The sequence below is a fragment of the Streptomyces sp. NPDC003042 genome (assembly GCF_053591315.1).
In genome coordinates, this window is the sequence record NZ_JBSFTP010000007.1 from 114,225 (window position 1) to 170,644 (window position 56,420).

Below are 56,420 nucleotides of genomic sequence, written 5' to 3' on the forward strand. Positions count from 1 at the left end.
ACCGCCGCCCACCGTTCCAGGAACGCCTGAAGGTCGCAGAACTGAGCGAGCGAGCCCTGGCCCGCCACCGACCCGGCCAGGCCGGGCGTACGCAGGAAGACGACGAGGTTCACGGCCACCAGCGCGTACACCACCAACGGCGTGCGCTGCGCCGGGTTCGCGTCGTGGACCGGAATGACCATGAGGCCGACCCCTCTCCCGACCAGCGATGATGATGATCCCTTCGCCAGCGCCTACCCGGCTCAGTGGGCTCCTACTGGCCCACGCCGCGTCGAGACCTGTGCGTCCTCATGGGGCGGGCCATCGCGGCCGACGCGCTGCCGGCAGCAGAGCGGCACCTGGCGCGGTCAACGAAGACGAGGTTTCCGATGGGTGCGGTGGGATCAGGGTTGCCCGGATCGTAGGGAATCTGCCCGGCCGACGGCTGCGGCTGGCGGCGTGCCCGCGGTGACTCACGGCCTGGCCCTCGCGGACAGTTCCGACGCCGAGGGCGCGGTCTGTTTCAGCTCGTTCGCCGAGAGCGCGCCGCAGGACGCTACAGACGGCGGAACAGCTGTAGGCGGGAAGGCCCGATTCCTTCCGGTCGAGGTCGTCGACCAGTTCAAGCAGCCGCAGCGGTTGCCGTCGCCAGTTGTAGACGAACAGGATGGTGCCCCGGGTCTCGGCATGGTGACCGAGCGCGAGCAGGCAGTTCAGGCCGGTGACGTCCATGAATGTCACGTGCCGCATGTCGCAGGCCACCACCGTGGTGTAGTCGGCGAGGGCTTCCCGTATCGGGTCGAAGGCCGGTTCGGCCTCGAAGTCGAGTTCGCCGGCCGGTGTCAGGTGCAGTGTGGGACCGTAACGTCGGATGCTGATGTGGAAGTCGCAACCCATGGCGCTTCACCTCGCCGAAGAGAGCCCTACCAGCCCTCTACCCAGATCTGAACGCCGCATCGACTAGGCGTCCGCATGGGGCGGCGGGCCACCGGTGGGACGCCGCGCCATTGTTTCGTGAGCGGTGGAATCAGCGTCCGACGACTCGGTGTTGCTCCCGTTCAGCCCGCTCACGAATCGTGCGGCGAAAGCCGGTCCGGCAGCCGCATCCAGCTCACTCGCGGCGCTGACGGGACTGAGCCGCAGCCCTTGAGCCGATAGCCGCTCCGAGCCTTTCGGGTCTCCCAAACGCGCCGCGTCCCCTTTCCCTCTGTTGGCCTACCTCCGTTGGCCTCTTCGGCGTAGTGCCACTCTCATGGACTACGGCGGTCGCCCCCCCGACCGCCGTCACGCAGAAGGGCACGCCCATGCACGAGATGCGCGCCGAATACACTCCCGGCCGGTCCGAGATGCTCTGGCACGTCATCGCCGAGGACCGCTCCACCGGAACCCTGTGCGGATACCTTCTGCCTGCGAACCGGACGGTTGTCGCACTTATGTCCGAAGGGGTACCGGAACGCTACTGCACCCCGTGCATGACGGCCTTCCGCGCCGCCGTCCTGAAGAGCCACACATCAGACGCGGCGCGGAGGGGGTGAGGGTCGGCAACCGCGTAACCGACGTCGCCCGGGCGCACCCGGAATGTCGGTCAGGTGTGCAGTCGGCTGTTGGTTCCGTCGTGGCCGTCGGCGTGGTCCTCGTCGAACCAGTAGTCGCCTGCGGCCAGATACCGGAACGAGTGGACGCTCTTGTCGGGCAGGGCGACTGTGGCGGCGCGCATGCCGTCGCCGCGGGGCTCAAGGGTGTGGGTGCCCGGCTGCCAGTTGTTGAAGTCGCCGACGACGCTGACCGGGCCGGGCGGCGTGTCGGCGGGCAGGACGAAGGTGATCTGGGCGCGGTCCTTGAGCTGCCGGCGTTCGAGCATGGCGGAGAACTCCTGAGGTCAGGGGGCTGTTTCGGCTCATCCTCCGGCCCGGGCCGGGCGTCGGCACCCGCAGGCGGCCGGGTGGGTGCCGACTTCACCCGCCTGCCTGCCCGACCTCGCTGCGGCCACCGTCCCGACCGGCGTCGGCGCGAGACCGTCACAGCGCTAGCTGTTGCCCGACCTGAACAGGAAGTCCTCGACCGCGCGGAGATCGGTGTTCCAGTACGTGACCCGGGGGTTGGGTCCGACAGTGAGGGAGCCGACCTCGTCCGACAACCTGATGTCGAGCGGCGCCACATCCCTGTTGCTGTTGGGGGCGCGGTCTTGGTAGCCGAGGGAAATCGACGTGACGGTCCTGGTCTCCTGGCCCGCTCGGAAGACGAACAGGCCCGCGTACGCCTTCTCTTTCGGCCCGATCGTGGCGATGGCCCGCGGCTTGGACTCCATCGGACCGACCGGAGCCCCGATGTCGGTGCCGAAGCGGACGTACGGGTAGTGGTAGAGGGTGCAGGCCTTGTCGGTGAAGTTGGTGGCCGTGATGAGGAGGTGCTGGCCCGAGTCCTGTCGCCACCCCGACGTGGCGATCGAGAGGTCGTTGTCGTCGCAGGCCGCGATGGTGGTGTCACCGCCACCGCCAGGGTTGGCCGAGCCGCCACCAGAGCTCTGCGAGGGGCCGGTCGTGCCCCCGCCGCCGGGCTGGGCGGTGCCGGCCGTGCTCGGGGTACCGGAGGGGGTGGGGGTGCCGGTCGCGCTCGGGGTGCCGGAGGCAGTGGGGCTCTTGCCGTTGTCCGTGCCGCCGGACTCGCAGGCCGTGGACGAGAGGAGCGCGGCGATGGCCGCGACGCCAAGGGCGTAGGTCTTCCAGCTCTTGCGGGCAGTGCGCATGGTAGCCCCCGTGGTGCTTCACCTGGCTCGAAATGGTGCGGTCGACCATTCGGTTCTGCCCTGTGGAATCGCCGAACTCCCCTTCCCCGAGGGGCCGTTACGGACTCAGGACGTGAAGGTCACCATTCCGTCCCCGTGGCCATGGCCCGTCGCCGCGTACGCCGGGTTCGGCGGAAGCGCGTGTGGCGTCGCCGGTCGGACCAGCCGAGTCGGTGGGGCAAGGATCCCGTGCCAGGGCGGTCGGTCCCTTGCGGCTCGGTGACGGCGACGTCCGCCGTCGGGCGGTGCTTTCGTTGAGGAGCCGCTTGCGCAGCGCGGTTGCCACAGCAGACGGTGACGCCGCTCCTGCGGGGGAGGCGGGCCCGGACTACATCGGGGCCGGGGTGAGGACCACGAAGTCCGCGCCGGACCCGTCGGTGCAGAGCGCCAGCCTCCCGACTCCCTCCGCGTCCTCGGGACCCATCAGCACCGAGCCGCCGTTGGCCCTGACCCGGTCGACCGTGGCGTCGCAATCCGAGGAGGCGAATACCGGGTGCCAGGAGGCCCGCCCGCCGGTGAGGGTGAGCTGGTCGGCGGGCATCTGCATCATGCCGCCGTGCATGCGCTCCTGCGGCTGGCCGGCAGGAGTGATCATCGAGTACGTTCCGCCGCCGCCCGGCAGGGGCATGTCGTCGGTCGTCCAGCCGAACAGCCCACCGTAGAACTGCTTGGCTGCGGCGGCGTCCGTCGTGTACAGCTCCGTCCAGCACAGGGCTCCCGGCTGGTCCGCGGCCTCCATGCCGCTCATCTTCCCCGGCTGCCAGACGGCGAACTGTCCACCGTGCGGGTCGGTGTACTGCGCCATTCGGCCCTCGCCGTCCGCGTCCATCGGCTCGACCCGCACGGTGCCGCCGAGGCGCCGTACGGCCTCGGTCGTCGCGGTGGCGTCCGGCGTATGGAAGTAGATCATCCACGCCGAACGGGCTCCCTCCTCCGTGAGCGGGCCGAGGCCTGCGACGGCCTTGCCGTCCAGCTTGAAGAAGCCGTACTCCTCGGCCTCGGGGCCCATGCTCTGGAACTCCCAGCCGAGCACGGTGCTGTAGAAGGCGGTCGCCGCCGCGACATCGGGTGCGCCGAGGTCGAGCCAGCACGGAGAGCCGGGAACGAAGTCAGTCGTGATCACGGTGGTTCCTTGGGTCGCGGGACGTCACGGACGGGTCTCGTACACAGGCAGCGTGCCACCGGGCACGGGCGCCCGCTCCCCGGACACGGTCGGACACCGCCGACCGGCCGATGGCCGAGAGCCCAGTGGCTGACGCCTGTCCTGAGCCGGTTGGCGGAGCCCGATCAGGAGAGCCCGGGTGACCCGGCCGCGCGATGCGTTCCCGCGCCCTGGCCGGTGGTGTCGAGCCATCACGGGTTCAGGTAGGTGACATGGCAGGGGGCTGCCAGAAAGCCGACCGGTGAGGCACTCCGGAAAACACGTTCGGCGCCCCCTGGGCAGGGGGCGCCGAACGTGAGGGGAAATAGGCTGAAGAGGATCAGAGCGCGGGGGGCATGTCGTAGGTGACCCACATCGTGCGCGTGGCCACCTGGTCGTACTTGGACCTCGCCCGGTGGTTGTCGTCTGCCGTGATCCAGCGGACCACGCTCCAGCCCCGCTCGGCGGCGATCTCCCGCAGGCCGCCGAGAAGCACATCGGCGGCGCCGGAACCACGCTGTTCCGGGGCGACGAACAGGTCGTCCAGGAAGCAGCCGACCGTGGCCGACAGTGGTCGTGCGAACGGGCGGTAGTGCGCGAGACCGACGAGTACACCGTCCGCGTCCTGCGCCACCAGGGCGTTCACCTCGTGGGCCGGGTCCATCACCCAGCTCCACACCGACGCGGCGGCCTCCTCGGTCTGCTCCACCATGTAGAAATCGGCGTAACCGCGATAAAGGGCGCGCCACTGCGGAAAATCCTCCGGGCGCGCCGCGCGGACCGTGATCTGCCGCGCCGAGGCGGTGTCCGTTACGGGCTTCGTGTGCGCTTCGGTCGACATGTGATCAAACCTTCTTGGTCGAATGGGCGGGGAGGGAACGTCGAAGAAGAGCGAATCGAAACTGCCGTCCTCGACCAGCGCGCGCAGCAGGAACAGCGCGGCGAGTCGGTCCATGGCTTCGCGCACCTCGGCGGGCGCGGCGCCGGTGCGGCACGCGATCCCTCCACGCTGATGTCGGGTTCGCCGAGCATCAGTTGGTAGGTGTGTTCGGTCAGTGGGTCCAGGCCGAGTGTTTCGAGCATGCGGTTCCCCTTTGGTGCTGAGAACCGATCATGCGGTGGGCGGATGCGGGAAGAGTGTGACGCGATGTCGAAACGTCCGCCCCGGGTACTCCAGGGTGGACAGGTGGGAGGGTCCTCGCAGGACGGCCGGGCTCCGATGCCCCGACGCGCACAGCGGCGGACGGCGGGGCATCGCGGAGGCGGCCCGCAGCAGCACGTGGATCAGATTCACGTCCTCACTCCTGATCGGCGCGTCGAAAACGGGGCGGGCAGCCGTGCGGCGTCCCTGCGGCACGACGGACGATCCCGGCGTCCTCCAGCACGCTGCCGTCACGGAGCCCGTCCTGTCGATCACCTGCCGGGGCAGCTCGGCGACACTGACAGCACTGTGCCGACGGAGCGCCGCGTGGCGGGATCAGGCCCCGTCACCAGGCTGCCACCCCGTTCCGTGGGCCCTGCGGCGAGGCGTGGGTGTGCGCAGCCGTCGTGGGCGCCGCCACGTCCACCGCGACGAACTCCGCCGGCCGGCAGTGACGACAGCGGCCGGGCCGCCGGGCGGGTCAGTGCGAGAGGCAGGCCGCCAGGCCGGACGGCGTGGGGTGGGCGTAGAGCTCCCGCAATGCCACCGAGCCCAGTCCCGCCTTGCGTACCGCGCCCAGTAGCCGCACCGCGAGCAGGGAGTTGCCGCCGTTCTCGAAGAAGTGGTCGTCGGCCCGGGCGTCCGGTTGTACGACGGCCCGCCAGATGGACAGGACCCGCTCCAGAGCCTCGGATGCCGCGGCGGGGCGGTCGGAGGCAGGAGCCTCCTTCGTGTGCGCCGCTGCCGGCACCCGTTCCGGCAGCGCCGCCCGGTCCAGCTTGCCGTTGATGGTCAACGGCAGGGCGGGCAGCGCGATCAGCTCGGCCGGCACCATGTAGTCGGGCAGGAGGCCCGAGACGCGCCGTCGGACGTCCGCGGTGCCCGAGCCGTCGGCCGGCACGACGTAGGCGACGATCCGTGTGTGGGCCGGGCCGGCCTCCTGGCCGCGGACGATCACCGCGGCGTCCGTGACGCCGGGGTCGTCGAGGAGTACGGAACGGATCTCCCCCAGCTCGATGCGGAAGCCGCGGATCTTGACCTGATCGTCCAGCCGTCCGGCGTGGTCGAGCGAGCCGTCGAGCCGGAGCCGCCCGAGATCGCCGCTGCGGTACAGGCGTCGGCCGGTGACGTCGTCCACCACGAAGCGTTCGGCGGTCAGTTCGGGCCGGTTGAGGTAGTGCTCCGCGTGGGGCGGCCGCTCGCCGGCTGGTCCGTCTCCGTCCCCGCCTACCTGAAGATGCTGGCCACCGAGGTGGCCGCCGACGGCGTCACGGTCAACATGCTGCTTCCCGGACGCATCGCCACCCGGCGCGTCGACCAACTGGACGCTGCCCGCGCGGCCCCCCGCGACCGCACTCTCGAAGCCGAGCGCGCCGAATCCGCCGCCCGCGTTCCGATGCACCGCTACGGCTCGCCGGAGGAGTTCGCCCACTGCGCCGCGTTCCTCTGCAGCGACGCCGCCGCCTACGTGACCGGCACTGCGCTGCGCTGCGACGGCGGACAGGCACCGGTCCTCTAGCGTCCTCTTCAAGAGTCGAAGGCATAACGGCTCGGCGACGACCCCAACTCCGGGTTGTGCGCTGTCTATTGACACCCGCGTTTCAGGAGTTTTACGTTCTCGGCATCTGAGAGCGCTCTCGGCCACCCCTTCCAGTGAGGACTTGAGGTGCCGTTCATGCCAGCCCCCCGCACCGGACCAGCCACTGTGCTGCTCCTGGCCACAGCCCTGGCAGCTGTCGGCCTAGGTCCGGCCGCCGCCCCGGCGGCGGCCGCCACCGTTCCCGTCGGCTCCGGCAGCTACTCCGACACCCGACCCGCCGGCACGTCCGGCCCGACCACCAACACCGGGGCACCGGTCACCCCCAAGGTCACCGCCGCGGCCAAGGCCCGGCCGGTGCCCACCAACGACTGGTGGTCCTCCCTCGCCTTCCAGCGCTACGGCGACAACCCGTACTCGACCCCGATGTACGGCCACCCGCTCACCTACCGGGCGACCTCCGGCGGACTCGAGGTGGGCTACCCGACCACCCCCGCGATCGTCGGCGACGGCCGCCAGTACGAGTTCGCCCACAAGCGCGACCTCACCCTCGGCATCAGCGGTCTCAACTCGCCCGACACCAAGGCCGACGACTGGTCCGACTGGACCGTCACGCCCTACTGGTCCGACGGCGCCCGGACCCTGCGGACCACCATCGGCCACGGCATGCCCTTCGTGTACGCCAAGGGCTCCGGCGGCAACGCCCAGATCACCACCGCCGCCGCCCCCGCCGTCTTCGCCGACCAGGGCAACGTCCTCGGCATCACCGTCGCCGGACACCACTACGCCCTGTTCGCGCCGACCGGCAGCGACTGGAACGTCAGCGGCTCCACCATCAGCGCCGGACTCGGCTCCAAGGACTACTTCTCGCTCGCCCTGCTGCCGTCCACGGACGCGCTCGCGACGTACAAGAAGTACGCCTACAGCTTCGTCACCGGCTCGAAGGCGGACTGGAACTACACGGGTGGCACCGTGAAGGCCACCTACACCCTGACCACCGAGGCCAAGGAAGGCGCCGAGCGCGGGACGCTCCAGGCGCTGTACCGCCACCAGTGGCTGCACACCACGGACCCGCTCACCCCGTACACCTACGTCTCGCCGCGCGGAACGATGAAGGTCCGCGAGTCGGCGTCCTTCAGCACCGCCCAGAAGGCCTCCGCGGTACTGCCCGGACTGCCGAAGTCCAACGGGGTGGACACCGCCCGGCTGCGCGGCTACCTGAACGAGGCGGCGAACTCGTCCGACCCGTTCGCCGGGGCCACCGACACCTACTGGACCGGTAAGGCGCTCGGCAAACTCGCCCAGCTGGTGCCCGTCGCCGACCAGATCGGTGAGAGCGCCACCCGCGACAAGCTGCTCGGCCTGCTGAAGGGCCGCCTCCAGGACTGGTTCACGGCCGGCGGCGCCAACGAGTTCAGCTACGACAAGGACTGGAAGACCCTCACCGGCTACCCGGCCTCCTACGGCAGCGACACCGAGCTCAACGACCACCACTTCCACTACAGCTACTACGTCTACGCGGCGGCGATCGTCGCCCAGTACGACCAGGCGTGGGCCGCCGACTCCGCGTGGGGCGGCATGGTCAAGACGCTGGTGCGCGACACGGCCAACGCCAGCCGCACCGACAGCGCCTATCCGTTCCTGCGCGGCTTCGACGTGTACGCCGGACACAGCTGGGCGTCGGGGCACCAGGGATTCGCCGCCGGCAACAACCAGGAGTCCTCCTCGGAGTCCACCAACCTCAGTGCGGCCCTCGTGCTGTGGGGCTCGGCGACCGGCGACGCCTCGCTGCGCGACCTCGGCACGTTCCTGCTGACCACCGAGGCGGAGTCGATCGCCCAGTACTGGTTCGACGCCGACGAGCAGGTCTTCCCGTCCTCCTTCGGCCACGACACGGCCGGCATGGTGTGGGGCAGCGGCGCGGCGTACGCCACCTGGTGGACCGCCAACCCCGAGGAGATCCACGGCATCAACGTCCTTCCCGTGACCGGCGGTTCGCTCCACCTGGGCGGCGAGAAGGCCGCCATCCGCCGCAACCTGGCCGAGCTCGAACGCGAGAACGGCGGCCCGGCCGTCGAGTGGCGCGACATCCTCTGGGAGTTCCAGTCGCTCGCCGACCCGGCCGCGGCCAAGGCGAAGTGGGACGCCGGCCACGCCGGCTACACCCCCGAACAGGGCGAGTCCAAGGCGCACACGTACCACTGGATCAGCACCCTCGACGCACTCGGCGCCCCGGACGCGACGGTGACGGGAGACATCCCGAGCTCCGCCGTCTTCACCAAGGGCACCACCCGGACGTACGCGGCACACAACTATGGCCCGACGACCCGCACGGTGACCTTCTCCGACGGCAAGACCCTGTCCGTACCGGCGCGCTCCACGGCGACCGGCACCGGAACCGGATCGGACCCCGGCCCCGGTCCGGACCCCGACCCCGATCCGCCGACCGGGAACACCTTCCAGCTCCGCAGCGGCGGTCTGCTCACCACCTCGACCGGCGCCCCGGCGGGTAGCGACACCGTCGCCTCCGCCGGCGGCGCAAACCACGACGGCGCCCCGTACCAGCCGCTCGTCTACGAGGCACGCGACGTGAACGGCACCCTCACACCCGGCGCCTCGACCGTCTTCCGCCTCCAGCTGGACGCGGGCACGTCGGTCGGGCTCGGCCAGCAGGCCCGCGTCAGCTACGACCTCACGGGTGACGGAACCTACGAGCGGACGGAGACCTACCACTACTTCGCCACCGACCCGGTGGCGGGATGGGAGGAGTACGGCCAGTCACGCGGGCTCAAGGCGGCGAGCGGAACGCTCGGCAACCTCAACGGCGGCACCGTCCGCCTGGAGGTGTGGAGCGCCATCGGCAACGGAACGTCCAAGCTCCAGACCGGTACCGACCGGTCCGTGCTGGTCATCCCCTTCGGCTGACAGACACCCCCACGGGTGCGGTCGGGCGTCGGAACTCAGGCCGACGCCCGCCGCACCAATGTGGTGGGGGTGATGATCGAGGCGGGTGGCGCGCCGCCGCTGCCCGGCCGGTCCTCGTTCAGGATCCGCATCAGCAGCCGGACCATGAGCCGGCCCATGCCCTCGACGTCCTGCCGCACGGTGGTCAGGGCCGGGTCCGTGGTCTCGACGACGGAGGCCATGTCGTCGAAGCCGACCAGCGCCACGTCCCGCGGCACCCGCAGCCCCCGCTCGCGCAGGACGCGCAACGCGCCCGAGGCCATCAGGTCGTTGGACGCGAAGACCCCGTCGACGTCCGGGCGCCGGTCCAGCAGCTCGGCCATCGCCCGCGCACCGCTCTCGGCGGTGAAGTCGCCCTGGCACAACAGGCCCGGGTCGGCGTCGACCAGTACGTCGTGATACCCGTCCAGCCGGTCCATCGCGGAGGTCTGGTCGCGGGGACCGGAGATGTGGGCGATGTTCCCGCGCCCCAGCGAGACCAGGTGACGGACGGCCTCCCGCGCACCACCGCGGTTGTCGCAGTCGACGTAGGGCACCGCGAGGCCGGACCCCGGGGCGGGACGGCCGCCGAACACGGCGGGGATCCTGGCGCGGCCGATGAGGGAGGGGAGCCGGTCGTCGCTGTGCAGGGAGAACGCCAGCGCGCCGTCCACGTGCCCGCCGCCGAGGTAGCGCGCGATCCGGTCGTGGTCGGCCGGTCCCTCCGCCCACAGCAGCACGAGCTGCGTGTCGTGGGCCGTCAGCTCGCGGCTGATGCCGCGGACCTGCTGGTCGAAGAAGGGGTCGGAGAAGATCCGGAACTCGGGCTCGGCGATGATCACGGCCACCGCGCCGTTGCGCCGGGTGACCAGGGTGCGTGCCGCGTGGTTCGGTACGTAACCGAGCTCCTCCACCGCCCGGCGCACCTTCTCGACCAGTGGCGCGCGGACGCCCGCACCACCGTTGACGACCCGGGAGGCGGTGGCCCGCGAGACACCGGCGCGGGCCGCCACCGCCTCCAGGGTGGGGCGGGAACCAGCGGTCTGCTCGGGCAAGGCGGGTGCTCCTCGTCGACTCCGGTGAAGACACGATGCTGCGGGACAGCAGGATATCCACCGGCCGGAGAAGTGTGAGAGCGCTCCCGAGGGGCGCTGGCGCCTATCAGTAGTGGGTTACCAGTAGTGCTTTCGCCCGCCTACCGCGTGTCCGACGGATCCCAGGATCCACAGGACGGCCCCGATCACGATCAGGATGATCCCGATCGTCCACAGGATGGAGATGCCGGCCAGGTAGCCGACCAACAGCAGGATGAGTCCGAGGACGATCATGACGCTCTCTCCGATCTGGCGGAGTACCTACTGCCTCGAATTCCCAGGGTAGATCCATGCTGACGGGTTGGCTCGTGGAAGCTCACAGATGTGCCGCGGCCGTGGCCGACCGGAACCCGCGGGTCCGGCAGGCCACGGCCGCGGGCGGTCAGCCGTAGGTGATGTCGGCCGTGGTGTAGCGGCAGTGGGTCGCATCGGGGCCGCTGCCGAGTTCCTTCGGCTCGGCGCCGGTGTTGTTGCCCTGATAGCGGACACAGGGCCTGATCAGCCGGCTGCTGTCACCGTGGATGCGTACGTTCCGCAGCGCGGCCGTGTCGCCGTAGTTGCTGTTGATGCCGACGATCAGCTTGCCGGGCGCGGTGATGTCCACGTCGTTGACGATGATCGTGCGCTGGTACTGGGTGGAGCAGTTGCCGCACGAGCGGACCAGCTTGCCGGAGTCGGCGACCTGGAACTTGGTGACGACGAGCTTGCCCGCGCCGTTGAACTGGAAGACCTTGTCGGCCGCCTTCCTCGCACCGCCGCCGTACACGGTGTAGACGGCGGACGAGGAGGTGCCCTTGAAGGTGGCGGCGTCCTCGCCGACGTCCTCCCACCACACGTTCTGCAGCGTGCAGCTGCCCATGCAGTGGATGCCGTCCGCAGCCTGGGTGCCCAGGACGACGTTCTTGAGGACCGCGCCGTCCTGGAGCTTGAAGAGCGGCTTCTGGTTCTCCTCCTGGCCGCCGTCGCCGAGGGCGCCGCTGCCGTAGAAGCGCTTCATGCCCCCGTCGCGCGTGCCCGAGACCTCGATCGTCGCGGAGACGGGCTGACTGTCGGTGGGGGTCGGCCAGGCGGCCGCGGCGGCGCTCGCGGCGCTCGCGGGGGACACGGCGGTGCCGGTGGTGCCGGTTGCGCTGGTGGCGAGGCGTGCACCGGCCTGCGAGGTCACCGAGGCGATGACCGAGGAGGCGGGCTCAGCGGTGTAGCCGTACGGGAGTGCGGTGAACGAACCCGTCCGGGAGATCTCGGTCGCGGCGCCGCCGAGGTCGTTCCCGCGCAGGTTGGCGTAGCCGTCGATGTCGCTGCTGCGGCTGGTGGTCACGGCCAGCTTCGTCGTACGGAAGACGTTGTTCTCGACGAGGACCTGGGCGCCCATGCGCGAGTGCACGGCGGTGTCCGCGCCCTCGACGTAGTTGTTGTAGAAGTGGCCGGTCCCGAAGCGGAGACTGGGGATGCGCGAGAACACGTTGCTGAAGTGGTTGTGGTGGTACGTCACCTTCAAGTGCCCGGTGTCCTCCGAGGCGTTGTTGTCGCTGTGTCCGACCAGCGACCCCTTGAAGTGGTCGCGGAAGGTGTTCCAGGACACCGTGACGCCTTCGGAGGCGTGCGTGATGTCGAGCAGGCCGTCGTAGTAGTCCTTGTCGGACTGGTTGCGGTCGGCGGAGAAGGAATTGTGGTCGATCCACACCTTCGTGGACTTCTGGACGGTGATGCCGTCGGCGGGCGCGACGGGCTTGCTGATGTTCAGGTTGCGGACGACGACATTGCTCTCCTCCTTGATCCGCAGGCCGCCACCGGTGAATCCGGACGACGAACCGACCCCGAGGACCGTGGTGTTGGAGCCGATGTCGACCTGTCCGGAGAGCGTGATCAGGCCGCTGACCCGGACGACCTTGGCGCTGTCGCCGCTGACCGCGGTCTTGAAGGCGGCGAGGGTGGTGACGGTGACCGGCGTGGCGCTGCCGCCGCCCGTGGTGCCGGCGCCGAAGCCGACGGGGGCGGTCTCGGCCGCTTCGGCCGTCTCAGCGGTCTCACCGGTTCCGGCAGCGCCGGCGGACTGCGGGACGACGCCCAGTGTGAGGGCCGCGGCGGTCGCCGCGACCAGCGCCGATAAGCGGCGCGGGGAGATATGGAGGCGTACGGACATGCGGATGCCCTTTCCTCGTTCATGGATGCGGATGTGGGTCACATACGTGAACAGCCTAGGAACGCACCACTCCGGCGTCAACGCCCCGAGCACGCCTCGTCAGTGCGGCCAGACCGGCGGGTGGGTGACGAAGTGGCCGCCCAGATAGGCATGGTCGGGGTTCAGCGGGTCGAGTTCGCCCTGTTCCGTGACGAGTTGCCCGGCGTAGCGCTCCGAGTCGTCCTGGGGGTCGTAGCCGAGCGCACGGGCCGTGGAGAGGTCCCACCACAGGCGGGTGTTCGCGGAAGAGCCGTAGACCACGGTGTGCCGGACGTCGTCGGCGGTGAGCGACGCGTGGAAGAGGCGGGCCGCGTCGGCGGGGCTCAGCCACATCGACAGCATCCGCACGCTGGTGGGCTCGGCGAAGCAGGAGCCGATGCGCACGGAGACCGTCTCCAGGCCGTACTTGTCCCAGTACAGCTGCGCCAGATCCTCGCCGAACGATTTGGACAGGCCGTACAGCGTGTCCGGGCGGTGCGGGGTGTGGACCTGGACCAGCTCGTCGCCGGCCCGGGGCCGGGGGGTGAAGCCGACCGCGTGGTTGGACGAGGCGAACACGACGCGCCGCACGCCCTCTTCGCGGGCGGCCTCGTAGACGTTGTAGGTCCCCTCGATGTTCGCCGCGAGGATCTTCCCGAAGGGGGCTTCCAGGGAGATGCCCGCAAGGTGGATGATCGCGTCGACACCCCGCACGGCCTCGCGCAGCGCCTCCTGGTCCGCGAGGTCCGCGATGACGGCGTCGGGCGCACCCGCGATCGGCGCCAGGTCGAGCAGGCGCAGTTCGTAGCCGTACGCGGGCAACAGCTCCCGCATCAGGGTGCCGAGGCCTCCCGCGGCTCCGGTGAGCAGGACGGTGCGGGGTACGGGCATGCGGCGTCTCCTCGATGCGCGTGCGCAGGCGCCGCCGACGGGATTCCGGCAGCATGCGTACGTTCGGGTATGTGAACGATATTCACATCCGTGGGCACGCTAAGGAGCGCTGCCGGATCTCGTCAAGTAGGAGAGGGAGAACGTGAAGACCTCCGTGTTCGTATACCCCTGGGACATCAACGGCGACCCCGGCGCCGCCGCGGACATCGCCGCACTCGGCGTGACGCAGGCCACCCTTGCCTCCGCGTACCACTCCACGCGCGCCCTGACCCCGCGCCACCCGCACCACCGCGTCGTCACGGCCACGCACGCCGCCGCGCTCTACCCCCCGTCGGACACCCTCTGGAAGGGCCGCACCCTGCGGCCCCACGCGGCCGGGGACTGGGCGCCGGGCGACGCGTTCGCAGAGGCTGCCGGGGCGCTGCGCGGCGCCGGGGTCGCGGTCCACACCTGGGTCGTGCTCGCCCACAACTCCCGGATGGGCGCCGAACATCCCGAAACCTCCGTGGTCAACGCCTACGGGGACCGCTACCCCTGGGCGCCGTGCATCGCGCAGCCCGCCACCCGGGCCTACCTGGTCGACCTGGCCGCGGAGGCCGGCGTACGCCCGGGGGCGGGGGGCACGGAGCTGGAGTCGCTCGGATGGTACGGGTTGGCCCACCCGCACGCCCACGACAAGACGGCCGGCGTGCGGCTCGGGGAGGCGGCGCACTACCTGATGTCGCTGTGCTTCTGCGCCTCCTGCCGCGACGGGTACCGGCGTCAGGGGCTGGACGCCGACGCGTTGCGCGCCGCCGTGCGCCACGCGTTGGAGCCCGTCTGGCGGGGCGAAGAGCCCAACGGAGGCTGGCAGGCCGTGTGCGAACTGCTCGGCGGCGAGCTCGCTTCGGCCACGCGGGCGTGGCGCGAGCACACCGCGCGCACCCTCCAGGAAGAGGCCGTTGCCGCGGTGCGCGCGGCTGCCCCGGACGGCTTCCAGGTGCTGCTGCACGCGGACCCCGCGTCGTACCACTGCGGCGCCAATGCCGGCGTCGACCCGGGGCACGTCATGTCCGTCGCGGACGGTGTGGTCGTGCCCTGCGCGGGGGACTTCGGCCTGCTCGCCCCGTTCGCCGAGCAGCGCCGCGACCAGGGCGTCGTCGCCGCCAACCTCACGATCGTCGGCGGCATGGGCGGCTCCGCGCGGACCCTCGCCGCGGATGCGGTGCGAGCGGCCGGGCTCGGCGCGACCGAGCTGCGGCTGTACCACGCGGGGCTGGCGTCGGACGCGGACCTGGAGGCGGTGGGCCACGCCTTGGCCCAACTCGCCGCCCACTGAGGAAAGTTCTCCTGCTTGAAGCATTGACGAAACACGTGCGCGCTCCTAGCTTCATCACATCGCGCTTCGTACGTCATATATGAGACGCGATACACGAGATCCCGTACATGAGATCCCCCTGTGAGATCCGAGAGGCGCGCATGACCTCTGTGCCCACACCGATCCCCTCCCGCACGCAGTACGTCCTGGATGCGATCAAACGCCGTATCCTCACCGGGCAGCTGATCCCGGGCCAGGCCCTGGTCGAGACCGAACTCGCCGCCCAGTTCGGGGTGTCGAAGACTCCGGTGCGCGAGGCGCTCAAGACCCTGGCCGGCACCGGGCTCGTCGTGATGAACCAGTACAAAGGCGTCAGCGTGCGGATGGTGGACGCCGACATGGCGCGCGAGGTGTACGACGTACGCCTCCTCCTGGAGCCCGAGGCGCTCCGGCGCAGCGTGCGGCGGGGGGCCTCCCTCGACGCCGCACGCCAGGCGCTGGAGCGCGCCGACCTGGCCACCGACACGGCGGAACGCTCCCTCGCCAACCGGGAGTTCCACCGCGCCCTGTACGTGCCGTGCGGCAGTCCGCTGCTCGGCCGGATGCTCGACGAGGTCCGGGACCAGGCCGCGCTGGTGTCCACCGTTGCCTGGGCCGCCGATCCCTCCTGGCAGCGCGAGGCCGAGGAACACCGGGAGATCCTGCGGCTCGCCCTCGACGCCGACGCCGACGGCGCGGCCCTCGCCCTCCACTCACACATCGCCTCGTTCGTGCAACGGGCCTTCCCGGACGCCTCCGGAGAGGAAGAGCGGGCATGACCCCGACGAGCTTCGAGACCCAACGGGCAGCCCTCGCCCAGGTGGTGGCGATCTCGGTGACCCCCTTCACCGAGGACGGCGCCATCGACCAGGGCGCCCACCGGGTCCTGCTGCGGCGGCTGCTCGACGGGGGCATCCGCACCCTCACACCCAACGGCAACACCGGCGAGTTCTACGCCCTGAGCCCCGATGAGCGCCGTCTGGTCACGGAGCTGACCATGGAGGAGGCCGGCGGCCGGGCCGTCGTCCTGGTCGGCGTCGGCCACGACGTACCCACCGCCGTCGCCACCGCGCGCCACGCCCGCGCGGCCGGGGCACAGATGGTGATGGTCCATCAGCCCGTCCACCCGTACGTGTCCGAGGCCGGCTGGGTCGACTACCACCGGGCGATCGCCGAGTCCGTCCCCGAGCTGGGCGTCGTCCCCTACATACGCAACCCGCTGCTGCGCGGCGCCCGCCTGGCCGAACTCGGCGAGGCCTGCCCCAATGTCATCGGGGTGAAGTACGCGGTGCCGGACGCGGCGCGCTTCGCCGCCTTCGCACGCGACGCCGGCCAGGGCCGCTTCGTATGGGTCGCGGGGCTCGCCGAGCCGTACGCGCCCTCGTACTTCTCCGCCGGTGCCACGGGCTTCACCTCGGGCCTGGTCAACGTCGCCCCCTCCGTGTCGCTGAACATGATCGAGTCGCTCCGCTCCGGCGACTATCCGGCGGCCATGAAGGTGTGGGAGCAGATCCGCCGCTTCGAGGAGCTGCGCGCGGCCAACGGATCGGCGAACAACGTCACCGTCGTCAAGGAGGCCCTCGCCGCGCTCGGACTGTGCCGCCGCGACGTGCGCCCCCCGAGCCGGCCGCTGCCCGAGTCCGAGCGCGCCGAGGTCGCCGCCATCGCCGCCGGATGGTCCATGTGAAGCGCCCGGAGGAGCTGCGCAGCCACCAGTGGTTCGGCGGCGACGGGCTCCGCTCCTTCAGCCACCGCGCCCGCACCCGCCAGCTCGGCTATCTGCCGGGGGAACACCTCGGCAAGCCCGTCATCGCGATCCTCAACACCTGGTCCGACATCAACCCCTGCCACGCCCACCTGCGCGAGCGCGCGCAGGCCGTGAAGCGGGGAGTGTGGCAGGCCGGGGGCTTCCCGCTCGAATTCCCGGTGTCCACGCTCTCCGAGACCTTCCAGAAGCCGACCCCGATGCTCTACCGCAACCTCCTCGCCATGGAGACCGAGGAACTGCTGCGGTCCTACCCCGTGGACGGCGCCGTGCTGATGGGCGGCTGCGACAAGTCGACGCCCGCCCTGCTGATGGGCGCCGCCTCCGCGAACCTCCCCGCCGTCTTCGTGCCGGCCGGTCCCATGCTGCCCGGCCACTGGCGGGGCGAGACCCTCGGTTCCGGGACCGACATGTGGAAGTACTGGGACGACAAGCGCGCCGGTCTCATCGGCGACTGCGAGCTGTCCGAGCTGGAGAGCGCACTGGCGCGCTCGCCCGGCCACTGCATGACCATGGGCACGGCCTCCACGCTGACGGCCGCCGCCGAGGCGCTGGGCGTGACCATGCCGGGCGCCTCCTCGATCCCCGCCGTGGACTCCGGGCACGACCGGATGGCGGCCGCGGCCGGCTTCGGAATCGTGGAACTGGTCCACCGGGACCTCAAACTGTGCGACATCCTCACCCGGGAGGCCTTCGAGGACGCGGTCACCACCGTCCTCGGCCTCGGCGGATCCACGAACGCGGTGATCCATCTGATCGCCATGGCCGGGCGCGCCGCAGTGGACCTCACGCTCGACGACTTCGACCGGATCGCGCGGACGGTACCCGTACTCGCGAACGTCCGCCCGGGTGGCGGCCCCTACCTGATGGAGGACTTCCACTTCGCCGGGGGCCTTCCCGGATTCCTCTCCCGGATCACCGACCTGCTCCACCTGGACCGGCCCACCGTCGCCCACGACACGCTGCGCGAGCAGCTCGACGGCGCGCTCGTCCACAACGACGACGTGATCCGCCCTCGCGACCGGCCCGTCGCGGACGGGGGAGGGGTGGCCGTCCTGCGCGGCAACCTCTGCCCAGACGGCGCCGTCATCAAGCACATCGCCGCCGAGCCGCACCTGCTCAAGCACACCGGTCCGGCCGTCGTCTTCGACGACTACCGCACGATGCAGAAGACCATCGACGATCCGTCGCTCGGCATCACCGCCGATCACGTCCTCGTGCTGCGGGGCGCGGGCCCCAAAGGCGGTCCCGGGATGCCCGAATACGGCATGCTCCCCATCCCCGAACACCTGCTCAAGCAGGGCGTCCGGGACATGGTGCGGATCTCCGACGCCCGGATGAGCGGCACCTCGTACGGCACCTGCGTGCTCCACATCGCGCCCGAGGCGTACATCGGCGGACCGCTCGCCCTCGTCCGCGACGGCGATCCGATCACGCTGGACGTCGAGGCACGCACCCTGCGGCTCGACGTGCCCGACGAGGAGCTGGCACGGCGCAGGGCCGAGTGGACCCCGCCCGCGGAGCGGTACGAGCGCGGCTACGGGGCGCTCTACAACGAGCAGATCACCCAGGCCGACACCGGCTGCGACTTCGCCTTCCTGGCCAGGGCCGGCAAGGTGCCGGACCCGTACGCGGGCTGAGACCCGTACCGGACGACACGCGCGAAGAGCTCACCGCACACGCAAGAACGGAGAACAGTCATGGCCCAAGCCGCAGCCGTGGCGAAACAGCCCGCGCCACCCCGGCGGCGCCGCGGCTCATCGACCCCCCGTAGGCTCCCCTATCTGCTGATCGCGCCGGCGGGCCTGCTGATGCTGGGATTCATCGCCTACCCGGTCATCAGCGTCTTCTACTACAGCCTCCAGCACTACAACCCCACCAAGCCGTGGCGCAACGGCTTCGCGGGCCTGGACCACTTCGTCCGCGCCTTCACCGAAGACCCGCAGTTCTGGGGCACGTTGACCTTCAGCCTCCAATGGGTCCTCGTCGAGGTCGGCCTCCAGCTGCTGTTCGGGCTCGCCCTCGCCCTGATCATCAACCAGACGTTCGCCGGCCGCGCCCTGGGCCGCGCCCTGGTGTTCTCCCCCTGGGCCGTCTCCGGCGTCCTCACGTCCGTGATCTGGGTGCTCCTCTACAACTCCCAGACGGGCATCACCCGTTACCTCGCCGACATGGGCATCGGGGAGTACGGGACCTCCTGGCTGTCGGACACCTCCACGGTCTTCTCGGCCGCGATCGTCGCCGACCTGTGGCGCGGTGTGCCCTTCTTCGCGATCCTCATCCTCGCCGACCTCCAGTCCGTCTCGAAAGACCTGTACGAGGCCGCCGAGGTCGACGGCGCCGGCCGCTTCCGCCAGTTCCTGCACATCACCCTTCCGCACCTGAAGGACGCGATCGTCCTGTCCACACTCCTGCGCATGGTGTGGGAGTTCAACAACGTCGACCTGCTCTACACACTCACCGGCGGCGGACCCGCCGGGGTGACGACCACGCTCCCCCTCTACGTCGCCCACACCAGCGTCGACGCACACGACTTCGGCTACGCATCCGCCCTGACCACGGTGGCGTTCGTGATCCTGCTCTTCTGCTCCGTTCTCTACCTGCGCCTGAGCAAGTTCGGAGGTGGTGACAAGTGAGCACGCGCCGCGCCTGGGACGAGGCTCCGCTCTGGCAGATCTACCTCCCGCTGGGCGTCTACCTCGTCTTCACGCTCGTCCCGTTCTACTGGATCCTGCTCTTCGCGCTGCGACCGGCCGGCTCGACGTCGCTGGTGCCGTGGCCCATGACCTTCGAGCACTTCGAGAAGGTGTGGACCGAGCGCAGCTTCGCGACGTACTTCGAGAACAGCGTCCTCATCGGCATCGCCACGCTGGTGCTGACCACCGTCATCGCCCTGGCGGGCGGCTACGCGCTCGCCCGATTCGACTTCAAGATCAAGCGCGCCTTCATGCTGGCGCTGCTCTGTTCCCAGTTCGTGCCCGGCGCGCTGCTGCTGGTGCCGCTGTTCCAGATCTTCGCCAACCTCCAGCTGATCAACTCGCTGGGCAGCGTCGTCATCGCCGAAACGGTCTTCCAGCTGCCGCTGTCGATGATCCTGATCAGTGGGTTCATCAGGAACGTGCCGTACTCCCTGGAGGAGGCCGCCTGGGTCGACGGCTGCAACCGCTTCCGGGCCTTCCTGGTCGTGGTCCTGCCGCTCCTGCGGCCCGGCCTGATCGCCGTCGGCTCCTTCGCGTTCGTGCATGCCTGGAACCACTTCCTGTTCGCGCTGATGTTCCTCAGCGACCAGGAGAAGCAGACGATCCCGGTCGGCCTCAGCACCCTGATGAGCGCGGACAGCGTCGACCTGGGCGCCCTCGCGGCGGGCGGCATCATCGCCGCCGTCCCGGTCGTCATCGTCTTCGCCTTCATCCAGAAGTGGCTGATCACAGGCTTCAGCGCAGGGGCGGTGAAGGGATGAGCGACGAGGAGGATCCCGTGACAGCAAGGAATCCGGCAGCACCACTCAACGCCGGCGCACCGCTGCCCGTCGTCCTGGCCGGGGCGCGCGGCCACGGCCGATGGCACCTGAGGAACATCCGGCGCCTTCAGGGCAAGGGCCTGGTACGGCTCGCCGGGATCTGCGAACTCAACCCCCTGACGGGCGGGGAACTCGAAGGACTCGGCAGACCGCGGCAGTCCGCGGATTTCGCCGGCCTGCTGGCGTCGACCGGCGCCCGGATCGCCGTCATCTGCACCCCCATCCACACGCACGCCGACCTGGCGCTCACCGCCGCCGCCCACGGGGTGCACCTGCTCCTGGAGAAGCCGCCGGCTCCCTCGTACGCGGAGTTCCGCCGGATGGCCGACGGGATCGCCGCGGCGGGCGTCGCCTGTCAGATCGGCTTCCAGTCGCTGGGCTCGCACGCCCTCCCGGCGATCCGGGAACTGGTCGCCTCCGGCGCCATCGGCGAGGTCACCGGGATCGGCGCGGCAGGCGCGTGGGGGCGCGACGAGGCCTACTTCCGCCGTGCCCCCTGGGCGGGCCGCCGTCGTCTGCACGGTGCGGACGTCGTCGACGGCGCCCTGACCAACCCCCTCGCGCACGCCGTGGCCACCGCCCTCGCCCTCGGCGGCGCCACGCACGCCGAGGACGTCGCCGGCATCGAGACCGAGCTGCTGCGGGCCAACGCCATCGAGTCCGACGACACCTCGTGCGTACGGATCACCACAGCGCGCGGCGGCCGCATCACCGTCGCCGCGACCCTGTGCGCCGAGCGGCCCGACGAGCCGTACGTCCTCGTGCACGGCAGCAGCGGCCGCCTCACCTTCTGGTACAAACAGGACTGCCTCCTGCTCCAGCGCGCCGGGCACGGTCCCGAGGAGACGGTGTACCGCCGGACCGACCTGCTGGAGAACCTGGTCGAGCACCTGTCCGGCCGTGCGGAGCTCCTGGTGCCGCCGGAGGCGACGGGCGCCTTCATGAAGGTGGTCGAAGCGATCCGGCAGGCACCGGACCCCGTCGTGCTGCCCGCCGACGCCTGGCACTCCGAGCCCGGCGAGGGCACCTCCCGCCGGGTGGTGCACGGCATCGACGCACTGGTGGCCGAGGCGGCCGGCACGCTCGCCCTCTACTCCGAGCTGGACCCTGCCTGGGTGCTGCCGGCCACGGCGGGCAGCGGCGTCCACCAAGGAGCGAGCACCTCGTGAACGGCGCGCAGGACCTCTTCCTCCTGCACCGCGACGGCCGCCAGGTCGCCCGGTACGTCACTCGGCCGCACCTGCCCGCCCGGCTCTCACCCCGCCCCTACCTCCACCCGGTCACCACCCTGGGCGGCGCCACCGTCACGGAACTCGGCCCCGGGGACCATCCGCACCACCTCGGCGCCGGTGTCGCCGTACCCGACGTCGAGGGGTACAACTTCTGGGGCGGGCGGACCTTCGTACGCGACCGGGGCCCCACCGAGCTCGACAACCACGGAGCCCAACGCCATACGGGTTTCCGGTCGGGCGACCCGGCGCGGTTCGTGGAGGAACTGCGCTGGGTGGCGGGGGACCACGAGCTCCTGCGGGAGCGCCGTACGGTCCGGGCCGTCGGACTCGACCACACCGCGTGGGCCCTGGACTTCACGTTCTCCCTCACCAACACCACGGCGGGCCGGCTCTCCCTGGGCAGCCCCGCCACCAACGGACGCCCCGGCGCGGCCTACGGCGGCTTCTTCTGGCGGGCACCCAAGGAGGCCGAGGCGCCCCGGGTGTTCACGGGCCGGGCCGAGGGCGAGGCGGCCGTGCACGGCACTCGCGCCGACTGGGTGGCGCTCGGCGGAGCCGACTGGACGCTGGTGTTCGCCGGCGCCACCGAGCGGACCCGCCGCGACCCGTGGTTCGTGCGCTCGGCCGAGTACCCGGGCGTCGGCTCCTCGCTCGCCCCGGTTGAACGGCTGCCCGTAGAAGCAGGGGAAACGATCCTGCGCCGGGTCGTCACCGTCGTCGCGGACGGCCGCCTCGACCGGAAGGACGCGGATTCCCTCGTCCGCATGGCGTCGAACCCGTGACCGCGGGTCTTCCCCTCCCTTCCCCCACCAGTCCTGTTCCACTGACGAGAAGAGAGCCGATCATGTTCAGCAACCGCAGCAGCAGACGGCGCCGCCCGGCCGCCTTCCTCGCCCTGGCCGTCACCGTCGCCCTGACCGCCACCGCTTGTGGTGACGACGGCAGCGGCGCCGCGAACGCGGGCAACGAGGGTTCGGGCCAGGGCGAGATCACCTTCTGGGACAACAACGGCGGTGTCCGTACCGACGTATGGAAGGAGATCATCGCCGACTTCGAGAAGGCCAACCCGGACATCAAGGTCAACTACGTCGGGATCCCGGCCGAGAGCGCCCAGTCCAAGTACGACACCGCCATCCAGGGCGGCGGCCTGCCCGACGTCGGCGGTGTGACCACCGCGATGCTCGCGGGCATCGCCGCGCAGGGCGCACTGGAGCCGCTGGACCAGCGCCTGGAGGGCGGTTCGCTCCAGGGCAAACTGAACACCGGGATGCTCGACAGCGTCCGTTCCGCAGGTGGCAGCGACACCCTCTTCACCGTCCCGACCTCCGCCAACAACGGCACGCTGTGGTACCGCACCGACCTGTTCGCGTCCGCGGGCCTGGAAGCGCCGACCACGTGGTCGAAGTTCTACGAGGCAGCCGGGAAGCTCACCGAGGACGGCAAGAACAAGTTCGGGTTCACCATCCGCGGCGGCAAGGGCTCCATCGCGCAGGCACTGGACGCGGTCTACGGCCAGTCCGGCATCGGCGAGTTCTGGAACGGCGACAAGACCACCGTCAACGACCCGCGGAACGTCGAGGCGCTGGAGAAGTACGCCGGGCTGTACAAGAAGAACACCCCGGCCGCCGACGTCAACAACGACTTCAAGAAGATGGTCGCCCAGTGGGACAGCGGCGAGATCGGAATGCTGAGCCACAACCTGGGCTCGTACCAGGACCACCTGAAGGCGTTGGGCCAGGACAAGTTCCGCGGTCTGCCGAACCCGACGCTGGAGGACGGCACCCGGGTGCAGGTGTCGCAGCCGGTGGACGGCGTCGCCCTCTTCAAGGCCGGCAAGAACAAGTCGGCCGCCTGGAAGTTCATCGAGTTCGCCGCCTCGCACGGGTCCAACAGCAAGTGGAACAAGGCGGCCGGCGCCGTCCCCTCCCACAAGGGGGCGGCGCAGGACGAGTGGATCCAGAAGTCCGAGCCGACCCGGCTCGCCGCCGAGGCGCTGAACAGCGGCAGCATCAAGATCGTCCAGCTTCCGTACCACCTGACGGACTGGAACACCATCAGCAAGGCCGACAACGAGTCGGCCTTCCAGAAGGTCCTCCTCGGCACGATGTCGGCGAAGGAATTCCTGGACACGCTCGCCGACCAGCTCGACAAGGCGCAGGCGGAGTGGCGCCGCCACCAGAAGAAGTAACACTGCAATGTGAAAGCGAGGCACGAACGTGTCCCTCACCCGCAGACGGCTCACCACAGCGGCCCTCGCCGCCCTGCCGCTCCCCTTCCTGACCACCGCCCCCGCCTCCGCCGCGACAGGGCCCCGCCGCCCACGCACCCTCTACATCGCCGGAGATTCCACCGCCGCGCAGAAGTACGCGGACGCCGCGCCCGAGACCGGCTGGGGCATGGCCCTCCCCTTCTTCCTGCACGACGAGCTGACGGTCGCCAACCACGCCGTGAACGGCCGCAGTTCGAAGAGTTTCATCGACGAGGGGCGACTGACGGCCATCCTCGGCCTGATCCGCCCCGGGGACCTCCTCCTCGTCCAGTTCGGCCACAACGACGCGAAGTCCGCCGACCCGGCGCGCTACACCAGCCCCTGGACGACCTATCAGGCCTACCTGCGCCAGTACGTGGACGCGGCCCGAGCGCGCGGGGCCCAGCCGGTGCTCGCCACCTCCGTGGAACGCAGGAGGTTCGACGCCGACGGCAACGCCCGTCCCACCCACGGCGACTACCCGGCGGCGATGCGCGCGTACGCCCGGGAGGCGGGGGTGGCCCTCCTCGACGTCCAGGCGCTGTCGCTCGCCCTCTGGCACGGGCTCGGTGCGGTCGAGACGCAGAAGTACTTCAACTGGACCGCCACGGAACAGGACAACACCCACTTCAACCCGCCCGGAGCGATCGCCGTCGCCCGCCTCGTGGCGGCCGAGTTGCTCCGCCGCGAGGTACTGGCGCCACGGGACGTGCGCCGCCTCGACGACGACGTCCCCGAGTCCCGGATCACCTGGCCACACGTAAACAGACCGTAGAAACAGACAGAAGGAGCCGCACCCCATGCGTACGCAGCTTTCCCCTGGTCGCGTCATCGCTTCGCTCGCGGGCAGCACCGCCCTGGTGCTGGCCGTGACGGGCACCACGGCCCAAGCCCAAACCCAAGGCACTGACCTCGGCCGGCAGACCCTCCCCGCCCACGACGGCTGGGCCTCGGAGGGCGCCGGCACCACGGGCGGCGCGGCGGCCTCCCCGGAGCACGTGTACACCGTCACGACCTGGCAGGAGTTCCAGGCGGCACTCGCCCGCGGCGGCGACGCCGCCAGGATCATCAGGGTCAAGGGCACGCTGGACGCCACCGCGTCCGGCTGCGGGGCCTTCGAGGCCCCGGGCTATTCGTTCCCCCAGTACCTGGCCGACTACGACCCGGCCGTGTGGGGCTACGAGAACGAGGTCAGCGGTGAGCAGGAGGACCTGCGCGCGGCATCGGCAGCCCGGCAGAAGAAGGCCGTCACCGCCCTCGTCCCCGCCAACACCACCATCGTGGGCGTCGGCAAGGACGCCGGGATCAAGGGCGCCGGCCTGCAGATCAAGGGCGTGGACAACGTCATCGTCCGCAACCTCACCATCGAGGCGCCCCTCGACTGCTTTCCGCGGTGGGACCCCACCGACGGTTCCAGCGGAGCTTGGAACTCCGAGTACGACGCCGTGGTCGTATACGGCTCCACCCACGTATGGATCGGCCACAACACCCTCACCGACGGCCGCTACCCCGACAGCACGCTGCCGTCCTACTACGGCGAGATCTACCAGCAGCACGACGGGCTGCTGGACGTCGTACGGGGCGCGAACCACGTCACCGCCTCGTGGAACGTCTTCAAGGACCACGACAAGACGCTGATGATCGGCAACAGTGACAGCGCCGCCGCGACCGACGCGGGCAAGCTCAAGGTCACGCTGCACCACAACGTGTTCGACGGGATCGTCGAGCGCGCCCCGCGCGTCCGCTTCGGGCAGGTCGACGCGTACAACAACCACTTCGTGATCCGGGCGGGTCAGCCGTACGCCTACTCCTTCGGCATCGGCCTCGACTCCCGGCTCGTCGCCGAGAAGAACGCGTTCACACTGCCCGGCGGGGTCAGCGCGGCCGCAATCCTCAAGAAGTGGAAGGACGCGCCGGTCACGGCAGCGGGCAACTACGTCAACGGCAGCCCCGTCGACCTGATCGCCGTGCACAACGCGGAGCTCCCCGAGGAGACCCTGCGGTCCGGGGCGGGCTGGACGCCGGCCCTGCGCACGAAGGTCGACGACCCGCGCGCCCTGCCCGGCATCGTGGCCCACCGCGCGGGTGCCGGAAAGGTCCGCTGACCATGACCGTTCCCCTCAGCCGCAGAGCGCTGCTGGTCGCGGGCACCGGCGCCGCACTCGCCCTGACCCTGGGCGGCCCCGCCCACGCCGCGGCCCGGCCCTTCGGCCGCTACGGCTCCCCGGCCGCCCGCCTCACCCCGCGCACCCTGTACGTCCACCCGGGCGGCGCCGGCGACTTCACCACGGTCCAGGCCGCGGTGGACGCCGCCGCCCCCGGCGCCGGCCGCACCCTGGTCCTCGCCCCGGGTACGTACCGCGAGACGGTGACGATCACCGCGGCCCACGCCGGACTGACCCTGACCGGCGCGAGCGAGAACCCGCGCGACGTCGTCATCGTGTACGACAACGCGGCCGGCACCCCGGTCCCGGGCGGCGGCGGAGCCACCTACGGCACCACCGGATCCGCCACCACCAGCATCAGGGCCGCGGACTTCACGGCCCGCTGGGTCACCTTCGCCAACGACTTCCTGCGGGCGGAGCACCCGGAGATCACGGGCACCCAGGCCGTGGCCGTCAAGGTGACGGGCGACCGCGCGGCGTTCCACCACTGCCGCTTCCTGGGCCACCAGGACACGCTCTACGCGGACACCGCCACCCTGAGCGCGAGGGACCGGCAGTACTTCGCGCACTGCTCCATCGAGGGCGACGTGGACTTCGTTTTCGGCCGGGCCCGCGCGGTCTTCGAGCACTGCCGGTTCCACGCGCTGGAACGGGACGTCGACTTCACCCCCAAGGGCATGGTGTTCGCGCCGTCCACGGCCCGCGCCAACCCGTACGGCTTCCTGGCCACCAGGTGCCGCATCACCTCCGGTGCGCCGGACGGCGCGTACAAGCTCGCCCGCCCCTGGGTGCCCGGCTCCGACCCCACCGCCTGGCCGGCACTCGTCGTCCGCGACACGACGATCGGTCCGGGGATCGACGCCGCCGCCCCGTACACGAACATGCGCGAGGCGTACCCGTGGCAGTCCATGCGCTTTCGCGAGTACGGCAACGCGGGGCCGGGCGCGGTGATCACCGTTCCGGAGAACCGGCCCCAGCTGACCCCCACCGAAGCCCGGACGCACACCCGGGAGACCTACCTCGGAGACTGGAGGCCGTACGCGCCACGCTGAGCGGGCGATCCGGCGCCCCGCCGAGCAGGTTTCGCCTCGTCCCAGACGGACAGGCGCAGGGCGTCGGGCGCAAGCTGGAAGAGAGGTCTTCTCATGGCGACACGGCATCCCGCCGCGGTGGGCGGGCGTACTCCGCTCCAGCAGGCCGCGTTCCTGGTGGGCGCGGTGTTCCTGCTGGTCGGTGTCCTGGGCTTCATCCCCGGCGTCACCACCGACTACGACTCGCTCGCCTTCGCCGGGCACGACTCCGAGGCCAAGCTGCTCGGAGTGTTCCAGGTCTCGGTCCTGCACAACATCGTCCACTTCCTGCTCGGCGTGGCGGGCGTGGCCATGGCCCGCAGCCCGGCCTCCGCCCGCGGGTTCCTGATCGGCGGCGGGGCGCTGTACCTCGTGCTGTGGATCTACGGACTCCTCATCCACCACGACAGCTCCGCCAACTTCATCCCCGTCAACGACGCGGACAACTGGCTGCACCTCGCCCTCGGCCTCGTCATGGTCGTCCTCGGCGTGCTGCTCAGCCGCCGCCGTTGAGCGATGGCGGCGTCGCGGCCGGGTTCGGGGTGTCGCCGTTCAAGGTGTTGGCGGCCAGGGAGTCGACGTCCTCCATGAAGCTCAGCATCCGGGCGTTGACCAGGTCGGGATGGTCGATCTGCGGCCCGTGACCGGTCTGGGCGAGGATCTCGGCGCGGGCGCCGGGAACCAGGCGCGGTACCCGTTCCAGCTGCCGCTGCGGGTGCACGAGCAGGCTGCGCCTGCCCATGACGAGGTAGAGCGGGGTGCGGATGGACCGCAGCGCGTCCTCGGCCAGCGGCAGCGGCGCGGGGCGGCGGATCCGGAAGGCCCGGACACCGGCCTGGACCATCGCGCGCAGCTCCGGGACGACGAGGACCGGCTGCTCCAGCCAGGAGGCCAGGCGTGGGCGCAGTGCCTTGGGGGCGAAGCTGGCGAAGAGGCTGACGAAGACCCAGGCGAAGAAGCGCAGGCCCACCTTCTCCAGGCCGCCCGGGTCGAGGAGGGTGACGGATGCGAGCCGTTCGGGCCTGCGGTGGGCCTGGTTGAGCACCAGCCAGCCGCCGTAGGAGGACCCGACGAGGTGGACCTGGTCGAGGCCGAGCGCGTCGAGGGCCTCGTCGAGCCACTGGGCGGCGCGCTCGGGCTGCCACATCGGTTCGCGGTGGATGCTGCGGCCGGCGTCGCCGGGGGTGTCGAGCGCGTAGACGGGGCGTTCGGCGCTGAGCGCGGAGGTGTTGGGGTACCACATGGCGGAGCAGTAGCCCGCGCCGTGGATCAGGACGACCGGGGTGCGGGACTCGGCGGCCGGATCCGCGGGGCCGTACCGGTAGACGTGGGTGGTGCCGAAGCTCGTCTCCACGTCCGTCTCGGAGCGGGCGGGCGCGCCCATCGCGTAGAGGGCGTCGCAGGCGGCGAAGTACCGGTCGCGCAAGGCGTCGTTCACGTAGCGGCCGACGTCGCGTCGCACGCGGGTCTTGTTCTCGGGCACGGTGGCACCTCCGGGGGAGTTCCGTTTCTTTCGTGATACGACCGTACCGCATTGGTGATACGCCGGTACCATGACGGAGTCCCACCACCGACGGGCGGAGAAACGACCCATGCCAAAGCTCGTGGACCACGAGGAACGGCGCACCCAGATCGCCGAGGCGCTCGTCCGGGTCGCCGGACGGCGCGGACTGCACGCCATCGGCATGCGCGACGTGGCAGCGGAGGCCGGCGTGTCGCTCCGGCTGGTGCAGTACTACTTCCAGACCAAGGAGAAGCTGCTCCTCTACGGTCTCCAGCACCTCACCGACCGCTTCACCGCCCGCGTGGGCGCCCGCCTCCGAGCCGCGGGGCAAGACCCCGGCCCGCGCGCGACCATCGAGGCGCTGCTGCTGTCCTCCCTCCCCACCGACGAGGAGAGCCGCACCTTCCACCTGCTCTACACCTCGTACGCGATCCTCTCCGTGACCGACGAGGCGCTGGCCGCCCAGCCCTTCATCGAGAATCCCGACGCCGCCGAGAACGCCCTGACCGGCCTCCTGCGCACCGCACAGGAGACCGGTCTGGCCGACCCCCGAACCGACGCGCGCACGGAGGCGGTCAGCCTGCTCTCCATGGCGGCGGGCATGGGCACCAGCATCCTCGTGGGCCAGCGGGGGCCCGAGTCGGCCACCGAGGTACTGCGCCACCACCTGGACCGGATCTTCACGATCACCGGCCCCCCGACCCCGCCGCCCCGCGCGTGACCAGTACGTCAGGCGACGTTCCACTGCTGGGCGTTGTTGCCGTTGCACGTCCACTGCCGTACTTCCGCGCCCGGGGCCGTGCCCCAGCCGTAGTTGTCCAGGCAGAGGCCGCTGTGCCGGTTGACCAGGGTGGAGTAGCCGTTGCCCACCGGGTTCAGCCGCCACTGCTGGACCGCCTCGGCGTTGCACGTCCACTGCTGGACCGCTGACCCGGGCGCGGTCGCCCAGTCCCGGTCGTCCAGGCACAGGCCGCTGTGGCCATTGCTGATCTGGTAGTACCCGTCGGCCACAGGCGTCAGGTGCCAGTCCTGGACCGACGCGTCATTGCACGTCCACTGCCGTACCTCCGCGCCCGGGGCCGTGCCCCAGTTGTAGTTGTCGAGGCACAGGCCGCTGTGCCGGTTGCGGACGGCCACCGGCGCCGGCGGACCGCCGACCTCTCCCGACGGCCCCTGGAGAACCGTCGACGTCGAGACCGGGACACCGAGGTTCGGAGTGCCGTCCGCGTTCCAGGCGATCTTCTGCACCCGCGTCGTGCGCGTCGTACCGCAGCCCTGAGCCGGCGAGGTGTTCGCGTGGTAGGCGATCCACGTCTCGCTGCCGTCGGGGGAGGAGAAGAACGAGTGGTGCCCCGGCCCGAAGACCCCGGCGGCGTCGTTGCGCTGGAAGATCGGGTCCGGGTGCTTGGACCAGGAGGCCGCCGCCAGCGGATCGCCGCCGCGGTACTCCAGCATCCCCAGCTTGTAGTCGGGGCCGTTGCAGTGGCTGGCCGAGTACGTCAGGAAGGTGCGGCCGCCCCGCTGCAAGGCGAACGAGCCCTCGTTGACGGCTCCGCCCTGCCTCTCCCACGGGAGCACGGGAGCCGATATCCGGCTCCCGTAGGCGCCGGCCGTCCACGGGTTGGTCATCGGCGCGATGTAGAGCGACTGCAGGTTGTCCGCCGGCGAAACGGCCGAGAACGTCATGTAGAGCGCGCCGCCCAGCCTCAGCAGGCTCGCGTCGATCGCCCAGCCGTCGTTGGGCATGAGGTTGACGATGCCGCGGTCGGTGTACGGGCCGAGGGGATCGGATCCGGCGCTCTCCAGGACGTGCGTGCGGCGGGCCGCGCAGCACTGCTCGACCGAGTAGTACACGTACCAGCGCTCGCCGACCCGCTCGAGGTGCGGCGCCCACATCTGCGTCCCGCCGCTGCGGAAGACCACCCGCTCCGGGGCGCTGCGCAGGCCCGCGATGGTCGACGACCGGCGCATGACGATGTCGGACGACCACGTCGTCGCGACGTAGTAGTAGAAGCCGTTGTGCTGGACCAGCGTCGGGTCGGCGCTGTTGGGCACGCCGACCACGGGGTTGGTGAAGGAAGGCCCGGCCGGCGCCGCCTCGGCCCGGCCGGGGCCGGCCACGTTCAGGCCCAGGGCCGTGATGAAGGCGACGACGAGCAGCAGGACCTGCCGCGCCGTTCCTCGGTGACGAGAGAACCGCATGTGGACTCCTCGGATACGTATGTCACTGTTGGTGGAACGTGGCGTCCTGCCGGGCGGTCGTGGAGCCGACGCCCTGCACGTAGAGCAGGAACGCGAAGTGCCGCACGTACTGCCCCGGGGCGGAGTACGACTCGTAGGAGACGCCGGCCGGGTCGGCGAGACCGGCCCGCTGGTGGAAGGTGGCGCTGCTCTTGAAGGCGGCGCTGCCGTCGTTCCGCTCCACCCACACTTCGCCGTTCCTGCTGCGCAGGTAGTGGCCGGGGAAATTGGCGGACTCCAGCGAGACGGTGCCGCTGCCGGCGAGCCCGGTCACGGTGCGGAACTGAGAGTCGGCGAGGTGGGCGACGTCCGCCTCCAGCCTCCCGCGGTACTCCCAGTGCCTGATGTAGCGGTCGGGATAGTTGTACGAGGACAGGCGCTTCGGCGTGGCACCGTCGGCGACCGGAATGCCGAGATGGGGTGTGCCGTCGGCGTTCCAGTACAACTTCTGCACCCGGGTCCGGCGGTTGGGGTCGTTCAGCGGGTCACCGGTGATGTCCTTGTAGTTGCGGTCGTGGTAGACGAGCACGTCGCTCCTGCCGTCCTCCGACGTGGTGAAGGAGTTGTGGCCCGGACCGTACTGGCCGGTGGCGGCGTTGCTGGTGAAGACCGGGGTCGGGCTCTTCGTCCAGGCGGCGGGGTCGAGCAGGTTCCCCGAGGCCGGGGCGCTGAGCAGGCCGAGACAGTAGTTGCTGTCCGTCGCGGAGGCCGAGTACGTCATGAAGAGCCTGCCGCCGCGCTGGATCACGGCCGGACCCTCGTTGACCTTGAAACCGACGGTCTCCCAGCCGTAGGTGGGCACGGTCAGGCGTACCGGAGTGCCGGAGATGGTCCAGGGGTTGGCCAGCCGGGCGATGTAGACGTTGGAGTTGGTGTCGATCGCCGGATCCTTCTGCGCCCAGCTGAGGTAGCGGACGCCGTTCACCACGAAGGTGGTGGCGTCCAGCGCGAAGCTGTCCATCGGGGTGGCGATCCGGCCCTTCTCCGTCCAGCCGCCGGTCAGCGGATTCACGGCGGAGCTCTCCAGGGCGTACATCCGGATCTTCCATACGTCGTCCGCGCGTCCGGCGGCGAAGTAGACGTACCACTTGCCGTCGATGAAGTGGATTTCGGGGGCCCAGATGTGCGCGCCCATGTCGCCGGTGGCGTGCTTGGTCCAGATCACCGCTTCGGGAGCACTGGACAGGCCTTGGATGGTGGTGGCCCGGCGCAGGACGATGCGGTCGTACTCGGGGACGGTGGCGGTGAAGTAGTAGTAGCCGTCCGTGTGCTTGAAGATGTGCGGATCGGCCCGCTGGTTCACCAGGGGGTTGGTGTACGAGACGGCGGGCGACGCCGGTACCGCGGCCTGGGCGGGCGCCGGCAGCAGCAGGGCTGCCACCAGAGCCGCCGCGGCGACCAGAGCACCGTAGAGCTTGCTACGCATTCTCATGTGTTGCCTCTTCTCTTTCCGGCCCGGCGTCACAGGCCTCGCGCCACGCGGTAGTAGGCCTGGTTCCAGCGGATCTCCTGGGTGAACCGGCGGGTCGTGGTGTCCGCGTCGATCATCAGCAGTTCGGTGCCGAGCATGTCCGCGAGGTCACCCAGTTCCTCGGCGCCGACGGCACTCGACAGCACCGTGTGGTGCGGCGCTCCGGCGGTCAGCCACGCCTCGGTGGAGGTCCGCAGGTCGGGACGGGGCTGCCACACCGCGCGGGCCACCGGCAGTTTCGGCAGCGGTTCGAGGGGCTCCACCACGTCGATCTCGTTGGCGACCAGCCGGAAGCGGTCCCCCAGGTCGGCGAGCCCGACCACCACCGCCGGACCGGTGTGCGCGTCGAAGACGAGCCGGACCGGGTCCTCGCGCCCGCCGATGCCCAGCGGATGGATCTCGCAGGACGGCACACCCGCCGCGATGGTCGGGCAGACCTCCAGCATGTGGGCGCCGAGGATCAACTCCCGGCCGGGCTCCAGGTGGTAGGTGTAGTCCTCCATGAACGAGGTGCCCCCGGGCAGCCCGGCGGCCATCACCTTGAGGGTGCGCAGCAGGACCGAGGTCTTCCAGTCGCCCTCGCCGCCGAAGCCGTAGCCGTCGGCCATCAGCCGCTGCACGGCCAGGCCCGGAAGCTGGCGCAGCCCGCCGAGGTCCTCGAAGTTGGTGGTGAAGGCTCCGAAGCCGCCCTCGTCAAGGAAGCGGCGCATCCCGAGCTCGATGCGGGCGGCGTAGCGCAGCGAAGCGTGCCGGTCGCCGCCGGACCGCAGCTCGGCGGCGACCCGGTAGGTCTCCTCGTACTCCTTGACCAGCCCGGTGATGTCGGCGTCGGCGACCCCGTCCACCTCCTCCACCAGGTCGTTCACCCCGTACGTGTTCACCGAGACCCCGAAGCGGAGCTGCGCTTCGACCTTGTCGCCCTCGGTGACGGCCACGTCGCGCATGTTGTCGCCGAAACGGGCCAGCTTGAGACCGCTCAGCTCGGCCCGGCCCGCGGCGGCCCTGCTCCAGGAGGCGATCCGCGCGGCCACCGACGGGTCGGTGACGTGTCCGGCGACCGTCTTGCGCGCGACGCCCAGGCGGGACTGGATGTACCCGAACTCGCGGTCCCCGTGGGCGGCCTGGTTGAGGTTCATGAAGTCCATGTCGATGGACGACCACGGGAGTCCGACATTGGCCTGCGTGTGCAGGTGCAGCAGCGGCTTGCGCAGCGCGTCGAGTCCGGCGATCCACATCTTGGCCGGGGAGAAGGTGTGCATCCAGGCGATCAGGCCGATGCAGGCGTCGTCGGAGTTGGCGTCCAGACAGATGCGCCGGATCGCGTCGGCCTCGGTCAGGACGGGCTTCCAGACGATGCGGACGGGAAGGCCGGCGTCGCCGTCGAGCGCGCCGGCTATCCGCCGCGACTGCTCGGCGACCTGCCGCAGTGTGTCCTCGCCGTACAGACCCTGACTACCGGTCAGGAACCAGATCTCGCGGCCCTCGGGTGACGTCATGGAAAGCTCCTTATCGGGCAGCGCGCGGCTGGCCGTACACGTGTCGGTAGCGGTGGTTGAGGCGGTCGATGTCGCCTTGCGCGAGGGGCAGCGGCTCGCCGAGCTGGCGCGCGATGTGGACCGTACGGGCGACGTCCTCGCACATCACGGCCGCCTTGACGGCTGCCTTGGCGTCCTTGCCGATGGTGAAGACGCCGTGGTTCTTCATCAGAACGGCGGGGGAGCGGTGGCCCCGGAGCATCTCCACGATCCCGCGGCCGATCGAGTCGTCACCGATGAGCGCGAACGGGCCGACGGGGATCTCGGCGCCGAACTCGTCCGCCATGGCGGTCAGCACGCAGGGCACTGCCTCGCCCCGCGCGGCCCAGGCACTGGCATAGGTGGAATGCGTGTGCACCACCCCGCCGACGTGGGGCATGTGGCGATAGACGTAGGCGTGTGCGGCGGTGTCGGAGGAGGGCGAGTGGTCGCCTTCCACCACCTCGCCGTCCAGGTCACAGAGGATCATGTTCTGCGGGGACAGCTCTTCGTACGCGACCCCGCTGGGCTTGATCACCAGCAGGTCCTCGCCCGGGACGCGGGCCGAGACGTTGCCGGCCGTCCAGACGACGAGCTGGTACCGGACCAGGTCCTGGTGCAGGTCGCTGACCTGCCGGCGGAGCAGATCGATGGGTGACGTCATGGGTCAGACCTCGCTGTCGTGGGCGGTCAGGGCGTGGTTGCGGATGGCTCTGAGGCGGTGCATCTGCCGGTCGGGGTCGACGCCGAAGTGGTCGTGCAGCGCCCGGTACTCGGCGTACAGCGCGTCGTACGCCTCCGCGCGCGCCGGATCCGGCCGGTACACCGCGCGCTCCACGCGCCCCATGGCCGAGGCGGCGCCGCGTACGTCCGGGTAGGCGCCGGCGGCGACCGCCGCGTGGATGGCGGAGCCGACGGCCGGGCCCTGGGCGGACACGGCCAGCGAGACGGGGCGTCGCAGCACATCGGCGTGGATCTGCATCAGCAGGGCGTTCTTCTTCAATCCGCCGGTGACGATGAACTCGTGGACGGGGACGCCACCTTGTTCCAGGGCCTCGACGATCGTGCGGGCGCCGAAGGCGGTCGCCTCCAGCAGGGCCCGGTAGATCTCCTCGGGGCGGGTGGCCAGGGTGAGGCCGACGATGACGCCGGAGAGGTGGTGGTCGACCAGCGTGGAGCGGTTGCCGTTCATCCAGTCGAGGGCGACCAGGCCGTGCCCGCCCACCGGCTGGTCGGCGATCTTGCGCGTCAGCAGCTGATGCGGGTCCTCGCCGGTGGCGTCCGCCTCGGCCCGGTACGCGGCGGGCAGGCCTTGCTCCAGCCACCAGGCGAAGATGTCACCGACCGCGCTCTGCCCCGCTTCGTAGCCGTACGCACCCTCCACGATGCCGCCGTCCACGACTCCGCAGATGCCGGGGACGTCGGCGAGCGTGGGGCCGTTGACGACGTGGCAGGTGGAGGTGCCCATGACGGCGAGGAGCCGGCCGTTCTCGATGGCCTGCGCGGCGGCGGCCGCGACGTGGGCGTCGACGTTTCCGGCCGCGACGGCGATGCCCTGCGGCAGGCACGTCCAGGCGGCGGCCTCGGTCGTCAGCGACCCGGCCCTGGAGCCGAGGGGCGAGAGCGGGTGTGCGAGGCGGGTGCGGGCGAAGTCGGCGAAACCGGGGTGCAGCGCGCCGAGGTACTCCTCGCTCGGGTAGTGGCCGTCCTGGAGGATGCCCTTGTACCCGGCGGTGCACGTGTTGCGGGACTCGACTCCCGTCAGCTGCCAGACGATCCAGTCGGCCGCCTCGATCCAGCGCTCGGTGGCGGCGTACGTCGCCGGATCCTCCTCCAGGACCTGGAGGGCCTTGGCGTACTGCCACTCGGCGGAGATCTTGCCCCCGTACCGGGAGATCCACTTCTCGGCCCGCAGATGGGCGAGGCGGTTGATCCGGTCCGCCTGGTCCTGGGCGGCGTGGTGTTTCCAGAGCTTGGGCCAGGCGTGCGGACGCTCCCCCAGCCCGCACTCGGCGAGCGGGGTGCCGTCGCCGCGCACCGGAAGGACGGTGCAGGCGGTGAAGTCCGTGGCGATGGCGATGACGGCCGCCGGGTCGACGCCGGCGGCCGTCACGGCGGCGGGGACCGCGGTGCGCAGGACCTCACGCCAGTCCTCGGGGTGCTGCAGGGCCCAGTCGGGCGGCAACGGGGCGCCGGTGGTGGGCAGTACGCGGTCGATGACGCCGTGAGGGTAGGCGTGGACGGCGGAGCCGAGTTCCTCCCCGTCACGTACGCGGACCACCACGGCCCGGCCTTCGAGCGTGCCGAAGTCGACGCCGACGACGTAGGCCTCCGGTTCCTGGGGAGGAGTCACGGTCACGTTCCATCCTTCGTAGTAGCTGTGAGCGCCGACATTCATGCGCTGGTGAATCGCAACACCGTGGTGGACCGGTGCACTTCGCCCGGCCGCAGCACCACCGACGGGTACCCGGACCGGTTGGGCGAGTCGGGGAAGTGCTGGGTCTCCAGGGCGACACCGGCTCGGGCCGGGTAGCGGCTCCCGGACTTCCCGGTCAAGGACCCGTCGAAGTGGTTGCCCGTATAGATCTGCAGGCCCGGTTCGGTGGTGTGCACGTCCATCCGGCGGCCGGAGGCGGGGTCGCGGAGCACCGCGGCCCCGCGCATTGCGGCGCCTTCGCCGCCGCGCAGCACCCAGTTGTGGTCGAAGCCGCCGTCCCCGACCCGCAGTTGCGGGTGGTCCTGGTCGAGGACCGCACCGATTCGACGCGGTGACGTGAGATCGAAGGGCGTGCCGTGCACGGGCTCGGCAGGCCCCAGGGGGATGAGGCCCTCGTCGACGGGGAGGTAGTGGTCCGCGTCGCATCGCAACAGGTGGTCCTCGACGGTGCCCGCGCCCTCGCCCGCGAGGTTGAAGTAGGCGTGGTTGGTGAGGTTGACGACCGTGGGCCGGTCGGTGACGGCCGTGTAGTCGATCGTCAGAGTGCCGTCCCGGTCCAGGAGGTAGCGGACCGTGGCGTCGACGGTGCCCGGGAAGCCCTGGTCGCCGTCCGGGCTGCGCAGCCGCAGCCGCACTCCGGTGCGGTGCGCGCCTCCCACGGCCTCTGCGGACCACTCCCGCAGATCGAAACCTTCGGGGCCTCCGTGCAGGCTGTGTCCGGTGGGAAGCGTGTCCAGTCGGTGGAGCTCGCCGTCGAGCGGCAGCAGGCCTCCGCCGATCCGGTTGCCGTAGCGGCCCACGGTGGCACCCAGGTAGCGGGCGCGGCCGGACCATTCCCGTAGGTCGGCCGGGGCCAGGACGACATCGGCGAGGACTCCGTCACGGTCGGGGACGTGCAGGGCGTGCAGGCGCGCTCCCAGGGTGTGGACCTCGGCATGGACGCCCTCGTCGAAACCCAGGGTCCAGCGCTCAGTGCCGCTCCCGGGGTCCGGTGCGCGTACGACGTACGGCGTGCTCATGCCTGACGCCGGCCGGTGATGAGGCGCTGGAGGAGGATGAAGACGAAGAGCAGTCCGCCGATGACGATGCGGGTCCACCAGGAGCTGAGGGTTCCCTGGAAGCTGATGATCGTCTGGATGAGCCCGAGGACCATCACACCGAGAGCCGTCCCCAGGACGAAGCCCGAACCGCCGGTGAGCAGCGTGCCGCCGACGACGGTCGCGGCGATGGCGTCGAGTTCGAGGCCGACGCCGTGCAGCCCGTAGCCGGAGAGCATGTAGAAGGTGAGGAGTACGCCGCCCAGGGCGGAGCAGAAACCGCTGATGGCGTAGACGGCGATCTTCGTACGGGTCACCGGCAGCCCCATCAGCAGGGCCGACTGCTCACTGCCGCCGAGGGCGTAGACGTTGCGGCCGAGCCGGGTGCGGTGCAGGACGACGAAGGCGGCGAGCAGCACCAGCAGCGCGATGATGACGCTGGGGGAGACGAACAGGCCGCCCGGCAGCGACAGTCTGGTCTGGGCGACCGCGACGAAGGTGGGGTCGGTGATGGAGATCGACTCGGTGCTGATGGTGTAGCAGAGCCCGCGGGCGAGGAACATCCCGGCGAGGGTGACGATGAAGGGCTGGATGTCGAAGGTGTGGATGATCCAGCCCATCAGGGTGCCGGCCGCCGTGCCCATCGTGAGGACGAGCGGGATGACGAGCAGCGCAGGCCAGTCGTGCCGCTCGACGAGCCAGGCGGCGACCATGGTGGAGAGGGCGAGCATCGCTCCGACGGAGAGGTCGATGCCGCCGGTGAGGATGACGAAGGTCATGCCGATGGCGACGACGAGCAGGAACGAGTTGTCGATGAGCAGGTTGACCACCACCTGCCCGGAGAAGAAGCCCGTGTACTGCGCCGAGCCGACGGCGAACATGATCACCAGCAGGGCGGCGGTCACGAGGAGCGGGATGAACGCGCCGTTGCGGCGGAAGGTGTCCGTCAAGGTGCTCATGCGCCGACCTCGTGCTTCTCAACGTTCGGTGTGCGACCGGGGTTCGATGACGGGCGGGAGGGCGGGCGGCGCCGCAGCCGCACCTTGTCCCGGAAGGCCGACGACTGCACGAGGCACACCGCGATGACGACCAGGGCCTTGAAGACCAGCGTGGTCTCGGGCGGAATGCCCATCGAGTACACGCTGGTGGAGAGGGTCTGGATGATCAGTGCGCCGAGCACGGTCCCGCCGAGCGAGAAACGGCCTCCGGTCAGCGCGGCGCCGCCGATGACGACGGCGAGGATGGCGTCGAGTTCGATCCACAGGCCGGCGTTGTTCCCGTCGGCGCTGGAGACGTTCGAGCTGATCATCAGTCCGGCCATGGCGGCGCACAGGGCGCTGAACACGTAGACGAGGACGAGCAGTCCCGTGGCGCGGATGCCGACGAGCCGGCTGGCCGTGGGATTGCCGCCGACCGACTCGATGAGCAGGCCGAGTGCGGTGCGCCGGGTGAGGAGCCCGGTGAGGGCGACCAGTACGGCGGTGAGGAGCACGGCGAAGGGGATCGTAAGCCAGTGCCCGGCCCCGATGAACTTGTACGTGGGGCTGGAGACGGTGATGATCTGGCCGTCGGTGATGAGCTGGGCGACGCCCCGGCCGGCCACCATCAGGATGAGGGTCGCGATGATCGGCTGGACATCCAGTGCGGTGACCAGAACGCCGTTGATCAGGCCGAGGACCAGGGCGACGGCCAGCGAGATGCCGATGGCCTCGAACACCGTGGACAGAGCGGCCGGCTGACCGGACGTGACGATGTGTTCGCAGGCCAGAGCTCCGGAGATGGCCACGGTGGAGCCGACCGACAGGTCGATGCCGCGGGTGGCGATGACCAGGGACATGCCCAGGGCCACCAGCACCAGCGGCGCCCCGAACTGGAGGATGTCGATCAGGCTGCCGTAGAGGTGGCCGTCCCTGACCCGGATGCTGAAGAAGTCGTGGTGGAAGGCGACGTTGGCCAGCAGGAGTGCCAGCAGGACCGCGCCGGGCCAGAAGAGGCGGTGCTTGGTCATTTCCGGGCTCCGGTGGCGATGGTGGCCATGATGCGTTCCGGTGTGAGGGTGCCGTCGTTGGTCAGGGTTGCCACCATGTGGTGGTCGCGGAGGATGCCGACGCGGTGGCCGAGCCGCAGGACCTCGTCGAGTTCCGCGGAGATGAACAGCACCGCCATGCCCTCGCCGGACAGCCGCTGGACGAGTTTTTGGATCTCCGCCTTGGCACCGATGTCGATGCCGCGGGTGGGCTCGTCGAGGATCAGCAGGCGGGGCTCGGTCAGCAGCCAGCGGGCCAGGAGCACCTTCTGCTGGTTGCCGCCGCTGAGGTTGCGGATCTGCGTCTCCGGGTTGGCCGGGCGGATGTCCAGCGCGGAGATCCAGTGCCGGGCGAGTTCGTCCTGCTTGCTCCGGGGCAGCGGCCGGGCCCAGCCGCGAGCGGCCTGGAGGGCGAGGACGATGTTCTCGCGGACCGTCAGTTCACCGACCAGCCCCTCGGCCTTGCGGTTCTCCGAGCAGAAGGCGATCTTGTGGGCGATGGCCGCCCGGGGGCTGCGCAGCACGACGGGCTCACCGTTGACGGTGATGGTGCCCGCGTCGCTCTGGTCGGCGCCGAACAGCAGCCGGGCGGCTTCGGTGCGGCCCGAGCCGAGCAGGCCGGCCAGTCCGACGACCTCCCCGACGCGGATGTCCAGGTCGAAGGGGGCGATGGAACCGCGGCGCGCCAGGGCCTCGGCGCGCAGGAACGGTTCGCCGCCCGAGGCTCGCGCCGCTGCGGCGGCTTCGGCCCGCGCGGCGTCCGAGAGCACGTCCAGTTCGGCCAGTTCGCCTCCGATCATGCGCTGGACCAGCTGCACGCGGGTGAGGTCGTCGATCGCGTACTCGCCCTCAAGCCGTCCGTTGCGCAGGATGGTGACGCGGTCGCAGACGTCGTAGACCTGGTCGAGGAAGTGGGTGACGAAGGCGATCGCCACGCCCTTGTCCCGCAGCCGGCGCATCACGGTGAAGAGCTGCTGGACCTCGTCGCGGTCGAGGCTGGAGGTGGGCTCGTCGAGGATGAGCACCTTCGCGGAGATGTCGACGGCGCGCACGATCGCCACGAGCTGCTGAACGGCCAGGGAGCAGCTGCCGAGCGGGGCGCTGACATCGATGTCCAGGTCGAGGTCGCGCACCAGCTCGCGGGCACGGCGGCGCAGTTGCGGCCAGTGGATCAGGCCGAAGCGGCGCGGCTCGCGGCCGATGAGGATGTTCTCCGCCACCGAGAGGTTGGGGCAGAGGTTGACCTCCTGGTACACGGTGCTGATGCCGGCCTGCTGAGCCTGGAGGGGGCCCGCGATGCGGACGTCCTCGCCGGCCAGCGTGACGCTGCCGCCGTCGGACGCGTGGACCCCCGTCAGAACCTTGATGAGCGTGGACTTCCCCGCGCCGTTCTCGCCCATCAGGGCGTGTATCTCCCCGGGGAAGAGGCGCAGGTCGACTCCGTCGAGGGCGACGACGCCGGGGAACTCCTTCCGTACTCCCCGTAGTTCGAGGACAGGGCGGCGGCGGTCCGCGCCGGCCTCGGGGGTCCGGGACCTGTCAGTGGTGGGAGGGCCTGCCATCTGCCCGTCCTCTCTCGTGTCGCGAGCCGGGGGCACCGTCGGCACAGCGGTACCCCCGTATGTGTCATGGGTGGTTCGTGGTCGGCCGGACCGCGAGGCTTTCGGCCCCGGGACCCGTTCGCGCTGATCAGTACGTACGGCTCGGCAGGGCGGCCGCCGCCTGGTCCTGGGTGAAGACTCCCTCGGTGACCTTCAGGCGGGCCGGGACGGACTCGCCCTTGGCGACGCTCTGGGCGAGCTTCATCAGCTGGTCGCCGAGCATGGGGTTGCACTCGACCACGACGTTGATCTTGCCGTCGGCCATGGCCTGGAAGGCGTCCTTGATGCCGTCCACCGAGATGATCTTGATGTCGGTGCCGGGCTTCTTGCCGGCCTCCTCGATGGCCTGGATCGCGCCGAGCGCCATGTCGTCGTTGTGCGCGTACAGGACGTCGATGTCCGGCTGCGACTTGAGGAACGCCTGCATGACCTCCTTGCCCTTGGCGCGGGTGAAGTCACCGGTCTGAGAGGCCACGACCTTGAACTTCGGATCACCCTTGACGACGTCCGCGAAGCCGGCCTTGCGGTCGTTGGCGGGGGCGGAGCCGGTGGTTCCCTGGAGTTCGACGATGTTCACCGTCTCGTCCTTGCCCTGGTACTCCTTGACCAGCCAGTCACCGGCCTTCTTTCCCTCCTCGACGAAGTCGGAGCCGAGGAAGGTGGTGTAGAGGGAGGTGTCCGTCGAATCGACGGCGCGGTCGGTGAGGATGACCGGGATCTTGGCGTTCTTGGCCTCCTTGAGCACGGTGTCCCAGCCGGACTCGACCACCGGCGAGAAGGCGATCACGTCGACCCTCTGCTGGATGAAGGAGCGGATCGCCTTGATCTGGTTCTCCTGCTTCTGCTGCGCGTCGGAGAACTTCAGGGTGATGTCCGCGGCCTTGGCGGCGTCCTGCACCGACTTGGTGTTGGCGGTGCGCCAGCCGCTCTCCGCGCCGACCTGGGCGAAGCCGAGGACGAGAGCGCCGTCGCCGCCGCCCCCGCCCCCGTCGCCGGACTCGGCGGAGCAGGCGGTCAGCAGGGACACGGCCAGCAGTCCCGCGGCGACGGTGGAGACGACCTTCTTGGGCATGTGCGGTTCCTCTCGGGCTTCGAAACACACGTACGGCAGCGGAAGTCGGGTCCGTCCGCGGTGCGTGGAGGGCGGCGGGGGGGCCGCCTGAGGATCGGTACGACGTAACGGCTGGAGCGGTCTTGCCGGTTGGCCGCTGGAGTAGTGTGAGCGTTAACACTGCGGAAATACAAGATCCTGGCGGCACGTTTTCCATTCTTGGCGGGGCCGGGCCCCGTGAGATGATCGCGCTAACATCACGAGACCTCTCCTCGGCTCGTGTGCCCGGGCGACCCGTCAGTGGCGGCGTGTGTCCGTCAATTCCGCCTACCCCCAGGGAGATGCCCGTGCGTCAGTCCGCCGTGGACCGGCCCCCGACGATGGCGGACGTCGCCCGCGTGGCGGGCGTATCCCACCAGACCGTGTCCCGGGTCCTGAGCGGACACCCCAAAGTGCGCCCCACCACGCGCGCGGAGGTGCAACGGGCCATCGGTCAGCTGGGCTACCGACGCAACTCCGCGGCCCGCGCCCTCGCCACCCGGCGCACCCGCACGCTCGGCGTCATCGCCGTCAACACCGCACTCTACGGACCGGCGAGTACGCTCTGCGGACTGGAGGAGGCGGCGCGCGAACAGGGATACCTGGTCTCCGCCGTCAGTCTGCGCACCGTCGACAAGGACACCCTGACGCAGGCCATGGCGCACCTGGGCGAGTGGGGCGTGGAAGGCGTCGTGGCGATCACCTCCCAACGGCAGGCCGTGGAGGCGCTGATCGAACTGCCCACCCCCTTCCCCGTGGTCACGGTCGAGGGCGGGCACAACCGGTCCCTGCCCGGGGTGGCACTCGATCAGCACCTGGGAGCGCGGCTGGTGACGGAGCACCTGCTCGCCGCCGGCCACGAAACGGTGTGGCACGTCGCCGGCCCGCACGACTGGCTGGAGGCCGAGGCGCGCACCGCGGGCTGGCGGGCCGCGCTGGAGGACGCGGGAGCACCCGTACCCCCGGTGCTGGTGGGGGACTGGAGCCCCCTGTCCGGATTCCGCGTCGGTCAGCAGCTGGCCGGCCGCGTGGGCCGGCGCAGCGGCCCGGATCCGCAGCTCAGCGCCGTGTTCGTCGCCAACGACCAGATGGCGCTCGGCGTCCTGCGCGCGCTCGGCGAGGCCGGCGTGGCCACCCCGGCGGACGTGGCGGTCGCGGGCTTCGACGACATCCCCGAAGCGGAGTTCTTTCCGCCGCCGCTCACCACCGTCCGCCAGGACTTCGGCGCGATCGGTCGCGCCAGCATAGGACTGCTGATCGACAGCATCGAGGGAGGAGCGGTACGGGACACCCACCTGACCGTGGCCCCGCAGCTCATCGTCCGCGCCAGTACGGCCCGCCCGCGCACCTGAAGGCGGGCCAGGGGATTCAACGAGACGACGTCGAACCAGGCCGGCGAGCGGTACTGGCGCGGACGATGAGTTCCGGCTGGATGGTGATGTGGGTCGCCCCTGCCGCCCCTGCCGCCCCTGCAGCCCCTGCCGTCCCGGTCGTCCGGCCCTCGATGTTCTCCAGCAGCAGCGCGATGCTGCTGCGGCCGATCGCGGCGAAGTCCTGCCGGACGGTGGTGAGCGGCGGCGGAAAGAACTCGGCCTCCGGGATGTCGTCGAACCCGGCCACCGCCACGTCGGCGGGAGTCTGGATCCCCGCTTCACGCAGCGCCCGAAGCACCCCGAGAGCCATCTGATCGTTCGCCACGAACACCGCCGTGAGGCGGTTCGCTTCACCCCTGGCGCGACCCGAGGCGTGCCCCGCGAGCTGCTGGCCCGCGTGGTAGCCGGAAAGCGGGCTCCAATCCCCCTGGAGCACCGGAGGCACCTCGGCCCCCGATTCCCGCAGAGCGCTCTCCCATCCCGCGACGCGGGCCTCGCTCTCCAGCCAGTCCGGGGGGCCCGCCACGTGCCACACCGTGCGGTGTCCCGTGGCGAGCAGATGCTCGGTGACCATACGGGCGCCGAGCGCCTGGTCGAGCGAGACGCCGGGCACATCGAGGCCGCGACCGCCTTCGACCGCGACCACGGGGAACGGAGTGTGCGTGGCCGCGAGGGCCCGTACGGCCTCACGCTGCGAGGTGATGGCGATGACGCCCTCGACCCCCCAGGCGCTGAGGTGGTCCATGGCCTGGTTCAGCGCTGCCGGGGTAGCCGTGCGAAGCGTGACGGTCGACACCAGATACCCCTGGTCGCGGGCCGCTTCCTGGACCCCGGAGAGGATGCTCGCCGGTCCGTGGAGGGTGGTGTTCACCGCGATGACGCCAAGCGTGTGGGTACGGCGGGTGACCAGCGCGCGGGCAGCCGAGTTGCGCCGGTAGCCGAGCTGCGCGATGGCTCGGTTGACCTGCTCACGGGTCGTGTCCCGCACGTTCGGGTGGTCGCTGAGCACGCGTGACACGGTCTGGTGCGATACGCCCGCCACCCGGGCGACATCGGCCATGGTGGGCGCTCTCGTGGCGTCAGAGGGCTGGGGCAAGCCTCGTCCTTCTTCCTTCGCCGTGACCTGGTGAGCTACGTGCCCTACGGTACCCGCCCACCCGGACGGCCCGCGATGAACTGCGGCCCTCCAGGTCCCTACCCGGCGGCAACACTCGGATTGACGGTGTCGAAGTACACCCGGTCCGTGCCCGGATCCAGATGGAAGGCTCCGGCGTACGTCCCGCCCGTCACTTCGAGGTCGAAGGACTCGCTCCGGAGCCACCGCGCACCCTGGGGCATGAACCCGGCGAGTTCTTCCGGAAGGTCGCTCGGCGGAGCGGGCTCGAAATTCCGTTGAGGCACCCCGGTGAGGGCGGCGACCGTGCCCGCCTTCAGCTGAGCGGTTCCCACGACACGGACATCGGTGGGGCCCGGAACGGACATCCTCGAATCGATGCCCAATGCCGTGCCCAGCCAGTGCGCGTCGGCCAGCGGGCCGAGCGCGGCGAACCGCCGCTCCAACGGCTCCAGATCCGTGCGCACCTCGCTGCCCTCCGCACGCTTCGGGGTCGACGTACACGCCGCGAGCACCGCCACCGCGCCCAGCGCGAGCATCCCCCGACGTCCCATCCCCACCAAGCCACCCACAGGCTGCCCTCCCCGAACTTCCGCACGCCGGCCCGATCGTAGCGGGGGCTCACGGCTCCCCGTAAGGGATCCTGGTCAGGGCTGCCGTGCGCGGTGCAGATCGCGCAGCAGGGCGATCTCGGCTCCGTGGTGCAGGACTTCCTGGTTGACCCACCACACGATCTCGACGAACGGCTCCTCCGGGTCGCTGCCGTGGGGATAGGTGGAGTGACCGACGGTGTCGAGCGCGGCGTCATCGGTGCTCAGCAGCGCCTTCCGCCAGGCCGTGGCAGCGGCGTCGAAGGCGGCGACCGCGCTCGTCACGTCTCCGCTGACGGGGTAGTCGTCCCGGGTGAGGGTGTGGCCGCCGGCCGTGTGGTCGGCGCGGAGGGTCAGCATCTCGCTCAGGTGGCTCAGGCGCCAGGCGATGGTGGTGAAGGGCGGCGGCCACGGGTGCGGGTAGGACGCGGCGTCGCGTCCCCAGTCGCCGGTGCCGGCCAGGAAGGTCGCGCGCGAACCGGGGCCGTCCGCACGCCGCCGGACCGACCAGCAGTCCGGCACCGGCTCCCAGAAGTACTCCTCATCGGTCATGGGACCGACCTTGGTGTCCGAACCGTCGCCGCTGTCCATCACCGGCCCTGTCATGCGGTGGGCCAGGCGCTCACACGCGAAGTCGAACTGCTGCAACAACGGAGTCAGGCGAGGTGCTGCCACTGAAACGCTCCCGTGGTGAGTTGGCAGGGGCTTGGAGGAGGACGAACTGATGACCCGCCAGCGTGGCACGACCGGCAGCGCCCGGCCTCTCATTTTTTCCTCTGTCCACCCTGGGCGCGGCCGCCGTGGGCCGATATCCCGGGCTGATGGAACGCCGTAAGCGCCGGGCCGTCCGCGCAGCCGCCACAGTCAGCAGTCACAACCCGCCCACGGCGTCCACGACTTCGTCGCTCACGACATCAGCGGCGTCGCAGTCCGCCAGTGTCATGGCCGACAAGGACCCGCGGGCCAGGATCGAACGGGCAGGCCTTGCCGCACCGGCTCGACCGACCGTACGGTCCACATGGTGCGGGAGCCGGCCCCACGAGCCGAGCCGCACCTCCCTCCCCGGCGCGGGCCAACTCACCGGACCCGTCGGCCGGTTCGACGGCATCGGCCGCCGGCGCGGACCGCACTCGCCCGCGGAGCCGCCGCCACGCTCCACCGGGGGGTGAGTCACCCCGGCGAGACCGTCCGGCGGACCGTCACCACCGACACCGGCGGCAGCCGTGCCCGCGGAGGCCGCGGAGTGGGCGGGACCGGTCTGCTCACCCCACCGAACGGCGGCACGGCACCGGGAAAAAAGCGCGGTCGCCCGTGCGGCCGCCGAGCGGGCGGCGCGGCAGGGCGTCACCTACCTCGACGGCACGATCATGGCGCCCCCCGGCCACGCGTACGGCGCCGATTTCCGTCGGCAACGCTCGGCAAGGGGGCGTTCATGACCGCTTGGGCCTTCGGCCGGAGCCCCGGTAGCCCTCCGGGGCGACCATGGCGGTCAGCCCGTAGTCCAGTTCCGCGCCGTCGACGAGCAGGGCCTCGACCGTGCGCGTACGCGGGTCGATGTCGGCCTCGACGCCTTGTCCGCGGTAGCGCGGGTATCCCGAGGCTCCCCTCTCGCCGGTCGCCTCGACCACGGCCGACCGCAGGGCCTTGTCCGCCGGGGCGGCGTCGCCCAGGTTCTCGATGTGCTCGGGCACCAGCAGGATCTCGAAGCTCTGCGGCTCAGTGGTCATGCCCCGAAGCTAGACATCCCCCCTCCCGGCATGCAAGAACCGCCGCGCGCCTCTCGTACGCTCTCAGGACCACGGCAGTCAGATGAAGAGGAACACGATGAGCGGCGAATCCCCGAGCAAGATCCTCCTTGTGGCGAAGGAGCGCACGCTCCGCACGCTGCTGGAGCGCCTTCTGGTGGGCGGGGGCTTCGCCGTGGTCGACGGCGGGAGCGGGGTGGACGTCATCGCGCTGCTGGACGGCGAGGCCCCGATCAGCCTCGTCGTCTGCGAGCGCACCGGACCGGGTCTGGACGAGGTGGCGATGTTCGAGGAGATCCGCCGGCACCCCGGTCACGGGCGCGTGCCGATCCTCGCGCTGCCGCCCGCGGACCCGGAGTGCACGGCCCGCGCCCTGGAGGCGGGTGTGGACGACTGCCTCGCGAAGCCGTTCCACCCCACCGAATTCCTGGCCCGCGTCGAGCGCCTCGCGCACGCCGGGCGGTAGCCCGGAGGCTGTGGTGCCCTGGCACTGGGTGCCGGGCGCCTAGCCCCGGGCGGCGGGTCAGTGCGCCCCCCACCCGCCGTCGAGCGGTAGCGAGGCGCCCGTGACATAGCCGGTGTGCGGTCCGCAGAGCCACACGGCGACCGCGGCGACCTCCTCCGGCTCGATCAGCCGCTTGATCGCGGAGCGGCGCAGCAGCACCTCGCCGATGACCTCCTCGGGTGCGACGCCGTGCGCGGCGGCCTGGGCGGCGATCTGCCCCTCGACCAGCGGCGTGCGTACGTAGCCGGGGTTGACGCAGTTGCTGGTCACCCCGTGCGCGGCGCCTTCGAGGGCGGCGACCTTGCTCAGGCCCTCCAGGCCGTGCTTGGCGGCGACGTAGGCGGACTTGAAGGGGCTGGCCCGCAGGCCGTGCACGCTGGAGATGTTCACCACCCGGCCCCAGCCCCGCTCGTACATGTACGGAAGACAGTGGCGCAGCAGCAGGAACGGCGCGGTGACCATCACCTTCTGGAGCAGCTCGAAGCGGTCCGGCGGAAAGTCCTCGATCGCCGCCACGTGCTGCGTCCCGGCGCTGTTGACCAGGATGTCCACCGCACGGGGGAGCCCGCGCAGGGCGTCGGCGTCCGCGAGGTCCACCCCGTGCGCCCGCCCTCCCACCGTCTTGGCGACCTCCTCGGCCGCGGCGGCGTCGAGGTCGGCCACGTGCACGAAGGCACCGGCCGCGGCCAGTGCCCGCGCGCAGGCCCGGCCGATCCCGCCGCCGCCTCCGGTCACGAGGGCGGTGCGCCCTGCGAGATCCGCACCGCCCGGGGGAGTCGCGCCCCATTCACTCGTCATGGTGGGAACGCTAAGGACCGCTCGGCCCCGCGGCCCATGTGCGCGGCCACCACACTCGCCGGCCCCCGCGTGTCGCATCCCGCCACCGGCCTGCCGCCGGGCCCCGCCGTCACGGGCGGCACTGAGGTGGGCCCTGGCGGGTAGGCGCCACACACGACCACGCCACTCTTCCCGAGGAGGCCCGAGATGATGACCGGAACACCCTCGCCCACCACCACGGTGCTGCGGCCGTACGGCACCCCGCTCCCGCTCGGATTCCTCGGGCTGGCCGGGGGTGCCTTCCTGCTCGCAGGGGTGCAGCTCGACTGGATCGAGGGGATGGAGAGCCACGTCGTGCCGCTGATCCTGCTGACCTATGCCTTCCCGCTCCAGTTGCTGGCGTCCCTCCTCGCCTTCCGGTGCCGGGACTCCGTGGCGGGCACCGCCATGGGCGTGCTCGCCGGAACCTGGCTGGCCGCCGGCGCCGGAATCGCGGGCTGGCCGCCGAGCGAGGACGCGCGGGCGCTCGGGATGTTCCTGATCCTGGCCGCGGTCGCGCTGCTGGTGCCGATCGTCGCCGACGGGCTGGAGCGCCCCGCCGCCTCGGCGGCCCTGGCGGCGGCCGCCGTGACGTTCCTGCTGACCGGCATCCACGCGCTCACCGGCGCCGGCGGCTGGCAGGCCGCCTCGGGCGTCGCCGCCCTGGTGCTCACCGCGCTAGCGCTGTACGCGGCGGCCGCCTTCGCCCTGGAGGACAGCCGGGGCCACCCCGTGCTCCCGGTGGGCCGCCACGGGCGCGCCGCCCACGCGGTCGCGGACGGTACCGAGCCCGGCATACGCCCGGAACTCTGACCGGCGCCCGCCGGGCCGACCGCCTCAGTGCCCGCTGCGCCGGTTCGGCAGCAGCTCCTGCGCCTTCGCCTTCAGCCCCTGCTTCACGACACGGGCCCGCTCGCCCAGGTCCCCGTCGCCCCGGGCCAGCGAGGCCACCGTCGCCTCGATCTGCTCCCACGTCGAGTGCGGCGGAATCGGCGGCACCGCGGGATCCGTACGGAAGTCGAGCACCGTGGGGCCGTCCGCCGCCAGGGCCGTGCGCCAGGCCTCCTCGACCTGCCCGGGATCCGTCACCCGGATCCCGTCCAGCCCCAGCGACCGGGCGAAGTCCGCGTACGGCACGTCCGGGATCGCCTGCGAGGCCTCGAAGGGCGGGCTGCCGCCCATGGCCCGCATCTCCCAGCTGACCTGGTTGAGGTCCTGGTTGTTCCAGACCGCCACCACCAGCCGCGGATCGGTCCACTCGGTGGCGTACTTGGCCACCGTCACCAGCTCCGCGAGCCCGTTCATCTGCATCGCCCCGTCACCCACCAGCGCGATAGCAGGCCGGTCCGGGTGCGCGAACTTCGCGCCGATCGCGTACGGGACCGCGCTGCCCATCGTGGCCAGCGTCCCGGAGAGGGTGCCGCGCATCGTGCCGCGCATCGTCAGGTGGCGGGCGTACCAGTTCGCCATCGAGCCGGAGTCCGCCGTGATCATCGCGTCGTCCGGGAGCAGCGGATCGAGCGCGTGCGCCACGTACTCCGGATTGACCGGATCGGCCGACAGCGCCGCCCGCCCCTCCATGACCGCCTTCCACCGGTGCACGTTCGCGATGACCTTCTCCTGCCAGGAGCGGTCCTCCTTGCGGGCCAGCAGGGGCAGCAGTTTGCGCAGGGTCACCGACGCGTCCCCGACCAGGTTGACCTCGTACGGGTAGCGCAGCCCCACCAGATGCGGGTCGATGTCGATCTGTACGGCCCGCGCCTGCCCGTACGGCGGGAGGAACTCGGAGTAGGGGAAGTTGGAGCCGATGGTCAGCAGGGTGTCGCAGTCGCGCATCAGCTCGTACGAGGGACGGGTGCCCAGGAGCCCGATGGCGCCGGTGACGTACGGGAGCTCGTCACTGAGCACGTCCTTTCCCAGCAGCGCCTTCGCCACGCCCGCGCCGAGCAGCTCGGCCGCCTGCGCCACCTCCTCGGCGGCGCCCGCGGCGCCCTGGCCGATGAGCACGGCCACCCGCTGTCCCTCGTCGAGGACATCGGCCGCGCGCTGCACCGAGCGGTCGTCGGGCACGGGGGTCCAGTCGCTCGAATCAAGGCTGGACGGGACCATCCTGTGGGCGTGGGTCGGTGGCTGGTACGGGAGCTGCTGGACGTCGGCCGGCACGATCACGGCCGTCGGCGCCCGCCGGGCGTACGCGGTACGCACCGCGCGGTCCAGCACGTTCGGCAGCTGCTCCGGGACGGTGAGCGTCTCCAGGTAGGCGGACGCCACGTCCTTGAACAGGCTGTGCAGGTCCACCTCCTGCTGGTACGAGCCGCCCATCGCGCTGCGGTCGGTCTGCCCGATCACGGCCACCACCGGCACATGGTCCAGCTTGGCGTCGTACAGCCCGTTGAGCAGATGGACGGCCCCGGGCCCGGAGGTCGCCACACAGACGCCGACGTGCCCGGAGAACTTGGCGTAGCCCACGGCCTCCAGGGCGGCCATCTCCTCGTGGCGGGCCTGGATGAAGCGCGGATCGTCGCCCGCCCGGACCCAGGCCGACAGCAGTCCGTTGATGCCGTCGCCCGGATACCCGAAGACGTGCGTCACGCCCCAGGCCCGCAGCCGCTCCAGGATCCGGTCCGAAACTCGCGGCCCCTTCATCAGCCTCTCCTCCGTTCGGGGCAGCACCCACGGCTACCGGGGTGCGGTGGAAGTCGGGCACCCTACGGGCGGCTGCCCCGCAGGTCGTCGTTCATGCCCGGAGCGAGGCCGGCGCGGCGGCATGGACCGGCCCCGGCGGGGCAGGTGCCGGGCATGACGGCGACCGGAGGGCGGCGGAGCGGAAGCCGGGGTTCACACGAGGGAGTGCCGTCCGGTCGCACGGCATACGGCGCCGGTGGCGCCCCGGCGGACGCCCGGGGTGGGCTCACCATGGGCGTGGAGGAGGAGTTCTTCCTGGTCGACGTCCGTACGCGGGCACCGGTGCCCCGTGCGCCCGAGGTGCTCAAGACCGCCGCCGCCGTGCTGGGGCCGCAGGCGCAGGCAGAGTTCTACACCTGCCAGTTCGAGGTGTGCACGCGTCCCGCCTCTTCGGCCGCCGAACTGCGCGCCGACCTGGAGACGCTGCGCACCACCGCCGGCCGGGCGGCGCGGGAGGCGGGCTGCCTGCTCGTGGGCACGGGCACGGCCGTGGTGCCGCCGCTCGAGCCGGTCTCCGTGACCGACACCCCGCGGTACCGGCGGATGGCCAGGGACTTCCGCCCGATGGTGGACGGCAGGCTCGGAGTCGTGTGCGGCTGCCACGTGCACATCGGCTCGCTGGACCGCCCCCGCGCCCTGGCACTGTCCAACCGGCTGCGCCCCTACCTGCCCGTGCTCCAGGCCCTCGCGGTGAACTCGCCGTACGCGGACGGCGTCGACAGCGGCTTCGCCAGCTGGCGCTCCATCGTCTTCGAACGCTGGCCGACGGCGGGGCCGGCCCCGCTGCTCGACCTGGCCGGCTACGAGGAGGCCGCGGACGACATGGTGCGGTCCGGGGTCCTGCTCGACCGGCGGATGATCTACTGGTACGCGCGCCCCTCCGAGCACGTGCCCACCCTCGAGATCCGGATCGCGGACGTCAACGCCGACCTGGACACGACCGTGCTCCTCGCCCTGCTCGTCCGGGGACTGTGCGCGACGCTCATGGCGGAACCGGGGTGGGAGGACACCGCGCCACCGGCCGTGCCGGCCGACCGGCTGCGGGCCGCCCACCACCACGCGGCCCGCTACGGCCACGGCGCCGACCTGCTGGACGCCCTCACCGGCGAGCTCGTGCCCGCCCGCGCCCTGACCGCCGACCTGATGCGCCGCGCCGCGCCGGGCCTGGCGGAGACCGGTGACCTCGCGGAAACCGAGCGCCTGCTGGCCGGCCTGTGGTCGGCGGGCAGCGGAGCGGAACGCCAGCGTGCAGTCCACCGCCGTACGGGCAGCCTGCAGGCGGTGGTGGACCAGCTGGCGGCCACCACCATGGGGGACATCTCCTGAAGCCGTGCGAGCCGCCTCAGGCGGGACCCGCACCGTCGCCCGGTCCGGCCGGGGCGGCGACGCCGAAGAGGGCGCCCTCGGGATCCCGCAAGGTGGTGCCCTCGACGGCGGGGTCCCCGGCGGCGATGACGTGACCGCCGAACTCGGTGGCCGCCTTCACGGCGGCTTCGACGTCGGGCACCCGGAAATGGACGCGCCAGCGCGGGCGGATATGCGGGTCGGGGGCCCCGGCCAGGGCGCCACCCCGCAGGCGGGCGACGGTGTGGCGCCCGTGGCGCAGCAGGATGTGCTCGCTCTCCGCATGGAAGGAGACCTCGCAGCAGCCGGGATCGTCGCAGGCCCACTGCAGGACCTCGCCGTAGAAGATCGAGGCGTCGAACGCGTCGCGGGTGCGCAGTTCCAGCCACGCCGGGGCGGCGGCGCCGTCCAGGCCCCAGTCGGGGATGGCATCCCCCTGCCAGATCCCGAAGGCCGCCCCGTCGCGGTCCGCCGCGAGGGCGGCCCGGCCCGTGCCGTAGGACAGGGGGCCGACGGCGACGGTTCCGCTGCGTTCGAGGATGCGCGCGGCGGTGAGGTCGGCGTCGTCGACGGCGAAGTAGGGCAGCCAGGCCACCGGGACCGGGAAGGTCTGCGTCAGGGCGCCGATGCCGGCCACGGGGACCCCGTCGCTGAAGCCGACGGCAAACGTGTCCTCGTGGAGCCGGGCGGCGGGGAAATCCCAGCCGAGAACCGCGCCGTAGAACTCCTGGGCCGCACGGAGGTCACGGGCCATGAGACTGACCCAGCACGGTGCGCCGAACGCTTGGTGACTCGATGTCGACACGACACAACCCCATCCGCCTGCGGGACCCCTTTCCAAGATACTCGCGCCCGCCACCGGCAAGGGTGGCGAGCGGCGGATGCTTGGGCCGCCCGGGGGGCTGCGCCACCTGAGGCAGGGCCGCCGGCGTCCGCGTCCCTACCACTCAGTACGGGCGGTTTCGAGTCCTGGGCGGGGCGCTTGCCGGTGGTGAGGAAGGCGGTGACGGCCCGCTCGCCGCAGGCGTTGCCGTTGCCGTGGTGGACGGCGTGCCCGCTTGGCTCAACCACGACCGGCCGGGCGCGTGCGCCCTCGCCGGGACATCCCCCGTGCCTCAGGGCAGAGCCACTCCCCGGGCCGTGGTCCAGAGCCGGTACCACTCCTCGTGGGTCAGGTCCGGCTCGCGCAGGGCCGCGTCGCGGCAGGCGCGGATCCGCTCGGGGCGTGCGGTGCCGATCACCGGCGCGATCGCGGCCGGGTGCCGGATCAGCCACCACAGCAGGACCGACTCGGGCCTCGTGTCCTTCTGCCGGGCGAGATCGGCCAGGAGCTCGGCGGTGGCCACTTCGGCGGGCGTCTGCTGGCGGCCGGTGAAGCGGCCCTGGGCCAGCGCGCCCCAGGCCTGCAGGCGGATGCCGTGGTCGCGGCAGTGCTCCAGCGTGCCGAGCGGGAAGCCGCCGCGGGCGCCCTCGCCGGTGTTGACCAGTACTCCCGCCTCGACCCAGTCGCGACTGTGCAGGCTCATCTCCAGCTGGTTCGCCACCAGCGGTACGCCGAGACGTGCCTGGAGGTGCGCGATCTGCGCGGCCCCCATGTTCGACACGCCGAAGCGCCGCACGACCCTGCTGGTGGAGGGACGTCAACGCCGAGGCGATCGAGTCCACGTCCGCCAGGGGATCGGGACGGTGCAGCAGAAGGACGTCGATCACGTCGGTCCGCAGCCGGGTCAGGCTTTCCTCGACCCGCCGCACGATGCTCTTCTCGCGCAGGTCGTACATGCCCGGACCGTCCGGACCGGCCAGCCGGATCCCGCACTTGGTCTGGAGGGTGATGCGCGCCCGCAGCCCCGGCGTCCGCGCGAGCACCTCGCCGAACACGGCCTCGGCCTTGCCGTGGCGGTAGATGTCGGCGTGGTCGAAGGCGGTGATCCCGCTGTCGAGGGCGGTGCCGATCGCCGCCTCGGCGGCGTCGATGTCAGCCGGCCCGTACGGGCCGGGCTCCCAGCTGCCGCCCAGCCCCATGCACCCGTACATCACCCGGTCGTCGCCCGTACCCGTACTCGCACTCGCGTTCGCTGCCACGCACTCACCCTAAGGGCTCGCGGCGCGGACAACGGGGCCGGGGATCAGCCCTACGCCCGGCAGCGCGCGTCCGCCGGACGTAGCACCTGTAGCACCTGTCGGTCGTGCCGGATCACATGCTCCAGCGCAGCACCGCTCCCAGTCCGCCCGCCGGTCCTGCCATGCCGTCCGGAACGATGAGGACCTCGCTCCCGGCCGCCGCGGCGGACCGCAGGAGCGCGTCGTCCGCGCGCGCCCGCTCGGGCTTGGCGACGCCCATCGCCTGCGCCTGGCCGCGCTGTACGGCGACCTCGTCGACGCCGGGCCCGATCCACACCTCGCGCGCCGCGTCGGAGGCGTCCGGCGAGAGCAGCAGGGTGGCCACCTGGTGGTTGCGCACGGCGTCCACGACGGCGGGCATCCCTTCGGCCGCTTCTCCCGGTCCCGTGTCGACCGTGGACTCGCGGTGCTCGCCGGGCCTGCCCCGTCCCGTACGGAAGCGCTCGAGGGCGCTTTCCAGCCGGTCGCGGGTGAACTTCTCGCAGGCCTGCCGGATCTGCTGGTCGAGGAGGCTCTGCGAGGCACCCGCCGAGCGGCTGCCGTTCTCGACCTCGACGGCGATGGCCTGTACCTGTTCCGGCAGCCGGTTGTAGACGGCCCTGCGCTCGCGCGAGTCACCGGTCAGGATGACCAACTCGGCGCCGATCTCGGGGCATTGGCGGGCCAGCTCGACCGCGATGATGTCCGCGGTCTCGTTCCAGCTGTTCTCGACCTTGTTCCGGTAGTGCCATTCGTACCGGTCCGCCGGAATGCTGCGGTGTCCGCGGCCCTGCCATTCCTTGCCCTGGGCCTGACCCAGGGTCTCCCGGCGGTGCGCGTCGCGCAGCTCGAAGTCGGCGCCGGTCCGGTCGATGTAGGCGACGAGACAGCTCGGTTCGTCGCCCCTGAGCCGGGCCAGCGGCGCTACGTGCGGAAGGATCGACCAGGTCGCCTCGACGGCGGTCGGGCTCACGGCGAGCGGAATGTCGAGGACGACCTCGGCGCCCGCGGCGAAGAGCGCGCGCCCGGGAGGCGCCCCGGAGACGGGTTCCCGGGCGAGGGTGTCCACGACAGCCCGGGTGGTGTAGGCGTCGGCGCCCGCCTCGATGAGCTGGGACGCGACCGAACGCTCACGGAGTTTCTGCACCTTCACGGCGTCCTCCGTGGCGCGCGTGGTGTCGATGTAGACCGAGGCCCACGGTCCTGGACGGGTGAAGAGCGGTTTGAGGAAGCCGAGTTCCATGATGTACCCCCTGTTGGAGACGGACTCTGCGAAGCGTGTTCTGATCGTGGCCGCCGACTGCCACCCGGGTGTCCGGCGCCGACGGCCGGGCGCCGGGCACGGGGGGAACACCGCGTCAGCGCTGCCGGCCCTTTCCCCGCTCGTGCGGGGGTTCATCGGCAGGCGGCTCCGGATCGTGCCATTCCTCGGCTCGGGTCGGATGGCCCGACCTGACCTGTCCCTCGACCTCCTTCTTGCGCTCGTCGTCCAACCTCGGTCCGGACTTGCTGCTCCCGCGATCAGGCTGCTTCATGGGTGCCTCCCTCTGCCTGTGCTCGGCTGGCGCACCAGGCTCATCACTCAGCGGCTGCCCGCCGTCCCGCACCACAAACCGGCAGCGCACCCTTGTGACACCGGGATATGTGAGCCGCCGACCGGCGTGGCGGTGCGCTCCGTCATCCGCCGGGCACGTCATGTGACCGCCGTCCGGGCGGCGTTGCCGCAGGAGGCGTACCGTGAAGCCATGGCGTCGTCGCCGTCGTGGAGGAACGGCCGGACCATCGCGCCCCTCCCGGCTCACCGGGCCGGACGGTCGGCGCTTGCGAAAGGCAGGCAAGCGGTGTCCACACGGGTCCGTGTGTCCACGGCCGGACCGCCAGAGCCGCCCATCGGGCGCGCATCGGTCGCAGAGCACGAAGCGGCGCGGATGGCGGCGGTGCGCCGCTACGACATCCTCGACACGCCGCCCGACGCCGCCTTCAACCGCGTCGCCGCGATGGCGGTGCGCCTCTTCGACGTACCGGCGGCGAGCGTGACGATCGTCGACACCGACCGGATCTGGTTCAAGGCCACCTACGGCCTCGACGGGGTCACGGAGATCGGCCGGAAGCCCGGCCTGTGCGCCTCGGCGGTCCTGCGCGCCGGCATCCTCGTGGTCCCCGACACCCTCGACGACCCGGCTGCCCGCGCCAACCCGCTGGTCACCGGACCCACGGGG

The 56,420-nt window shown here is 71.1% G+C and carries 52 protein-coding genes and 3 pseudogenes (2 of these 55 cut by a window edge); 21 read left to right on the forward strand and 34 right to left on the reverse strand.

Annotated features, from left to right (window positions below; translation table 11 throughout):
• The 7 genes from ACWDYJ_RS06270 to ACWDYJ_RS06300 all read right to left on the reverse strand — a co-directional run.
• On the reverse strand, positions 1-182 hold the beginning of the coding sequence (locus ACWDYJ_RS06270; RefSeq protein WP_451564298.1) for a rhomboid family intramembrane serine protease. The gene continues 640 nt to the left of window position 1, outside the view; the window shows 182 of its 822 coding nt (coding positions 1-182); its start codon is at positions 180-182; the stop codon falls past the left edge of the window.
• 106 nt (positions 183-288) lie between these two features.
• Entirely contained in the window at positions 289-876 is a 588-nt protein-coding gene (locus ACWDYJ_RS06275) for an STAS domain-containing protein (protein WP_451564299.1), read from the reverse strand.
• A 688-nt stretch (positions 877-1,564) separates the two neighbouring features.
• Positions 1,565-1,840, reverse strand: coding sequence for an isoamylase early set domain-containing protein (locus tag ACWDYJ_RS06280; RefSeq protein ID WP_451564300.1), 276 nt, complete (start codon positions 1,838-1,840; stop codon positions 1,565-1,567).
• 165 nt (positions 1,841-2,005) lie between these two features.
• Positions 2,006-2,725 carry a DUF4232 domain-containing protein gene (locus ACWDYJ_RS06285; protein ID WP_451564301.1) on the reverse strand — a complete coding sequence of 240 codons (720 nt, stop codon included), beginning with the start codon at positions 2,723-2,725 and terminating at the stop codon, positions 2,006-2,008.
• Positions 2,726-3,092: 367 nt separating this feature from the next.
• Entirely contained in the window at positions 3,093-3,887 is a 795-nt protein-coding gene (locus ACWDYJ_RS06290; protein WP_451564302.1) for a VOC family protein, read from the reverse strand.
• 358 nt (positions 3,888-4,245) lie between these two features.
• Complete coding sequence (locus ACWDYJ_RS06295) at positions 4,246-4,860, reverse strand: N-acetyltransferase family protein (protein ID WP_451564303.1); 615 nt, start codon at positions 4,858-4,860, stop codon at positions 4,246-4,248.
• A 667-nt stretch (positions 4,861-5,527) separates the two neighbouring features.
• Positions 5,528-6,184, reverse strand: coding sequence for an AMP-binding enzyme (locus ACWDYJ_RS06300; RefSeq protein ID WP_451564304.1), 657 nt, complete (start codon positions 6,182-6,184; stop codon positions 5,528-5,530).
• A 48-nt stretch (positions 6,185-6,232) separates the two neighbouring features.
• On the opposite strand from ACWDYJ_RS06300, the gene ACWDYJ_RS06305 reads away from it, so the two are divergent.
• Both ACWDYJ_RS06305 and ACWDYJ_RS06310 read left to right on the forward strand, forming a co-directional pair.
• Entirely contained in the window at positions 6,233-6,565 is a 333-nt protein-coding gene (locus tag ACWDYJ_RS06305; RefSeq protein ID WP_451564305.1) for an SDR family oxidoreductase, read from the forward strand.
• Positions 6,566-6,721: 156 nt separating this feature from the next.
• Positions 6,722-9,508: a glycosyl hydrolase gene (locus ACWDYJ_RS06310; protein WP_451564306.1), complete on the forward strand. Its 2,787-nt coding sequence runs from the start codon at positions 6,722-6,724 to the stop codon at positions 9,506-9,508.
• Positions 9,509-9,543: 35 nt separating this feature from the next.
• Here ACWDYJ_RS06310 and ACWDYJ_RS06315 read toward each other — a convergent pair whose 3' ends face one another.
• The 5 genes and pseudogenes from ACWDYJ_RS06315 to ACWDYJ_RS06335 form a co-directional block, all read right to left on the reverse strand.
• On the reverse strand, positions 9,544-10,581 hold the full coding sequence (locus ACWDYJ_RS06315; protein ID WP_451564307.1) for a LacI family DNA-binding transcriptional regulator: 1,038 nt from the start codon (positions 10,579-10,581) through the stop codon (positions 9,544-9,546).
• A gap of 117 nt (positions 10,582-10,698) precedes the next feature.
• Complete coding sequence (locus ACWDYJ_RS06320; protein ID WP_451564308.1) at positions 10,699-10,854, reverse strand: DUF6131 family protein; 156 nt, start codon at positions 10,852-10,854, stop codon at positions 10,699-10,701.
• Between the two features lie 148 nt (positions 10,855-11,002).
• Positions 11,003-11,725, reverse strand: coding sequence for a pectate lyase (locus tag ACWDYJ_RS06325; protein ID WP_451564356.1), 723 nt, complete (start codon positions 11,723-11,725; stop codon positions 11,003-11,005).
• Positions 11,726-11,764: 39 nt separating this feature from the next.
• Positions 11,765-12,763 (reverse strand): annotated as a pseudogene (locus ACWDYJ_RS06330) (pectate lyase family protein); the annotation flags it as partial.
• A gap of 99 nt (positions 12,764-12,862) precedes the next feature.
• Complete coding sequence (locus ACWDYJ_RS06335) at positions 12,863-13,672, reverse strand: NAD-dependent epimerase/dehydratase family protein (RefSeq protein WP_451564309.1); 810 nt, start codon at positions 13,670-13,672, stop codon at positions 12,863-12,865.
• Positions 13,673-13,814: 142 nt separating this feature from the next.
• Here ACWDYJ_RS06335 and ACWDYJ_RS06340 point away from each other — a divergent pair, with 142 nt between their 5' ends.
• The 13 genes from ACWDYJ_RS06340 (at position 13,815) to ACWDYJ_RS06400 (ending at position 27,521) form a co-directional block, all read left to right on the forward strand.
• The gene (locus tag ACWDYJ_RS06340) at positions 13,815-14,990 is read left to right on the forward strand and encodes a hypothetical protein (protein ID WP_451564310.1); all 1,176 of its coding nucleotides are present in this window, start codon (positions 13,815-13,817) and stop codon (positions 14,988-14,990) included.
• 140 nt (positions 14,991-15,130) lie between these two features.
• Positions 15,131-15,787 (forward strand): GntR family transcriptional regulator, encoded by a 657-nt coding sequence (locus ACWDYJ_RS06345; protein WP_451564311.1) that lies wholly within the window; start codon positions 15,131-15,133, stop codon positions 15,785-15,787.
• On the forward strand, positions 15,784-16,695 hold the full coding sequence (locus ACWDYJ_RS06350) for a dihydrodipicolinate synthase family protein (protein ID WP_451564312.1): 912 nt from the start codon (positions 15,784-15,786) through the stop codon (positions 16,693-16,695). The genes ACWDYJ_RS06345 and ACWDYJ_RS06350 overlap by 4 nt, the downstream gene beginning before the upstream one ends.
• Positions 16,683-18,413, forward strand: coding sequence for an L-arabinonate dehydratase (gene araD / locus ACWDYJ_RS06355; protein WP_451564313.1), 1,731 nt, complete (start codon positions 16,683-16,685; stop codon positions 18,411-18,413). Before ACWDYJ_RS06350 ends, araD begins: the two co-directional genes overlap by 13 nt.
• 60 nt (positions 18,414-18,473) lie before the next feature.
• Positions 18,474-19,409, forward strand: a complete 936-nt coding sequence (locus ACWDYJ_RS06360) for a carbohydrate ABC transporter permease (RefSeq protein WP_451564314.1) — start codon at positions 18,474-18,476, stop codon at positions 19,407-19,409.
• Positions 19,406-20,233: a carbohydrate ABC transporter permease gene (locus ACWDYJ_RS06365; protein WP_451564315.1), complete on the forward strand. Its 828-nt coding sequence runs from the start codon at positions 19,406-19,408 to the stop codon at positions 20,231-20,233. The genes ACWDYJ_RS06360 and ACWDYJ_RS06365 overlap by 4 nt, the downstream gene beginning before the upstream one ends.
• On the forward strand, positions 20,230-21,462 hold the full coding sequence (locus ACWDYJ_RS06370) for a Gfo/Idh/MocA family protein (RefSeq protein ID WP_451564316.1): 1,233 nt from the start codon (positions 20,230-20,232) through the stop codon (positions 21,460-21,462). The genes ACWDYJ_RS06365 and ACWDYJ_RS06370 overlap by 4 nt, the downstream gene beginning before the upstream one ends.
• Positions 21,459-22,307, forward strand: coding sequence for a DUF6807 domain-containing protein (locus ACWDYJ_RS06375; RefSeq protein WP_451564317.1), 849 nt, complete (start codon positions 21,459-21,461; stop codon positions 22,305-22,307). The genes ACWDYJ_RS06370 and ACWDYJ_RS06375 overlap by 4 nt, the downstream gene beginning before the upstream one ends.
• 62 nt (positions 22,308-22,369) lie before the next feature.
• Complete coding sequence (locus tag ACWDYJ_RS06380; RefSeq protein WP_451564318.1) at positions 22,370-23,713, forward strand: ABC transporter substrate-binding protein; 1,344 nt, start codon at positions 22,370-22,372, stop codon at positions 23,711-23,713.
• 28 nt (positions 23,714-23,741) lie between these two features.
• The gene (locus tag ACWDYJ_RS06385) at positions 23,742-24,548 is read left to right on the forward strand and encodes a rhamnogalacturonan acetylesterase (protein ID WP_451564319.1); all 807 of its coding nucleotides are present in this window, start codon (positions 23,742-23,744) and stop codon (positions 24,546-24,548) included.
• Positions 24,549-24,573: 25 nt separating this feature from the next.
• Positions 24,574-25,878 carry a pectate lyase family protein gene (locus ACWDYJ_RS06390; protein ID WP_451564320.1) on the forward strand — a complete coding sequence of 435 codons (1,305 nt, stop codon included), beginning with the start codon at positions 24,574-24,576 and terminating at the stop codon, positions 25,876-25,878.
• Between the two features lie 2 nt (positions 25,879-25,880).
• Positions 25,881-26,990 carry a pectinesterase family protein gene (locus ACWDYJ_RS06395; RefSeq protein ID WP_451564321.1) on the forward strand — a complete coding sequence of 370 codons (1,110 nt, stop codon included), beginning with the start codon at positions 25,881-25,883 and terminating at the stop codon, positions 26,988-26,990.
• Positions 26,991-27,083: 93 nt separating this feature from the next.
• The gene (locus ACWDYJ_RS06400; RefSeq protein WP_451564322.1) at positions 27,084-27,521 is read left to right on the forward strand and encodes a DUF4383 domain-containing protein; all 438 of its coding nucleotides are present in this window, start codon (positions 27,084-27,086) and stop codon (positions 27,519-27,521) included.
• On the opposite strand, the gene ACWDYJ_RS06405 is transcribed toward ACWDYJ_RS06400, so the two are convergent.
• Positions 27,505-28,491, reverse strand: coding sequence for an alpha/beta fold hydrolase (locus ACWDYJ_RS06405; protein ID WP_451564323.1), 987 nt, complete (start codon positions 28,489-28,491; stop codon positions 27,505-27,507). The two genes, ACWDYJ_RS06400 and ACWDYJ_RS06405, sit on opposite strands and share 17 nt — an antisense overlap.
• Positions 28,492-28,600: 109 nt before the next feature.
• Here ACWDYJ_RS06405 and ACWDYJ_RS06410 point away from each other — a divergent pair, with 109 nt between their 5' ends.
• Positions 28,601-29,233 (forward strand): TetR/AcrR family transcriptional regulator, encoded by a 633-nt coding sequence (locus tag ACWDYJ_RS06410; protein WP_451564324.1) that lies wholly within the window; start codon positions 28,601-28,603, stop codon positions 29,231-29,233.
• Between the two features lie 8 nt (positions 29,234-29,241).
• On the opposite strand, the gene ACWDYJ_RS06415 is transcribed toward ACWDYJ_RS06410, so the two are convergent.
• The 10 genes from ACWDYJ_RS06415 to ACWDYJ_RS06460 form a co-directional block, all read right to left on the reverse strand.
• A complete protein-coding gene (locus tag ACWDYJ_RS06415; RefSeq protein ID WP_451564325.1) occupies positions 29,242-30,714 on the reverse strand; it encodes a family 43 glycosylhydrolase in 1,473 nt (490 codons plus the stop codon).
• A 22-nt stretch (positions 30,715-30,736) separates the two neighbouring features.
• Positions 30,737-32,179 carry a family 43 glycosylhydrolase gene (locus ACWDYJ_RS06420; protein ID WP_451564357.1) on the reverse strand — a complete coding sequence of 481 codons (1,443 nt, stop codon included), beginning with the start codon at positions 32,177-32,179 and terminating at the stop codon, positions 30,737-30,739.
• A 35-nt stretch (positions 32,180-32,214) separates the two neighbouring features.
• On the reverse strand, positions 32,215-33,720 hold the full coding sequence (araA, locus tag ACWDYJ_RS06425) for an L-arabinose isomerase (protein WP_451564326.1): 1,506 nt from the start codon (positions 33,718-33,720) through the stop codon (positions 32,215-32,217).
• Between the two features lie 10 nt (positions 33,721-33,730).
• Positions 33,731-34,402: an L-ribulose-5-phosphate 4-epimerase gene (locus ACWDYJ_RS06430; protein WP_451564327.1), complete on the reverse strand. Its 672-nt coding sequence runs from the start codon at positions 34,400-34,402 to the stop codon at positions 33,731-33,733.
• Positions 34,403-34,405: 3 nt separating this feature from the next.
• The gene (locus ACWDYJ_RS06435; protein WP_451564328.1) at positions 34,406-36,097 is read right to left on the reverse strand and encodes a ribulokinase; all 1,692 of its coding nucleotides are present in this window, start codon (positions 36,095-36,097) and stop codon (positions 34,406-34,408) included.
• Between the two features lie 35 nt (positions 36,098-36,132).
• The gene (locus ACWDYJ_RS06440; protein WP_451564329.1) at positions 36,133-37,194 is read right to left on the reverse strand and encodes an aldose epimerase family protein; all 1,062 of its coding nucleotides are present in this window, start codon (positions 37,192-37,194) and stop codon (positions 36,133-36,135) included.
• On the reverse strand, positions 37,191-38,171 hold the full coding sequence (gene yjfF, locus ACWDYJ_RS06445; RefSeq protein WP_451564330.1) for a galactofuranose ABC transporter, permease protein YjfF: 981 nt from the start codon (positions 38,169-38,171) through the stop codon (positions 37,191-37,193). Before yjfF ends, ACWDYJ_RS06440 begins: the two co-directional genes overlap by 4 nt.
• Complete coding sequence (locus tag ACWDYJ_RS06450) at positions 38,168-39,220, reverse strand: ABC transporter permease (protein ID WP_451564331.1); 1,053 nt, start codon at positions 39,218-39,220, stop codon at positions 38,168-38,170. The genes yjfF and ACWDYJ_RS06450 overlap by 4 nt, the downstream gene beginning before the upstream one ends.
• Positions 39,217-40,800, reverse strand: coding sequence for a sugar ABC transporter ATP-binding protein (locus ACWDYJ_RS06455; protein ID WP_451564332.1), 1,584 nt, complete (start codon positions 40,798-40,800; stop codon positions 39,217-39,219). The genes ACWDYJ_RS06450 and ACWDYJ_RS06455 overlap by 4 nt, the downstream gene beginning before the upstream one ends.
• Before the next feature lie 127 nt (positions 40,801-40,927).
• Entirely contained in the window at positions 40,928-41,911 is a 984-nt protein-coding gene (locus tag ACWDYJ_RS06460) for an ABC transporter substrate-binding protein (protein ID WP_451564333.1), read from the reverse strand.
• 359 nt (positions 41,912-42,270) lie between these two features.
• Between ACWDYJ_RS06460 and ACWDYJ_RS06465 the strand changes: the two genes are divergently transcribed.
• Positions 42,271-43,281 (forward strand): LacI family DNA-binding transcriptional regulator, encoded by a 1,011-nt coding sequence (locus ACWDYJ_RS06465; protein ID WP_451564358.1) that lies wholly within the window; start codon positions 42,271-42,273, stop codon positions 43,279-43,281.
• 16 nt (positions 43,282-43,297) lie between these two features.
• Here the strand turns inward: ACWDYJ_RS06465 and ACWDYJ_RS06470 are convergent, their stop codons facing one another.
• The 4 genes from ACWDYJ_RS06470 to ACWDYJ_RS06485 form a co-directional block, all read right to left on the reverse strand.
• Complete coding sequence (locus ACWDYJ_RS06470) at positions 43,298-44,398, reverse strand: LacI family DNA-binding transcriptional regulator (RefSeq protein ID WP_451564334.1); 1,101 nt, start codon at positions 44,396-44,398, stop codon at positions 43,298-43,300.
• Between the two features lie 98 nt (positions 44,399-44,496).
• Entirely contained in the window at positions 44,497-44,970 is a 474-nt protein-coding gene (locus ACWDYJ_RS06475; protein ID WP_451564335.1) for a hypothetical protein, read from the reverse strand.
• Between the two features lie 93 nt (positions 44,971-45,063).
• Positions 45,064-45,681 carry a DinB family protein gene (locus tag ACWDYJ_RS06480; RefSeq protein ID WP_451564336.1) on the reverse strand — a complete coding sequence of 206 codons (618 nt, stop codon included), beginning with the start codon at positions 45,679-45,681 and terminating at the stop codon, positions 45,064-45,066.
• A 755-nt stretch (positions 45,682-46,436) separates the two neighbouring features.
• Complete coding sequence (locus ACWDYJ_RS06485) at positions 46,437-46,733, reverse strand: hypothetical protein (RefSeq protein WP_451564337.1); 297 nt, start codon at positions 46,731-46,733, stop codon at positions 46,437-46,439.
• Positions 46,734-46,830: 97 nt separating this feature from the next.
• Here ACWDYJ_RS06485 and ACWDYJ_RS06490 point away from each other — a divergent pair, with 97 nt between their 5' ends.
• Complete coding sequence (locus ACWDYJ_RS06490; protein ID WP_451564338.1) at positions 46,831-47,217, forward strand: response regulator; 387 nt, start codon at positions 46,831-46,833, stop codon at positions 47,215-47,217.
• Positions 47,218-47,274: 57 nt separating this feature from the next.
• On the opposite strand, the gene ACWDYJ_RS06495 is transcribed toward ACWDYJ_RS06490, so the two are convergent.
• Complete coding sequence (locus tag ACWDYJ_RS06495; protein ID WP_451564339.1) at positions 47,275-48,054, reverse strand: 3-hydroxybutyrate dehydrogenase; 780 nt, start codon at positions 48,052-48,054, stop codon at positions 47,275-47,277.
• 186 nt (positions 48,055-48,240) lie between these two features.
• On the opposite strand from ACWDYJ_RS06495, the gene ACWDYJ_RS06500 reads away from it, so the two are divergent.
• Positions 48,241-48,885: a GPR1/FUN34/YaaH family transporter gene (locus ACWDYJ_RS06500; protein WP_451564340.1), complete on the forward strand. Its 645-nt coding sequence runs from the start codon at positions 48,241-48,243 to the stop codon at positions 48,883-48,885.
• 24 nt (positions 48,886-48,909) lie between these two features.
• Here ACWDYJ_RS06500 and ACWDYJ_RS06505 read toward each other — a convergent pair whose 3' ends face one another.
• A complete protein-coding gene (locus ACWDYJ_RS06505) occupies positions 48,910-50,718 on the reverse strand; it encodes a thiamine pyrophosphate-requiring protein (RefSeq protein ID WP_451564341.1) in 1,809 nt (602 codons plus the stop codon).
• Between the two features lie 270 nt (positions 50,719-50,988).
• Here ACWDYJ_RS06505 and ACWDYJ_RS06510 point away from each other — a divergent pair, with 270 nt between their 5' ends.
• Positions 50,989-52,083: a carboxylate-amine ligase gene (locus tag ACWDYJ_RS06510; RefSeq protein ID WP_451564342.1), complete on the forward strand. Its 1,095-nt coding sequence runs from the start codon at positions 50,989-50,991 to the stop codon at positions 52,081-52,083.
• Positions 52,084-52,099: 16 nt separating this feature from the next.
• On the opposite strand, the gene ACWDYJ_RS06515 is transcribed toward ACWDYJ_RS06510, so the two are convergent.
• The 5 genes and pseudogenes from ACWDYJ_RS06515 to ACWDYJ_RS06535 form a co-directional block, all read right to left on the reverse strand.
• Entirely contained in the window at positions 52,100-52,855 is a 756-nt protein-coding gene (locus ACWDYJ_RS06515; protein WP_451564343.1) for a VOC family protein, read from the reverse strand.
• Between the two features lie 221 nt (positions 52,856-53,076).
• A pseudogene (locus tag ACWDYJ_RS06520) lies at positions 53,077-53,262 on the reverse strand (alpha/beta hydrolase); the annotation flags it as partial.
• Positions 53,217-54,135: pseudogene (locus ACWDYJ_RS06525) on the reverse strand (aldo/keto reductase). The pseudogenes ACWDYJ_RS06525 and ACWDYJ_RS06520, both read right to left, overlap by 46 nt.
• 160 nt (positions 54,136-54,295) lie before the next feature.
• Positions 54,296-55,444, reverse strand: a complete 1,149-nt coding sequence (locus tag ACWDYJ_RS06530; RefSeq protein WP_451564344.1) for a baeRF2 domain-containing protein — start codon at positions 55,442-55,444, stop codon at positions 54,296-54,298.
• Positions 55,445-55,559: 115 nt separating this feature from the next.
• Entirely contained in the window at positions 55,560-55,736 is a 177-nt protein-coding gene (locus ACWDYJ_RS06535; RefSeq protein ID WP_451564345.1) for a hypothetical protein, read from the reverse strand.
• A 393-nt stretch (positions 55,737-56,129) separates the two neighbouring features.
• Here ACWDYJ_RS06535 and ACWDYJ_RS06540 point away from each other — a divergent pair, with 393 nt between their 5' ends.
• A protein-coding gene (locus ACWDYJ_RS06540; protein ID WP_451564346.1) for a PP2C family protein-serine/threonine phosphatase crosses the window boundary here: on the forward strand, positions 56,130-56,420 show its 5' portion. The gene runs 1,047 nt beyond the window's last position; only the first 291 of its 1,338 coding nucleotides appear in the window; its start codon is at positions 56,130-56,132; its stop codon lies beyond the right edge, outside the window.

Excerpts from the sequence above, each read along its gene's own strand:
- ACWDYJ_RS06275 (WP_451564299.1), bottom strand. The coding sequence starts at position 876 with ATGGGTTGCGACTTCCACATCAGCATCCGACGTTACGGTCCCACACTG.
- ACWDYJ_RS06280 (WP_451564300.1), bottom strand. The coding sequence starts at position 1,840 with ATGCTCGAACGCCGGCAGCTCAAGGACCGCGCCCAGATCACCTTCGTC.
- ACWDYJ_RS06285 (WP_451564301.1), bottom strand. The coding sequence starts at position 2,725 with ATGCGCACTGCCCGCAAGAGCTGGAAGACCTACGCCCTTGGCGTCGCG.
- ACWDYJ_RS06295 (WP_451564303.1), bottom strand. The coding sequence starts at position 4,860 with ATGGACCGACTCGCCGCGCTGTTCCTGCTGCGCGCGCTGGTCGAGGAC.
- ACWDYJ_RS06310 (WP_451564306.1), top strand. The coding sequence starts at position 6,722 with ATGCCAGCCCCCCGCACCGGACCAGCCACTGTGCTGCTCCTGGCCACA.
- ACWDYJ_RS06320 (WP_451564308.1), bottom strand. The coding sequence starts at position 10,854 with ATGATCGTCCTCGGACTCATCCTGCTGTTGGTCGGCTACCTGGCCGGC.
- ACWDYJ_RS06335 (WP_451564309.1), bottom strand. The coding sequence starts at position 13,672 with ATGCCCGTACCCCGCACCGTCCTGCTCACCGGAGCCGCGGGAGGCCTC.
- ACWDYJ_RS06345 (WP_451564311.1), top strand. The coding sequence starts at position 15,131 with ATGACCTCTGTGCCCACACCGATCCCCTCCCGCACGCAGTACGTCCTG.
- ACWDYJ_RS06350 (WP_451564312.1), top strand. The coding sequence starts at position 15,784 with ATGACCCCGACGAGCTTCGAGACCCAACGGGCAGCCCTCGCCCAGGTG.
- araD (WP_451564313.1), top strand. The coding sequence starts at position 16,683 with ATGGTCCATGTGAAGCGCCCGGAGGAGCTGCGCAGCCACCAGTGGTTC.
- ACWDYJ_RS06360 (WP_451564314.1), top strand. The coding sequence starts at position 18,474 with ATGGCCCAAGCCGCAGCCGTGGCGAAACAGCCCGCGCCACCCCGGCGG.
- ACWDYJ_RS06370 (WP_451564316.1), top strand. The coding sequence starts at position 20,230 with ATGAGCGACGAGGAGGATCCCGTGACAGCAAGGAATCCGGCAGCACCA.
- ACWDYJ_RS06380 (WP_451564318.1), top strand. The coding sequence starts at position 22,370 with ATGTTCAGCAACCGCAGCAGCAGACGGCGCCGCCCGGCCGCCTTCCTC.
- ACWDYJ_RS06390 (WP_451564320.1), top strand. The coding sequence starts at position 24,574 with ATGCGTACGCAGCTTTCCCCTGGTCGCGTCATCGCTTCGCTCGCGGGC.
- ACWDYJ_RS06395 (WP_451564321.1), top strand. The coding sequence starts at position 25,881 with ATGACCGTTCCCCTCAGCCGCAGAGCGCTGCTGGTCGCGGGCACCGGC.
- ACWDYJ_RS06400 (WP_451564322.1), top strand. The coding sequence starts at position 27,084 with ATGGCGACACGGCATCCCGCCGCGGTGGGCGGGCGTACTCCGCTCCAG.
- ACWDYJ_RS06410 (WP_451564324.1), top strand. The coding sequence starts at position 28,601 with ATGCCAAAGCTCGTGGACCACGAGGAACGGCGCACCCAGATCGCCGAG.
- ACWDYJ_RS06415 (WP_451564325.1), bottom strand. The coding sequence starts at position 30,714 with ATGCGGTTCTCTCGTCACCGAGGAACGGCGCGGCAGGTCCTGCTGCTC.
- ACWDYJ_RS06420 (WP_451564357.1), bottom strand. The coding sequence starts at position 32,179 with ATGCGTAGCAAGCTCTACGGTGCTCTGGTCGCCGCGGCGGCTCTGGTG.
- araA (WP_451564326.1), bottom strand. The coding sequence starts at position 33,720 with ATGACGTCACCCGAGGGCCGCGAGATCTGGTTCCTGACCGGTAGTCAG.
- ACWDYJ_RS06430 (WP_451564327.1), bottom strand. The coding sequence starts at position 34,402 with ATGACGTCACCCATCGATCTGCTCCGCCGGCAGGTCAGCGACCTGCAC.
- ACWDYJ_RS06440 (WP_451564329.1), bottom strand. The coding sequence starts at position 37,194 with ATGAGCACGCCGTACGTCGTACGCGCACCGGACCCCGGGAGCGGCACT.
- yjfF (WP_451564330.1), bottom strand. The coding sequence starts at position 38,171 with ATGAGCACCTTGACGGACACCTTCCGCCGCAACGGCGCGTTCATCCCG.
- ACWDYJ_RS06450 (WP_451564331.1), bottom strand. The coding sequence starts at position 39,220 with ATGACCAAGCACCGCCTCTTCTGGCCCGGCGCGGTCCTGCTGGCACTC.
- ACWDYJ_RS06455 (WP_451564332.1), bottom strand. The coding sequence starts at position 40,800 with ATGGCAGGCCCTCCCACCACTGACAGGTCCCGGACCCCCGAGGCCGGC.
- ACWDYJ_RS06460 (WP_451564333.1), bottom strand. The coding sequence starts at position 41,911 with ATGCCCAAGAAGGTCGTCTCCACCGTCGCCGCGGGACTGCTGGCCGTG.
- ACWDYJ_RS06465 (WP_451564358.1), top strand. The coding sequence starts at position 42,271 with ATGGCGGACGTCGCCCGCGTGGCGGGCGTATCCCACCAGACCGTGTCC.
- ACWDYJ_RS06475 (WP_451564335.1), bottom strand. The coding sequence starts at position 44,970 with ATGGGACGTCGGGGGATGCTCGCGCTGGGCGCGGTGGCGGTGCTCGCG.
- ACWDYJ_RS06485 (WP_451564337.1), bottom strand. The coding sequence starts at position 46,733 with ATGACCACTGAGCCGCAGAGCTTCGAGATCCTGCTGGTGCCCGAGCAC.
- ACWDYJ_RS06490 (WP_451564338.1), top strand. The coding sequence starts at position 46,831 with ATGAGCGGCGAATCCCCGAGCAAGATCCTCCTTGTGGCGAAGGAGCGC.
- ACWDYJ_RS06495 (WP_451564339.1), bottom strand. The coding sequence starts at position 48,054 with ATGACGAGTGAATGGGGCGCGACTCCCCCGGGCGGTGCGGATCTCGCA.
- ACWDYJ_RS06500 (WP_451564340.1), top strand. The coding sequence starts at position 48,241 with ATGATGACCGGAACACCCTCGCCCACCACCACGGTGCTGCGGCCGTAC.
- ACWDYJ_RS06505 (WP_451564341.1), bottom strand. The coding sequence starts at position 50,718 with ATGAAGGGGCCGCGAGTTTCGGACCGGATCCTGGAGCGGCTGCGGGCC.
- ACWDYJ_RS06510 (WP_451564342.1), top strand. The coding sequence starts at position 50,989 with ATGGGCGTGGAGGAGGAGTTCTTCCTGGTCGACGTCCGTACGCGGGCA.
- ACWDYJ_RS06515 (WP_451564343.1), bottom strand. The coding sequence starts at position 52,855 with ATGGCCCGTGACCTCCGTGCGGCCCAGGAGTTCTACGGCGCGGTTCTC.
- ACWDYJ_RS06530 (WP_451564344.1), bottom strand. The coding sequence starts at position 55,444 with ATGGAACTCGGCTTCCTCAAACCGCTCTTCACCCGTCCAGGACCGTGG.
- ACWDYJ_RS06535 (WP_451564345.1), bottom strand. The coding sequence starts at position 55,736 with ATGAAGCAGCCTGATCGCGGGAGCAGCAAGTCCGGACCGAGGTTGGAC.